The organism is Parafrigoribacterium soli, from assembly GCF_040227235.1.
In the GTDB taxonomy this organism is placed as follows: Bacteria; Actinomycetota; Actinomycetes; order Actinomycetales; family Microbacteriaceae; genus Parafrigoribacterium_A; species Parafrigoribacterium_A soli.
On the sequence record NZ_JBELNZ010000001.1, the window covers coordinates 620,572 to 674,746 of the forward strand.

A 54,175-nucleotide genomic window follows, 5' to 3' on the forward strand; every position below is an offset into this window, starting at 1 on the left:
TCGCCGCCTGCTGCTCATCGGCACCGTGGGCCTCACCGTGGCGATCATCTTCCTGGGCGTCTTCTTCGCCTCGCCGTGGTTGCAGCAGAACGCGAGCTACCTCGCCCTTGTCGCTCTGATCGTCTACATCGCCTCGTTCGCGGTGGGGCTCGGGCCGGTGTTCTGGCTGATGATCGCGGAGATCTACCCCATGGGCATCCGCAGCAAGGCGATGTCGCTCGCCACCGTGCTGAACTGGGCGGCGAACTTCCTCGTCGCCGGCACCTTCCTCACGCTGATTTCGCTGGTCACACGGCAGGGTGCGTTCTTCATCTTCGGCTTCCTCGGAATCCTCGCGATCGCGTTCTTCGCCTGGAAGGTGCCGGAGACGAGGGACAAGTCACTCGAGCAACTGCAGGACGACCTGCTCGGCGGCAAGCAGCATGACTGAGCGGCCGACGGATGCCGCGGTCGACTCCGTCGAGGCACGCGTCTACACGGTGCCCACGGATGAGCCGGAGGCCGACGGAACTGTGCAGTGGAACTCCACCACGATGGTGCTCGTGCAGGCCAGGAGCGGCAGCACGGTGGGCACCGGCTGGACCTACGGCGCAGCGGAGTGCGGTCCGGTCGTCACCTCGACGCTCGCGCCGCTCGTCGTCGGCCGCAGCGCACTGGATGTCGGTGCCCGATTCGACGAGATGGTGAAGGCCGTGCGCAACAGCGGTCGGCAGGGCGCGATCGGCTATGCGATCTCTGCCGTGGACATCGCGCTGTGGGACCTCAAGGCGCGCCTCCTCGGCCTCCCGCTGCACCGCCTGCTCGGCGCGGTGCGCGAGGCCGTTCCGATCTACGGCAGCGGCGGCTTCACCACCTACTCGAAGCAACGCCTGGCCGAGCAACTCGGCGGCTGGCGCGAGCAGGGCATCCCGAGGGTGAAGATCAAGATCGGCGAGTCCTGGGGCACCAAGCCCGACCGCGACCTCGCGCGGATGCGGCAGGCACGCTCCGTGATCGGCGACGAGGCGGAGCTGTTCGCGGACGCGAACGGCGGCTATAGCCGGGGCCAGGCCATCCGCATCGCGCACGCCGCGGAAGACGTGGCACTGCACTGGTTCGAGGAACCGGTCTCGTCCGACGATCTCGACGGGTTGCGCGAGGTGCGCAACGCCGTCGCTGCCGACGTGGCGGCGGGCGAGTACGGCTTCGACCTCACCTACTTTCGCCGCATGTGCCAGGCGCAGTCCGTGGACTGCCTGCAGGTGGACGCGAGCCGCTGCGGCGGCATCACCGAGTGGCTGCGCGCCGCGGCCGTCGCCGCAAGCTTCGGCCTCGAGGTCTCCGGGCACTGCGGCCCGCACCTGCACGCCCACGTTGCTGCGGCGACTCCCAACCTGCGGCACCTCGAGTGGTTTCACGACCACGTGCGCATCGAGACGATGTTCTTCGACGGCACCCTCGACCCGAGCGGAGGCACGATCACCCCGCGAGACGAGCCAGGCAACGGCCTGACCCTGCGGGAGAGCGACGCGGAGAAGTACCGCATCCGGTAGCCCGCTCTGTCTGTAACTACGGGGGAGCTGGGCTCGTCGCCTCAGCGAGAAGTGCCCGGACGTCGAACTCCAGCGGGTGGAGTGACTCCGCTTCCGCCGCGCGGAGGATTGGAGGGACGAATGCCGGTGCTGCGAGGTTGTCCCGCTTTGCCGCTTTCCTGCACGCGCGAAGACGAACCAGGCCGGGCCCCAAGCTCACTCGCACCCTTATTGCTGAAGTTCACTGACATTTTCATCCTCTTCGTCCAGTAACCATTCGACCACGTAGTCATCCCTGATTGCTACCCAAAGTCCCTGCGTTCCCGACACGACTGACACGAACCTGCCCCCCTTATCGATGTTCCACTGCTCGGCAATGAACAGATCGCGCGATTCCGGATAGGTCGCAAAGCGGCTTCGCTCGTCAAACACGCCACCAACCCAGACGCCTTCCGCGATTCGAACACGCACCCACCCCTCCCGCACGGTCTTACTACCGAAGTCCCAGGCCGTGGGCGTGTCACTGGCTTCTTGCGACCCGGTGAGGTGCGGTCGGATCCGCTCGGCCCAAAGACGCGTCGGTCTCTCGAGAAAGGGGACTTGCCCGTATATTATCCACGCCGCGGTGTACGGCACGAGAACACCGCCTACGAGGAAGACGAAAGCGACGGGCACCACGTTCCGCGCTGGATAGGTGTGAAGGTCAAGCAGCGCGATCGACACTTCACCGGAGAAAACAACCGCGTAAACAGAATCGAAGATCGCGCTCGCGACGATCGCCTCGAGTACCCGTGCGCCGACTGACCGATCCGCCGCGCGCACTCCCCTTAGCTGGACTCGAACGGCGGCGAAAACCACTCCAGGCACTAGTAGGGCGAGATAGAAGAGCAATTGGAATGAGCTCGCAGGAATAGCCAAGACAGGTCCTCGTCAGGAGAAAGCGATGCGCTCGGGGTGAGCGACTTCCGCGCGCAAATCTAGCGGCACTTCGACGCACGGGGCGAGAGGTCGATCACGTTGTGGATAACCGAAGCGCCGTGCGTCTGCTGTGCTGAACGCCGCTTGCCCTTGTTAACGAGGGGTTCGCACAACTAGACTCGCCGCGGCACGTGATCGCTGCCAGTACACAGACTGTTCACTAATCCTTGACAGCGACCGCGGCTCGAATCGATAATGCAAAGAGCCACCCAGCGGACCTCCCGACTGCGCGTCCCTCCTCCGTGTGCTGACAGCCGATCAACAATGGAGTCGATTATGTCCAACGAAACTGCCTCACCATCCGACCTTCAGGTGCCGGTTCTGATTGCGGGAGGCAGCCTCGTGGGGCTGACGACCTCACTGCTTCTCTCCTCGTACGGGATCGAGAACCTCGTGGTCGAACGGCACTCCGGCACCGCGATCCACCCGCGCGCAGCGTCGTTCCATCAGCGCACCATGGAGATCTTCCGGCACGCCGGCATTCAGGATGAGGTCGAGAAGACGGCGGCACTCGACTTCGAACAGAACGGCGCGATCGTCGCGGTCGAGAGCCTGTGTGGCAAGGAGCTGCAGTACTTCTACAAGTCCTGGAACGAGGGCGTCGAAGACCTCAGCGCCACCCCGCGCCTGTTCATCACCCAGGTGAGCCTCGAGCCCGTGCTGCGCAAGGCCGCGGCCGAGCGGGGAGCCGAGCACCGCTTCGGCACCGAACTCACCCACTTCACCCAGGACGACAACGGCGTGACCGCAACGATCACCTCCCGCGAGACGGGCGAGGCGAAGACGGTGCGCTCGCAGTACCTCGTGGCCGCAGACGGCGCGCACAGCAGCATCCGCGACCAGCTCGGGATCGCCATGCAGGGCCACGGCAGTTCGGAGTGCATCACGATCTACTTCCGCGCGGACATGAAGGACATGATCGGTGATCGCAACCTCAGCGTGATCTACGTGCTCAATCCGAACCTGCTCGGCTTCTTCCGCTTCTCCCTCGATGGCCAGGCCGGCTTCCTCTCGATCTTCTCGGTGAACGACCCGGAGACGGGCGAGAAGCGCGACCTCATCGCGGACCTCAGCGACGAACGCTGCAGCGAGTACGTGCGCATTGCACTCGGATGCGCGAACGACGAGCCGGTCGAGATCACGAGCGTGCAGCGCTGGGAGGCCTCCGCGAGTTCCGCCGAGCGCTACAGTTCCGGCCGCGTCTTCCTCGCCGGCGACGCGGCGCACACCATGCCCCCCACCGGCGGCTGGGGCGGCAACACGGGCGTGGCGGATGCGCACAACCTCTCGTGGAAGCTCGCCATGGTACTGAAGGGGGAGGCGGCACCTGCCCTCCTCGACAGCTACGACGCCGAGCGCAGGCCGGCCAGTCTCATGACGATGGAGCAGGCCTATTCGATCTACGCCGGGCGCTATGCCGAGCGCGCCACCCTCGACGCCAAGCCGCTCGCCGAGCCTCGACCGGCAGAGTCCATCGAGCTCGGCACGGTCTACCGCTCCGCAGCGCTGATCGATCCGAAGCAGCAGTCCGTGCCGGCCAGCGGCGAGTGTGACGTCGTCGATCCGCGCGCACCCCTGACGGATGTCGGCTCTCGCGCGCCACACCTCGACGTCGTGGTCGACGGCTCCTCCCGTTCCGTGCACGACCTGTTCCAGGACTCCTACGTGTTGCTCGCCGGCGCTCAGGGCGAGGCATGGCGGGACGCCGCGAAGGCGGTCGCGAGCCGCAACGCGGTTCCGCTGCGCCCATACACCGTTGGCCCGAACGCGGATGCCGTCGACGCCTCGAACGCCTTCGCCCGCGCCTACGGCATCGAGCCCGAGGGCGCGGTGATCGTGCGTCCGGATGGCGTGGTCGCCTGGCGCTCCGCCACCTCAGCGGGCGACCCGGAGGAGACCGTCGCCGGTGCGATGACGGCGCTGCTGCAGCGCGGCTGACGCCCTGCAGCTGCGCTATCCGGCGAACGCCCCGTTCATCACGGCGAGAGACTCGTCGATGATCTCGCTGAACGGGCGAGTGTTGTCTGCCCGGATCCACTCAGCGAAGGAGACGTGGAAGACGCCCATTCCGGCCTGCGCGAGGAGGCTCGCGGTCGGTTCGGCGACGCCGCGGTCGCGCAGCGCCGCAGCGATCGCAGTCGCGACGCCGGAGAGCTTGATGAGCTCGCGCTCCTGCAGGCTCGGGTTCGCGCCGACGACCCGCTGCCGTTGCAGGCTCCACGGGCGGCGGGGCTCGAACTGGGCGGCAGCGCCGTGGAGCGCTGCGGTGACCGCCTGAAGCGGCGTCGCGTCATCCGGAGCCTCGGCGATCGCCGAGACGAACATCGCGCGAAACTCGTCCTGACCGTCGAAGATCACCTCGCGCTTGTCGGAGAAGTGGCGGAAGAAGGTGCGCTCGGTGAGACCTGCGCGCTCGGCGATCTCGGCGACGGTGGTCTGCTCGTAGCCGTGCTCCAGATAGAGCTCGAGCGCCGCGAGCTGCAGGCGGCCGCGCGCATCCGGTTCCCATCGACCCATGCTTCGATGGTACCGGATGACAGCGACTGACATCAGGTGTATCGTTGATGTCAGTAACTGACATCGTACCTTCGCGCATCCGGCGTGGAGCAGCCCGGCGTCATCAGGAGGTTCTTCTCATGCGTGTTTTCGTCACAGGTGCTTCGGGCTGGATCGGCTCGGCCGTCACCGCAGAACTCATCGCCGCCGGCCACGAGGTCGTCGGCCTCGCCAGGTCGGATGCCTCTGCCGCGGCCATCAAGGCGGCCGGCGCCGAGGTGCGCCTCGGTTCCATCACCGACCACGACAGCCTGCGCGCGGGTGCCGAGGGCGTGGACGGCGTCATCCACACCGCGTTCATCCACGACTTCAACTCCCACGAGGATGCGGCGGCCGTCGATCTCGCGGCCGTGCAGCTGTTCGGAGATCTGCTCGAGGGAACCGGGCGTCCGCTCGTGATCGCCTCCGGCATCCTGGGTGCGGTCTCCACCGAGACGGACCGGCCGGATCCCGCGACGGCCTGGTCGCCGCGCATCCTCACCGAGCACACCCTGCTCGGGTTCGCGGAGCGCGGTGTGCGCTCAGCATCCGTTCGGCTCTCGCCGAGCGTTCACGGCGAGGGCGACCACGGCTTCATGGCCACCCTCGTCGGGATCGACCGCGCGAAGGGCAGCTCCGGCTACGTCGGTGACGGCATGAACCGCTGGCCCGCGGTGCACCGCCTGGACGCGGCGCACCTGTTCCGCATCGCGCTCGAGGATGCTCCGGCGGGCTCCGTGTTGCACGCCGTGGGCGACGAGGGAGTGAGACTGCGCGACATCGCCGAGATCATCGGCCGGCACCTCGACCTGCCCCTCGTCAGCATCGATCCCGAGGATGCCGTGGACCACTTCGACTGGCTCGGTCGCTTCCTCGGTCTCGACAGTCCGGCGTCGAGCACGATCACGCAGGAGCAGTTCGGCTGGAAGCCCACCCATCCGACGCTTCTCGAGGACTTCGAGGCGGGGTACTACTTCCGCGGCTGACACCCGCGGTTTCACGCGGATGCACACTGTGAGCCGAACAGATGAAGCGATCGTGCGTGATGCCTCGCACCACCTCGGCGCGCTCAACCGCTACCTGGCACTCCGGAGCGCGAATGACTGGTTGACGACGGACGTCACAACTGTCCTCACTTTGCGTGCACGGCGGCACGCAGTCGGATCGACGAGTGCAGGAAGAGCGCCGCGACGATCAGGTTCAGAATCGCAACGAGGAACTCACTCGGTCGCGCGGTAAACATCGCGAGCGAGAGACCCTGCACCAAGAACAACAGGGCAAAGACAAAGCCGGATGCAGGGCGAGCGGTCATCCGCCACCAGGCTCTCGGAGGATCTTTCGACTCGTTCTCCCCACGAAAGCTGCGCACCGCGAGTCCGACGCAGACAAGGAGAAGGATGGCCCACGACGCGGCCAGCGTAGCGGGACCCGCGGTGAAAGTCACCGCGAGCGCCACAAGCAGAGCAACAAGGTAGGAGGCCACGACGTAGCCCACTTTGGTCGCATTGTTCGTTATCCGAAATCGCACGCCGACCCCAATCGCTGGTTCCTCAAAGGATAGCTCGACTACGTTCGGATCGTGCGCCCGGGCGGCTAGTCTCCCGACCGCACCGCGAAGGCGAGGCGGAAGAGCGCGCGGGCGCGAGTGGCGACGGGCTCGCGCTCCGCCGCATCCGTCTTGGAGAGCAGAAAGGCGAGCATCGACACCGCGAGCATGATGTCATCGGTGGCGATGTGCGTGCCGACGATTCCTTCCTCCTGGTCCCGCACGAGCATCCGATCGATCACCGCGGCCACCCGGATGCCGAGCGCAGCCGTGCGTTCATCGTCTGGCGCGGAGACGATCACATCGATGAGCGCGGTCGAGGCGATCGCCTGCTCGGCCACGAGGTCGAAGAGCTCGCGCAGGGTGGAATCGGGCTCGTCCGCAAGCCTCTCGAACGCCCCGACGTTCTCATCGAAGACCGCCGTGGCGAGCGCGATGCGGTCGGGAAAATGCCGGTAGAGACTCCCCTGCCCCACGCCCGCGCGCTTGGCGACGGCGCTCAGCGGAGCATTCAGCCCGAGCTCGGCGAACACCTCGCGAGCGGCAACGATGAGGGCGTGCCTATTCGCGGGCCCGGCGGCTGGACCACGATTCGTTTTTGCTGTGGTCGGCATCGCTGAATCTTACTACCGGACAGTGTTGTCCGGTATGCTGAAGCCAGCACCGTGAGTGCCGGCGCATGCACGGCTCACCGAAGGAGACACGCGATTATGGCCAAGAACACAGACCGCCTCAGCGGAGATTCATCCATCTCCACCTGGCTCGAACACCCGGTGGGCGGCCCCATCATCCGCGAGCTCCTCGCGCAGGCCGGTCAGAATGCCGACGTGCTCCGCCCCGTGAGCCGTCTCGCCCTCAAGCGACTCGTCGCGCTCAGCAAGGGCCAGTTCAGCACCGAGATGATCGACGAGCTGGTTCGCCGCGTCGAGGCGGGCGATGTTCCCGCGCCGTCGACGGATGCCGCTGCAGCAGCCCCCGAGACCCAGCAGGCAGCAGCAGCGCCGTCCGCGCCAGAGCCCGAGCCCTGGGTGGAGAAGGTCACCGATGGACGCTTCTCCGGCAAGACGGTGATCGTCACCGGCGCGGGTTCCGGCATTGGTCGCGCCACGGCCTCCCGCATTGCCCGCGAGGGCGGCCGCGTGATCGCGGTCGACATCTCCCGCGAGCGCCTAGACGAGTTCGTGGCCGAACTTCCGCAGCACGACATCGTGCCGGTCGCGGGTGACATCACCGACGACGCCGCCGTTGCTTCGATCGTGGCCGCCGCGGGCGAACGCATCGATGGCCTCGCCAACATCGCCGGGATCATGGACGACATGACTCCGGTGCACGAGGTGGCCGACGCGGTATGGAACCGCGTCTTCGCCATCAACGTGGCCGGAACCATGAGTCTCATGCGGGCGGTCGTGCCCGCGATGCTGGCCCAGGCATCCGGTTCGATCGTGAACACCGCATCGGAGGCCGCGCTGCGCGGTTCGGCCGCCGGCGCCGCCTACACCGCCTCGAAGCACGCGGTGGTGGGACTCACGAAGTCGAGCGCGTTCATGTACGGGCCGAGCGGCATCCGGGTGAACGCCGTGGCGCCCGGCGCGACCATCACGAACATCGAGGCGACCTTCGCCTCCGAACTCGGCGCGGAGCGGGTGCGTCTCGCGATGAGCCTGCTGCCGGATGCCGCCGAGGCGGATGCGCTCGCCGCCTCGATCACCTTCCTGCTGAGCGACGACGGCGTAAACCTCAACGGCGTCATCCTGCCGTCGGATGGCGGCTGGTCGGCCGCCTGACAGACGCCTCGTGGGCGAGCAGCAGGTATGCGCTGGCGGTCCAGGTATACGCGCGATCGCGGAGTCCCTCTCCGGTCACGGCGTCGAAGTTTTCGGCGAAGCCCGACCTCTCGCACAGCGAGCGGAATCCCTCGCTGACGCGGTCGGCGAGCTCGACGTGGCCGGCGCGACGAAGCCCGTCTTCGATGATGACGGTCGACGGCGCCCAGATGGGGCCTCGCCAGTAGCCGTCGGATTCGTACTCCGGCGAGTCGAGGCGCTGCGTGGCCGGGCCCCACGGGGTCACGTGCTCCGCGATGTCCGCGGCGAGCTTGGTCGTGATCTCGGTCGGGAGGTACTTCGCGGCGAGGATCGGCAGCAGGGTGAGCAGGCTCGTGGTCTTGCTCCTGCGGCCATCCTCGACTGAGCGCGCGAAGAAGTGCTCGCCGTCCCACAGCTCGAGCAGGGCGCTCAGCACCGTGTCGCGTTCGTCGGCCCACTCCTCTGCGCCCTCGACGCCGAGTTCCGTCGCCAGTTCGGCCAGCACATCCAGCTGGATGACGAGAAAGGCCGCGAGGTCCGGCGACTCGATCACGCGGTCATTGTCGAATGCGGTGGAGTTGTCCCATCCGCTGTCGTTGCCGTGCTGGTAATGCGCGAGCGCGTGGCCGGGAGCGCGGCGGAAGTCCAGCCAGAAGCGGGTCCAGCGAGCGAGCTTCAGGTAGACCTCCTCCACGACGCTCCGGTCGATCTCGCTGTTCGCGCGCTCGCGAATCCGGGTGAAGGCCCAGCCGTGAATCGGGGGCTTCACGAAGTTGTACAGCACCTCGGAGTGCGTGATGGAGTCTGGCAGCGCACCGGAGGCATCCTGCAGGTCGAAGGGGGCGAGAAACTGGTCCATCGCGGCGTCGAGATCCGCCGGCGCGAAGGCAAAGGCGTTGAAGCAGTGATCCCAACTCCACAGCTTGTCCATCCAGTGCTTGGACATCAGCACGGACTCGCGCCGCAGAAATCCCCTGGGCGCGACCGTGGCCGACCACAGCACGTAGGCCGCGCGTTCCGCCGCATCCGGAGCATCGCCGCGCCAGCTGCTGTGAAGTTCGGCGTAGTCGTCGAAGGCCGCGGCTGACCGAGCGACGAGCGCCTCGAAGTTGTTGGAGGTCGAATACGGCACGCGCGCCGACTCGAACTCCTCGACCGCAAGCTCCCAGCCGTCCGCGCCGGATGCGATGACGGCACGGGAGTGCGCGCCGAGCGCCTCCGCGCCGTCGAATCGGAGCTCGCCGCTGATGCTTGTCACCCGGTAACGGCGACCGCTCTCATAGGAGGTGAAGATCGCGGATCCGTCTCTCGGGTCGCGGAACAGGAAGGTTCCGGTGAACGGCGTGAGCTTGCCTCCCGCGTCGGCGAGGCGCAGCTGCAGTCCTTGTCCGCGGAGTCGGATCGTATCGAGCGACTCGAAGACCGCCTCGATGCGCCCCCCCTCCTCGTCCCGCCAGGCGAGGGTCGCCGGGGTGGCGGAGTTCTCGGTGCTCACCCGCGCTCCGTCCCGCTCGGGAACCAGGCGCAGTATCCCGTGCATGCCCGACTGGTGGCTGACGAGGTGGATGTCGTCCTGCCGATTGTTCAGCGCGACGACGGGCGACAGGTCGAGCCACGACCCCCGCATGCTGAACGGGATCTCGGCGATGTCGAAATCGACACCGGTGCGCGGTGACATAGTGTGACCTTTCAGGTCGAGAGGGTGAGGGCTAATCCTTGACCGCGCCGGCTGTGACGCCGGCCGCGACATAACGCTGGGCGAGCACGAGCAGCACCGCGGCAGGGATCGACGCAACCACGGCGGTGGCCATGATCGCGTTCCACTCCTGGTTGTTGTTGCCGATGTAGCGATAGATCCCGAGGGTGACCGGCTGGAAGTCCCCGCCACCGTCGAGAGTGGTGGCGAAGATGAAGTCCGACCAGGCCCAGAGGAAGGCGAACAGCGACACGGTGACGATCGAGTTGCGGCTGACAGGCAGCACCACCGAAACGAAGGTGCGCCAGGTGGAAGCCCCGTCGATCGTCGCCGCCTGGATGAGCTCATCGGGAATTCCGGCCATGAACGCCGTGAAGATGAGCACGCCGAACGGGACGGCGATGGTCGAGTCGGCGAGGATGAGCCCGGGCACCGAGTTCAGCAGGCCCAGGTTGAGGTAGATGACGTAGAAGCCCATCGCCATGATGATCGCCGGAATCATCTGCGCGATCAGCAGCACAAAGCTGAGGCCGCCTCCCCCTCGAGGTCGCAGCTTGGCCAGCGAGTACGCGGCCGGCGCCGCGAGCACGAGGGTCAGGATGACCGTGCCCAGACTGATCACGAGGCTCGTGCCGAGAAATGGCAACTGCTCGTGCAGCACGCGCTGGTAGCCCTCGAAGGTCGGGTCGAGCGGAATCAGGTTCGGCGGACTCTTGCGCAGGTTCTGCGCCTTCGTCAGCGAGACGTTGATCATCCAGTAGACGGGGAACAGCATGATCGCGGCCAGGATGATGCCGACGGCGGTCTTCCACCAGGACCGAGCGCGCATCAGGAGGGATCCAATCGACGCTGGGTTCGCACGTACACGAGCCCGAAGACGAGGGCGACAAGAATGAGGAGGTTGCCTACCGCGGCCGCGGGGCTGAAGTCGGGCAACAGCGAGCCGAACCCGAGTCGATACGACCAGATCGCAAAGGTCGTGGAGGAATCGGACGGGCCGCCCCGCGTCATGATCCAGATGATGTCGAAGACCTTCAACGTGTAGACCAGGCCGAGCAGCACGGTGATCGCCGACACCGGTCGCAGCAGCGGAAAGGTGATGCGCCAGAACTTCTGCCAGCCGTTCGCACCGTCGATCGACGCCGCCTCGTACACCTCGCCCGGGATGCTCTGCAGGCCGCTGTAGAGGATGACGAGGTTGAACGGAATGCCGATCCAGATGTTGGCGATGAGCACGGCGACGAGCGACCAGTGTGGCGAGGTCAGCCAGTTGATGTGACCGATGCCGACCGCCTCGAGAAAGGCGTTGACGATCCCGGAATCGCTGTTGAGCATCCAGGACCAGGCGGAGCCCGAGACGAGGAGGGGAAGGAGCCACGGCACGAGGAACAGTGCGCGCAGCACGCCGCCCAGCGGGAAGTGCTTGAAGAAGAACACGGCGAGCGCGAGGCCGATGGAGAACTGGAAGAGGATCGACACCCCCACGAACAGGGCGGTGTTTGTGAGCGCGGGGCCAAAGGTGGAGCTCGCGAACACCTTGACGTAGTTCTCGAGGCCGACGAAGGGAGCAGTGCCGTCGATGAAGGAGCGCACGGTGTAGTCGCGCAGGCTCAGCTCGACGTTGCGCCCGAGCGGGTAGGCGTAGAACACCAGGAGGTAGATCACGACCGGAGCGATGAACGCCCACGCGGTCCAGCCGCCGCGGCGACGTGTTCGCCGCCGCCCTTGCGTCTGTGCGGTCATGATCTCCTCCCGGTGTTCCTGCGGCAACCGCGCTACTTGACCGCTGCCTGGGCTGCCTTCAGGGCATCCGCGGGCGTCGCACTGCCGGTGAGCGCCTTCTGCACGGCACCCCAGAGCTGCTCAGAGATCTTCGGGTACTTCGTGCCGAGGTTGTTCCCGGTGCGCGCCTGCGCCACCTGCACCGCATCGACCCAGGGCTTGAGCGAGCTGTCCGCCGCGAGCTGCGCGGCCTGAGCATCCTTGCTGGCAGCGATGTAGTTCAGCGAGTTGTCGGTGTTGACCACGTTCTTGGTGGAGGTCATGCACGCGACGATCTTGGCCGAGGCGGCGTAGCGAGACGCATCCTTCTGCACCGGAATGCTGAGGAACTCGCCTCCCGTCGGCGCGGGCGCCGGTCCACCGGATGCGGCGGGAAGCGGAACCACGAGGTCCTTCATCTTCGCCGCGTCGGCCTTCTGCCAGGTGCCGTTCTCCGCGAACGCGAAGTCGCCGGTCTGGAACTCCTGCCACGAGGTTGTCTGGGTGTTGTTGATGACCGAGTTGGGCGCATAGCCCTTGGCGACCCAGTCCTTCCACAGCGTCAGAGCCGAGACGGCCTTGTCGGAGTCGAGGTGGGTCAGGTCAGCACCCGATCCCCAGAACCAGGGAAGGAACTGGAAGCTGCCCTCCTCTGTGCCGATCGCCGAGAACGTGATGCCCTTCTTGCCCGCGGCAGTGACCTTGGCGAGAGCCGCGGTCAGGGAGTCCCAATCGGTGACGCTCGCGATGTCGACGCCCGCCGCCGCAAGCACCGTGGGGTTGTAGTACAGCGCGAGCGTGTTCGCTCCGATCGGCACACCGTAGGTCTTGCCGTCGAGCACACCCGCTCCGAGGATGTTCTTGGCGACGTCGCCGACGACAAGCTTGTTCTCGTCCGTGGTGGTCAGAAGTCCGGCATCCGCCAGCGTCGAGATCACGGGATTGTCGATGAGAAGGATGTCGGGCGAGTTCTTCTGCTGGCCGGCGAGAAGCGCCTTGTTGGTCAGGTCGCTGGTGTCGTAGCCGGTGCGCTTCACCGTCACGCCCGCGGTTGAGGCGCAGCTGGCGATGACCTTTGCCCAGGCGGAGCTGGCGTCGTACTGGGGATACGGATCCCAGAACGTGTACGACGCCTTCGCGCCCGAGCTGGCGGGAGTCGACGAGCACCCCGTGAGGGTGGCGGCTGCCATGCCGACGGCCAAGAGCACTGTGCCGACGGCCTTGAACTTTCGATTGATGTCCACAGGTAATTCCTCTCTGAACGGTACGTGGATCGGATGGTGCTGTTGTCGAACCGGTTCGATTTTTGGGTAGAAAAGAGCCCACGTCGTGACGCGGGTTATCGGGTACTACCCCGGTCCGTGATGTGCGGCTCGATGAGACGGATGTCGTGTTCCACTGCGGAACCAGACTTCCCCATCCGGCGAACCAGAGCCTGAACCGCACTGCGGCCCAGTTCATCGGGCGACGTCTCGACCGCCGTGTATGGCAGTGAGAACAACCGACCGAAGTCTTCAGAAAAGATGCCGACGACCGAGAGCTGGTCGGGAACCCGCACTCCCCTGTCGTGCAGCACGCTCGGCAGCGCGGCGATCGTCGCGTCGTTGTGCACGATCATCGCCGAGGCCTCGGGGTGCCCATCCAGGATGTCGTTGATCTGTCGATTGACGCCGGGCTGCTGAGTGACACCGTCGATCGAGAACACCCGAATGCCGTAGCGGGATGCGCGCTCGAGCGCCGCATCCCGGAATCGCCAGGCGTACGCGCCACCGCGTTCAAAGACGTGCTCTTGCGGGGTGATGAGAATGATGTCGCGATGACCGCGCTCGTGCAGGTGGTCAACGAGCATGCGGCCGGATTCCTCGAAGTCGAGGTCGAAGACGTCGATGCCGTCGGCATGGGCCGGGAGCCCCACGAGCACGCCCGGCTGGCGGGCGGCCTGCAGAACCGGAATGCGCTTGTCTCGATGTGCCACGTTGAGCAGCACGATCCCGTCGACCATGTCTGAGTTCGTGATGCGGCGAAGCGCCTGCGGCCCGTCGGTTTCGGTCACCATGAGGATGTCGTATCCGGCCTCGCGCGCGGCATCCGAGATCGGCAGAACATACTGCAGCATCGCGGGCGAGAACTCGTCTTCGAAGAAGTGCACGAACAGCCCGATGACCATCGTCTGCGACGTGGCGAGTGCGCGTGCGCCGGCGTTGGGGGTGAAGCCGAGTTCCGCGATGGCGACCTGGATGCGTTCGCGGGTCTCCGCCGAGATGGACCGCTTCCCGGTGAGGGCGTAGGACACCGTGCTGCGGGAGACTCCCGCGTGCCGGGCCACATCACCTATGGTCGCCATGACTCCCCTTCGAACCGATTCGATGCAGCATATTGCGCTAAATCAGAACGTGTCAAGGAAATTAGAGAACCGATTCGACGATGGGGCGAGGTGCTCCCTCGCTGAGGGCCCAGCGCCGCCGATCGGCGCGCCTAGGTGCGGAACGGCGCGTCGCTCGGGAAGTGCTTCCTGAGCGCCACCCCGATGCCCTCTTCGTCGTGCGAGAGCGCACGCCGCACTCCCGCCGGCACTGTGAGAGCGGAGCTCGCGTTGCCCATGAGGTAGCCCACGCCGACGCCGGCGAGCATGTCGAGATCGGCCGAGGTGTCGCCGAACGCGATCACCTGCTCTAGCCCGATGCCGAGATGCCGCGTGAGCGCCTCCAGCGCCGGCAGCTTCACCGCTCCGGACGCCACGACCTCGATCATGTTCTTCAGGTGGTGGGCGTAGGTCGACGTCCCGAGCGCGCCCAGCGCATCCGCCAGCTCGTTCAGCGGTTCTGCCTCGCCACGGAACATCACCTTGAACAGCGGTGAGCTGCCGACCACTCGCTCGACTTCGTCGACCACCGGCCAGACGGAGGTGTTGCGGGCCTCGCGCATGCCCCAGTATTCGAGCGAGTTCACGTGCCAGACGTCTCGCGTGTAGACGCCGGTGTGTACGTCGAAGGTGCTCGCGACCTCGAGCATCTTCCGCACGTCGTCGTCGAGCAGCGGCACAGCTTTCAGCTGCGTGAAGCGACCGTCGGGCTCGCGCGCCTCGACGAGTGAGCCGCCGAAGGTCGCGTACGAGGCCGGGATGCCGAGCCGCTCCTCGATCACCGCCGTCGACTGCGGGCTGCGCGCGGTGACCAGGATGAGGTGCGCGTCGTGCTCCTCGACCACGCGGTGGATCTCCGATGCCGTGAACGGCATGATCTGCTTGCGCGAATCGATGAGAGTGCCGTCGATATCGATGGCAAGCGCGCGCAGCTCGCTCACTCGGTCACCGCCGCACGCTTCGCGATTGAGCCACGAAGCGTGTGAAGTCCCTCGGCCAGGTGGGCGCGGCCGGTCGCCGCGAGTGGAGACCCCAGCAGGCGCTGCAGTTCATCGTCAAAGACGGGCGCTGCCCGGTCGAACAGCTTCTTGCCCTCGGCGGTCAACTCGACCACGGACGAACGGCGATCGGTGGGGTGCGGCGTGCGGATGCACCACCCGGACTTCTCGAGACGGTCCACGGCCTGGCTGGCTCCCCCGACGGTGATGACGACAGCCTGGGCGATGTCGAACACCCTGCACGACGGCGTGGAATCAATGATCAGCATCACGTTGAAGCTCCCGAGGCTGAGCTCGCTCTCGCGTTGCAGGCGCTCGTCGACCGCGGCCCACAGCATCGTCTCGAACCTCACCAGGTCATCGAAGACCTGTCGCAGATCGGTCATGTCCACTCCCCTCGTCAATGAAACCTAGCTTAGCCGCAATTTATATTGTCGTAATTTGCATTGCGCTAACTAGCTTAGTGCTAATGTATATCTCGCGCCTCATCCAGGCACCCCGGCAACCGCCGGTAGCGAGAGACAGGAACGACAATGACAACCCAACAGCGCGAACTCGTGCACCAGATCCTGCGCGACGCGCCCTTCGACCTCGGTGGCGAGATCTCGGTGAACCGCCCCATGCTGGAGCAGATGCTCACCGCACAGCCGCTGCCCGACGACGTGCGCGTTACCCCGGGCGAACTCGGCGGCGTGCCGGTGGTCTACATCGACATCGACGGCATCGAGCCACGCGGCACGATCTTCCACACCCACGGCGGCGCCTTCGCCCTCGGCTCGGCACGCGGCTCCGTGGGTCTCGCCTCGAGCCTGGCCCGCAAGGCAGGGATGCGCGCGATCTCGGTGGACTACCGGCTCGCCCCCGAGCATCCGTACCCGGCTGCGCTGCAGGATGTCACGGCCGCGTACCGTGCTCTGCTCGCTCAGGTCGGGGATGCGGAGAGGGTGATCGTCACGGGCGAATCGGCCGGCGGTAACCTCGCGATCGAACTACTGATCGCCGGGCGCAGCGAGAGCCTGCCGATGCCCGCGGCGGCACTGCTGTTCTCTCCCATGACCGACCTCACCGTGAGTGGCGCGAGCTTCACCAGCAAGGCGCAGCGGGATCCCAACATCAGGGCCGAGGGCATCCGCACGCGCGTTCGGGACTACCTCGACGGCACGGGCACCGAGGCAACCGACCCACTCGTCAGCCCGCTCTTCGCCGATCTCACCGGCCTGCCACCGCTCCTCATCCAGGCCGGCTCGCACGAGGTGTTCCTCGACGACGCCACCAGGCTCGCGGTGAAGGCGGCGGCGGATGACGTGGCGGTCGTGCTCGACATCACCCCCGGTGTGCCGCACGTCTTCCAGGCCTTCGCCGCCATCCTTGAGGAGGGTGACGCCGCACTCGAGAGGGCAACTCGCTTCATCGGCGACCACCTCGCGTGATCGGCGACGGTCAGAGGACGCGGCCCAGCCACATCCCGAGACCGGCGACGATGACCGCGGCCGCGATCATCCCGAACGAATTCGCCAGCGCGAGCCAGACGCGGCGCTCCTGAAGCAGGCGCAGCGTCTGGAAGCTCGTGGTGCTGAACGCGGTGAAGCCGCCGACGAGGCCGACCCCGATGAGCAGGCTCCACTGTTCCGAGAGCACATGGCCCGCGGTGAGACCGGTGGCGAGGCCGAGCACAAAGGAGCCGGACACGTTGATGATCGACATCGCCACCGGGTAATTCGGGCGAACGCGCCCGTGCACGAAGCCGTTGAGCGCGAGGCGGAGCGCGGCGCCGACGCCCCCGGCCACGGCGAGCAGACAGGTGGTCAGGATCGTCATCGGCGCAGCCCCGTGGGCCGCCGCGACGCGGCCACCACGCCGAGCCACGCCACGAGCGCGCCGGCCGCGATGGTGGCCGCGGCATAGGCGATGCCGAAGAGAACGTGCCCGTGCTCACTCACCGTGACGGTGTCGACCGCGAGCTGCGCGTAGCTCGTGAACGCGCCGAGGAACCCAACTCCGGCGAACAGTTGCACGGCACGGCGTCGCCTCGACTCCGTTCCCTCGGAGAGGAGCTTCAGCAGCACACCAAGCATGAACGGCCCGAGGATGTTGACCACGACCGTGCCCGCCGAGAGCGTCTCCCAGCTCGGGGTGATCGAGACGATGGCGTAGCGGGCGAGGGTGCCGGCCGCTCCGCCTAGGGCGGCGAGCCCCAGATGACCGGGGCGCAGCCGGATCATCACCGAGACGCCCACGACGGTGCGCGCCACCTCGGCGTCGCTGTTGACCGGCAGTTCCAGGCCTCGCCACGGCATCCTCATGCGAGGTCACCGCGCATCCGAGATCTCCCATCGACTGCTTCCAGTATCCCAGCCGGATGCCGTCGGCCCGTGCGCGCTACCCCACGTTGACGAGAAGCACGAGCACGGCGAGCAGCAGCGACACGGGCGCCATGAAATTGCGCTCTGGGCGGCTGCGCGAGATGCCGTTCATGAGCACGCCGAGCGCGAAGTAGCCGAACAACACCCAGCCGGCCACCTGCACGAACGCGGCACCGAACAGCGAGAAGATGCCTGTGCGCCCGAGGATCACGACCGCGAACACCGCATAGAGCACGATCGACACGGCGCTCCCGACGCGAAGCCGCGTGGGGAGCACCTCGTGCTGGCCTCCCCAAGCGAAGCGACCGATCGGTGCTCCGGCGATCAGAAAGCCCTGGAAGATGGCGAGCGCGGCGAGAACACAGCAGGCGACGATGGCCGCAATTTCGGTCATGCCCTCACCCTGGGGGACGGGACGCTAGCTCTCGTCGCTCGCGGACCCGTTCGGGGCGTCGCTTGCCGCGGCAGCGACATCCGACTCGGTGACCTCGCCTGAGGAATCGGCTTCGGGCGCCTTGGGCTCTGGCGCAGCAGCAGCCGCATCACCGGCCGGCGCATTGAGTCGGCCGAGCGCGACGACCGCGAGGGAGCCGGCCACGCCCGCACCGAGGGCGAAGAGAGTGCCCTTTATGCCCCAGTTCGACTTGCCGAACAGTGCATCGATCGACGCCTTGCCCGGGCCGCCCGCGAGCGAGGCCACGGCGGCGATGAGCACCGCGTTGTATTCGTAGCCGCCGTTCGAATTCCACGGACCGTTCTTCAGGTGCACCTTGCGCACGGCGGTGAGCATCGTGGCGATCAGGCCTGCGCCGGCGAGCGGCGTGGCCGCGCCGGCGAGCATGGCCGCGCCTCCCGTGGTCTCGGTGAGCGCAACGGCGAGGGCGTTGCGACGCGGCGGATGCAGATCGAGATGCTCGGCCATTTTCTCGGTTCCGGCGAGGCCCGGTCCCCCGAAGGAACCGGTGAGTTTCTGCAGGCCGTGCCCGAGAAAGACGCTGCCAACAACGACACGAAGGAGAAGTTTTCCGACATTCATGCATTCCACGTTACGCCGCCGAACTGGCGATGAGGACCGCCCCTCAGCGACCTCCCGGCGTCGTGACTCGCCGCGGGTTTGAGAAGATCGAGGGATGTCGAGCGAACGCCTCATGCGCATCCAGAGTCCCGAGTTCCAGGCCATGGCGGCGCGGGTGCTCGAGGTCACGGCGCTCACCTCGCGCCTCAACGCGCTGCCGTTCGAGGATGAGCGGGGCAGGGCGGGCCTGCTGGAACAGGTCCTGGGGCGGCCGCTCCCCGATCGCCTCACGGTCTATCCGCCGTTCTACACCGATCACGGCCTGAACCTCGAGCTCGGAGAGCGGGTCTTCATCAACCAGAACTGCACCTTTCTGGACTACGCGGGCATCCGCATCGGCGACCGCACCATGATCGGACCGAAGGTCACTTTCATCACGAGCGGTCACCCCGTCGACCCCGAGGAGCGCCGGCTCTACCTCACCGGAGCCCCGATCACGGTGGAGGAGAACGTGTGGATCGGCGCCAGCGCGACGATCCTGCCCGGCGCCACGATCGGCCGCGACGCCGTGATCGCCGCCGGAGCGATCGTGGCAGACGACGTGCCGGCGGCGAGCCTGGTGACGGGAGCGAAGGCGACGGTGCGTCGCAGCTGGTGACGCGCACGCCCTTGGGCAACCCGCGGTCAGACTGCGGCTTCGGGCCTGTAGTTGATGCGCGCCCAACTGGTGATCTCGGTGAGCGCGGGCATCAGTCCCCTGCCCGCTTCGGTGAGCGCGTAGGCGACCGAGACCGGCGGTCCGGCATCCACGGTGCGGGTCACGAGGCCCGCGGCGGCCAGTTCGGAGAGCCGATCAGAGAGCACCGAATCGCTGATGCCGTTCAGGGCGCGACGCACTTCGGAGAATGAGGCGCTGCCCTCCATGAGAGTTCCCAGGATGACGCCGTTCCACCGCTTGCCGAGCAGCCCGAAGGCGTGTGCGAGCGCTTTGTCGCACGTGGGGGCTTGGCGCTCACTCAGCGCAGCCTCCGCTGTCGGTTCCGATGTCACACACACAGTCTATCTGGTGCTACTGTCGTCCGTGCTACTCGTTTATTCGAAGCAACACTGGAAATGGAAGCAATGTTGACGGGTCTTGAGAACGACCATCTCCTCGCACCACAACGTCTCAGTACCGAGAGCCTCGAGACGCTCTTCACGCGCGCGGCGACGGCGAACAGCTTCGCGCCGACTCCGGTGAGCAACGAGGAGCTGCGCTCGATCTGGGAACTCGCCAAATGGCCTCCCACCTCGGCGAATTTTCAGCCGATGCGGGTTCTCTACGTGCAGTCGCCGCATGCCCGGACGGCGCTCGGCGTGCACATGAACGAGAAGAACAGGGCCAAGACCGAAGCGGCGCCCGCGGTCGCCGTGCTGGCGTTCGATCGCGCCTGGCACGAGAACATCGCCACCACGACGCCGCACCTCGCCCACCTGACGGAGTTCTTCGCGAACAACGACGACCCGCGGCTCGAAACCGCGCGCAACAACTCGTGGCTGCAGGCCGGGTACTTCATCCTCGCCATCCGCTCCCTGGGGCTCGCGGCAGGCCCCATGATCGGCTTCAACGCGAGCGCGATCGACGCGGAGTTCTTCGGCGACGGCCGCTGGGGAACGTTCCTCGTGATCAACGTCGGGCATCCGACCGAGGGCTCGTACCGCGCACGCCTGCCGCGCCTCGACCAGGAGCACACGGTGCAGTTCGCGTAGGGGTGCGTTACCTGCCGGGCTCCAGCTCAGCGGATGTCGCCCCCGGCGTAGCCCGCGAGTCGCTGTGCGAAGGCGGCAAGCTCGTCCCTCAGCGCCTCAGGTGACTCGATGGTGACCGGCCGATCGAGCGCCGCCAGGACGCTCGGAACCCAGTCGAGCCGCTCGGCCCGGAACCGCACGCGGTAAGAGTCGCCGTCGAGGCGCTCGAGGGTCGCGAGACCGGGCGGCAGCCAGCGCCGAATCCACTCCTCGCTGGCCTCAACGACAACCGACACCTCGTGTGCCCAGGGCGTCGCGGCGAGCGCATCGAGAACGTGCTCGGTGGCATCGAAGCCGGGCGGCAGGGTGAAGCGCTCCGCCAGCAGGCGCGGGTCGCTCACCCGGTCGAGCCGGAACGTGCGCACGGAATCGCTGCGCGGGTCGCGGGCGGCGACATACCAGTGGCCGGAGTGCGAGACGAGGCCGAGCGGTTCGAGAATCCGTTCGCTGCTCGCGCCGCCGCGCGAGGTGTAGGCGACGAGCACCCGCCGTTGCTCGCGGGCCGCCTCGGCGAGCGTGAGCAGGATGCTCGTCTCGGCCGAGGGCGCGGGACCAGCCGCCGTGAAGCTGGCACTCGCGGCGAGCGCGTCGAGCCTCCGCGACAGCGGGCGGGGCAGCACGCGGCGGATCTTGGCGAGAGCCGAGTCGGATGCCGCGGCCGGCTTCTCGGGCACCTCACCCTGGTTCGCGAGCAGGCCCAGCACGACGGCCAGCGCTTCGTCGTCTGTGAGCATGAGGGGCGGCATCCGCTGACCTGCGGCCAGTCGATACCCGCCGTAGCGGCCGCGAATCGACTCGACCGGAATGTCGAGGTCGCGCAGGTGCTCGACGTAGCGCCGCACGGTGCGCTCGTCGACCTCGAGCGCGGCGGCGAGCTCACGCAGCGTGCGCGTGCCGCCGGACTGCAGCAGGTCGAGCAGCGCGATCACTCGCGATGTTGGTCTCATGCCGGCGCTCGATTACGTGAATAGTGGGCGGATGCTGTCCACTATAGATTCTAAGGTTCAGCTATGAAATTCACTTCGATCCGCATCATCACGGATGACCCCCAGCGCCTTGTCGACTTCTACGAACGCCTCACAGGGGTGCAGGCCGCCTGGTCGAACGACGTGTTCGCCGAGGTGACCCTGCCGTCGTTCACCCTCGCCATCGCGGGCACCGCGACGGTCGGCCTGTTCGGTCCGGGCACCGCGCACGCGACCGACAACCACTCCGCCATCATCGAGTTCCTGGTGGATGACGTGGACGCCGAGTACGACAGGCTCAGCCCCTGGGTCACCGATTTCGTGGGCGTGCCCGCGACCATGCCGTGGGGAAACCGCTCGCTCCTCCTCCGCGACCCCGACGGCAACCTCGTAAACCTCTTCACCCCGGTGACCGAGCAGGCGATCGCGAAGTTCCTCGGGTAGCGCGAGCCATCACGCGGATGCCGTGGCCGAGTTCCGCACGGCAAGCCGCGCGAAGGCGTCCCTCAGCTCTGGCGGCTCGATCACCTCGATCTCGGCATCGAAGCGGTTGAGCGCTGCTGCCAGGGAGATCCACGACCACGAGCCGACTTCGAGGCTGCACAGGTCTGGACCAAGGTCTTCGACAATGCCGTCGCCCGCGAACGGGAGCACGTCCCGTGCTGCGCGGTGCAGGAGCACCTTGCCCATGCAGGGCCATCGGTTGGAATCGACGGAGCCTGTGAACTGCGCGGAGACGAACCCCGCGACGTCGCCGCCGGGGATCTCGCGCGGGGCGAAACGAAGCCTGGTCGGGGTGCGCGGTGTGATCCTGTCGGCGCGAAAGATGCGCCAGTCGTCGCGCTCGAGATCCCACGCCACGAGATACCACCGGCCGTGCGAGGTGACGAGGTGGTGCGGCTCGACCCTCCGCGGGGCGCGGGCTTCGGCATCGGGCGCCGACTCACCGCTCGGGTAGTCGAAGCGCAGCACCTCGTGCGCGCGCACCGCAGTCGACAGCGCGACCAGCACATCCGGTGACACCGCATCGGCAGAACCATCCGTCGGTAAGGCGGTGAATTCAAGCGCGCTCAAGCGGTGACGCAGCCGCGAGGGCATCACCTGCCGCACTGTGGTGAGGGCGCGCAGGGCGGCTTCTTCGATTCCGACGCCGGTGACGGTTGCGGCCTGCAGGGCAACGGCGAGCGCCACGACCTGGTCATCGTCGAACAGAAGGGGCGGGAGCTCGGCGCCTGCGTCGAGGCGATAGCCGCCATCCGGCCCCATGGTGGCCTGGATGCTGTAGCCCATCTCGCGCAGGCGATCGACGTCGCGGCGCACCGTGCGATGGCTGACATCGAGCCGCGCGGCGAGCGTTGCGCCCGGCCAGTCTCGCCGGGTCTGCAGCAGCGACAGCATGCTCAGCAGCCGCGAAGTGCTCGATGTCGTCATGCCTCGAGGGTACCGGGGGTCTAGGACAGAATCTGACCTATACGACTCCTACCGTGAATGGTGTCCGGGACGACCCGGACAACATTCGCATGAGGAGCAGACATGAGCATCAAGACCACCACCCACCTCAACTTCCGCGGCGACGCCCGCGCTGCGCTGGAGTTCTACCAGTCCGTCTTCGGCGGACAGACGGTCATCAACACCTACGGCGATTTCGGCATGCCAGCGGATGCGCCGGGCGCCGACGAGGTCGTGTTCGGCCAGGTCGCCACCCCCGACGGCTTCCGCGTGGTGGCGTATGACATCCCCGGCGAGTCGGGCAGATCGTCGCAGAGCGCCGGTTCGACGCGTCGCGAGAACGGCGTCACGATAACCGACCAGCCGTTCTTCGTCGCCGTCGACGGCGACACCTTCGACGAGGTGCAGGGCTACTGGGAGAAACTCACCGCGGGCGCGACGATCGTCGAGCCGCTCGCCGCATCGGCGTGGAGCGCGGGATTCGGCATGGTCACCGATCGGTTCGGTGTGACCTGGGTGCTCAGCGTGGTCGCGCCTGCGGCGGAGTAACCGCCGGCTGCGGCGTGGACGGCACCAGCTCCGCGCCGCAGGCCGTTGGCGCTAGCGGCCCTGTCGCTTCTTGAACGGCTTGGGCTGCCCCTTTACCGCCGGGGCACGTCCCTTGCCCTTTGACGCTTTCGCTTTGCCGCCCGCTGGAACGGCGGTCTTCTTCGCCGGAACGGGCGCCGCGGCAATCTCTTCCCGCGCCGTGGCAAGAAGCAGGGCTCCGGCCTTGGTCAGCTGGGTCGTCGCGGAGCCACGGACAAAGAGCGGAGATCCCACCTGGCTTTCCAGCTTCGAGATCGACGAGTACAGCGACGCAAGAGGGATGCCGAGCGCGTCTGCTGCCCGCGGAAAATGCAACTCCTCGGCCACGGCGATGAACCGAACAAGCAGGGTGATGTTCACGGGAGCAATCTCACCACACCATCACAGAGCACCGAGACGGGCCGTCACAACTCGTCGTCAGCGAGCTCGTTCGCGCGGCTCACCGGCACACCCAGGGTCAGAAGGCTGGTGACGCTGGCGGCACGAGCATCGAGGTTCCCGCCAGCGCGATCGACGTCGGCGATCGTGAAGACCGCCGCGTAGGCAATCTGGCTGAGAATGAGCGCGGGGAGATGGTGCCCGAACACTCCCCCACCCTGGCCGCGACGCACGAGGTCGGCGAGGATGCGGTCGACCGAGCCCAGCAGCGCGTGGATCTCGTCGCCCTGTTCGCCGCGGCGCAGCGCGAGCAGCACCCGGTACCGGTGCGCGAGTGGCCACAGGCGTGCGACGAAGAGCGCCCAAACCTCATCGGCCGGCAGGCCGCCCGAGTCGACCTCCGCGAGAACATCCGTGATCTCTTCGACCGCGCGCTCGGCGAGGGTGTGAATCAGGTCGCTCCGCGTCGGGAAATACCCGTACACCGTGCGGCGCACGACCCCCGCGGCGGTTGCGATGTCACCCATGCCCGCATCGGGGTTCCGGCCCAGCACGTCTCGAGCGACGTCGAGAATGCGGTTCCGTGTCTCATCCATGGCGCGCGCCCGGGCGGAATCTGGCTTCATGTCTCAATGATTGCACACGCCTGTGCAACGGAGTACTGTGGCACGCGTGCATGCACACCAGTGTGCAACGAAAAGCGTTGCACCAGCATCACACAGAGGAGCACACGATCATGACACCATCGACACAGATTCGGCCGTTCGTCGCGGCGGTTTCTGATGCGGACATCCAGGATCTGAAGGACCGCCTCGCACGCACCCGGTGGCCCGACCCGCAGACCGTCGGCGACTGGTCGCAGGGCGTGCGCCTGGAGAACGCGAAGACGCTCGTCGAGCACTGGCGCGATGACTACGACTGGCGGCGGTTCGAGTTGAAACTGAACAGCTACCCGCAGTACCTGACCGAGATCGACGGCCTCGACATCCACTTCATTCACGTGAAGTCCCCCAACCCGGATGCGATGCCGCTGATTCTGACGCACGGCTGGCCGAGTTCGATCATCGACTTCCTGAAGCTCATCGGGCCGCTCACCGATCCCGTCGCGCACGGCGGGAAGATCGAGGACTCCTTCGACGTGGTCATCCCCTCGCTGCCCGGGTTCGGATTCTCCGGCAAGCCAACACGCACGGGATGGAACGTCGACCGCATCGCCGCGGCCTGGGTGGAGCTGATGCGCCGCCTCGGCTACACCAGGTGGGCCGCGCAGGGAGGCGACTGGGGCTCGGTCGTGACGACCACGCTGGGGGCGATGCGTCCGGAGGGGCTGATCGGCATCCACCTGAACACGCCCTACGCGTTCCCCGCGGTCATCCTGGAGACGTTATCGCCAGAGGAGCAGCACGCCGTCGACACGCTCGCGCTGTATGGCGGCCCTCTCGGCGGATCGAATCACCTGCAGGGCACCAAGCCTCAGACGCCGGGCTTCGCCCTCGCGGACTCGCCCGCGGGACAGGCAGCGTGGATCTACGAGAAGTTCCAGTCGAAGACCGACAACCAGGGGCTGGCCGAGGATGCGATCGCTCTCGACGACATCCTCGACACGATCTCGCTGTACTGGTTCACCAACACGGCCGCATCCTCCGCCCGCATTTACTGGGAGAACCGCGCCGCCACGATGGCCGGCCCGAAGCTGATGCTGCCGGTGGCGGTGACCGTGTTCCCGCGCGACATCCCCCTGCTCCCCCGCACCTGGATCGAAGACACCTACTCCGACCTCATCCACTACGGCGAGGCGAGCAAGGGCGGCCACTTCGCCGCCCTCGAGCAGCCCGAGGTGCTGGCGGATGAGATTCGAGCGGGGCTGCACGGCCTGCGCTCGTGAGGTTGACCTGCCCGAACGTAGTCTTCGCCGAGGTGGCGCTGCCCTCGGTAACCTTCGCGATCGCGGGCACCGCCACGGTCGGTCTGTTCGGGCCGGGCGCCGCGACAGTTCGAAGGTCCGTCCGCTAGCGCGTCACGCGCTTCACGATAATAGGCACCGCGTGTCTCACGAACCAGTCAGGTCCGAGCTGTTTGAGCATCTCCGCGACTTCGATTTCGCCGAGGGCACCGACGTACCAAGACCACGCGTCGTCGTGCAGCCGCACGCCGGCTCGCGTTTTTAAGGACGGATCGCGCGCCTCGGCTTCCGCCTGCACCTCAAGACACTTTGCCGCCACCGCGTAACCTGCGGCACGCGATGAAAGCGCCTGGATGCCGGCAAAGTCGAGTCGTGCCGCCACGTCGTCCGCCAACCCAATGTGCACCCCCGCCTTCAACGCTATCGAGGGGAGGGCGCGGATGCTGACTCCAGTACGGGGTGGCCACGGCCTCAGCCGCTTCTACGAACGCCTCACAGGGGTGCAGGCCGCCTGGTCGAACGACGTGTTCGCCGAGGTGACCCTGCCGTCGTTCACCCTCGCCATCGCGGGCACCGCCACGGTCGGCCTGTTCGGTCCGGGCGCCGCGCACACCGCCGACAACCACTCCGCCATCATCGAGCTTCTGGTGGATGACGTGGACGCCGAGTACGAAAGGCTCAGCCCCTGGGTCGCGGACTTCGTCAACTCCCCCACCACCATGTCGTGGGGAAACCGCTCGCTGCTCCTCCGCGACCCCGACGGCAACCTGATCAACCTCTTCACCCCGGTGACGGAGCAGGCGATCGCGAAGTTCCTCGGATAGACCGATGCGCAGAGCGGACGCGTGCCGCGAGTCTCGAGATGTTAGATAAGGAAGGCCACCAACCCGTCGCGCAATTGCCCCCTCGGTCGGTTTGATGTCCGCGGTGGCCATTAGCGTGGCTCTATGTCTGACGTCACTGCCACAAACCGCGTGTCACCTTGGCCCCGGGTTGCCTCATTTTTCCTTTCGCCCGGTGCCGTGCTTACCGGCATTTGGGTCACGATCATCATCACGGCTTCCCAGCAATGGGCCCAAGCGTTGTTCTGGGCTGTGATTGCGCTCACTGCAACCCTCACATTCATTGCGCTTGCAGGAGCGAAGCCCCTCCGACCCGTAGGCGAACGAAGCCATCTCCTTCACAGGCTGTCGTGGCTAGGACGCTATGGCACGGCCGCTGCCGTGCTGTGTGCCTCAACGTTTTTCGGTGCGCTAGCTGGCTCCACTGCGGACCAGCCAGATGTTCAGTCGCTCGTGACCACGGCCAGTGGTGTCGTCGGGTTCGTAGCGGCCTGGGCAGCCCGAATCGGCGCCACAGTGTTTTTTGGTTGGCTAGTAGTTGACGTTATTCGGATGGGAAAGTCACGACGCAAGAAAGGGCTGAGGCGAGCGATCCGGCGTGCCGCAGGACGAAGAATCGCCCAACTATCCAAGAATGGTGTCGTGACAGGTTGGCTGCTCGCCCTTACGTCACCTGCGATGGTCGCTGTGTCTCTTGGTGCCGTGACGATCTACCTGATCATGTCTCTGCAGGATGTAGCACGGTGACGGAGCAGGCGATAGCGAAGTTCCCGCGATGGAGCGGCCCAGGCCGAGGAACACTGCTCCGCGTGCGGTTCACGGCTCGGGCGACGAACGCTCAGGGACGCAGTTGCTCCCGTTTCCATACGAGCCACTCGCGGGCGACTTGCGCCTCAAGATCCACATTGAAGCGCTGGGCGACCAAGAGCACCTGCGCCAGAACGTCGGACAACTCCGCGCGGAAGTCTTGTTCCAGTTGCGATTCACTTCGACCCTTGTCACGGGCTTGCCCGGACCTCGCGAGATAGGCCTGCGTCAGTTCACCGACCTCCTCACCGAGCTTGAGCTTGAGCTGAGCATGAGCATGAGCATGAGCATGAGCATGAGCATGAACCAGTCATCGCTTCGAGTGATGCCGTGCCGCTCGGCATAAAGCAACGAAACCGCTTCAACGTCGTTCTGTAGCGCAGCGATATCCATGCCTCACATCCTCACATCGACCCCCGACTCGATCACTTCACCACAACTGTGATTCGTTGGCGTGGCGAGCCCTCGAGATAGAGCCATCTGCTCTGTCCTCGGCCACCTCTACTCTGGGCGTATGGAGCACGAAAGAGACATTCACGGAATCGTGGAGTTCCTCGCGCGATGGGCACGGGGCTATGACAACAAGTTGAAGTGGAACGAACAGGGGAAGTTCAGAGCCGATCTCAACAATTTCAATCGATGGCGGGACGCGCCTCCGGGCCGTCTCAATTTGTTCTGCAGAGAAGCGGGTATGAGCGAGACCGACTCGAGCATGCTGGCGAGCTGGCTGAAGGAGTCAAAGGCGGGCAAGCGTTTGCGTCCCCGGAGCTATCGCACCCACAAGTTTCAAATCCGGTCGGCATAGAACGTGCGATTCCTTCGGCGTATGGCGCTTCCGGCAGCGTGGATCGCGTTCGTTGTACAGCGATGGCTCCTTTGGCGGATTCGGCGTGCTGTGCGAGGGATCGATGGGTTCGATGTGATCGCCAACTTGGCGCTTTCGGTCGCGCCTCTCACATCTGAACCGGGCGACGGTTCGGACGGAACTCGGCTGCTCAGTCTCCCGGAACTTACCGCTCTGCTGTTCGCCGAAAATGGCTGCGGGGGCGAAGGCCGACGCGCGGACGGCGGCGTGCTCGAGCGCGTTGATTTGCTGGTCACTCGGCTACTCCACGTCAGCAGCTTTCGAGAGAATGCGCGTCTGGTGGGTACGAAGTCGAGCTATGGTGTCGCACGCTCGGTGGTCCCAAGACTGACAGCGGCGGCAGAGACGCGAGAACTGTACCTAAGGCTCCCAAGGTTTCATCAAAAGGAACGTGAATTGCTAGGCCAGCTCTTCACCCCTGAGATTCAGTCCACCCTGACCGAACGACTCGGGTTCGGTCCATCCTCAATATTCATGCTCTTTGATACGTACAACTCGCGCCTTCCCCAGCTCCTAGCCGATCTCATGCGGGAGGCCGAAGAGGAGTTGCGGAAGCAGACCGAGAGCTCAGCTGAACTACGCGCCCAACTTGACTCTCGCCCTGAGGATCCGGACGAACTCCGCCAGAGGATCGTGGGCAATCTAGCTTTCGACCGGCTGAGAAGCGCCGCTGGACTGACCCTTGACGACGTCGTAAATGATACGGGACTGAATGCGTCAGAGGTGCATTTGCTCTTAGCACGAATGAGCATAGAACTCGACGGGCCCAACCAAGGAGTCGTCAGCGCGTTCCTCAGAGGGGACAACGTGATGCGGACGCGACCCTTCGTCTCGAGAACTCGGGCGACCGGCGAACGAGAGTGGCTCCTCGTCCAACCCACTTCGCTGATCTTCGGTATGAGAGAATTGCTCGAAGAAGCACTCATGGTCCCGATGGACCAGGCGTATATCAAGCATCGTGGCGCCCTGCTCGAGAGCCGGGGCATGAAGGCGCTTGTCGCGGCGCTCCATCCAGATGTCGCGTTGGGAAGTGTTGAGTACACGGTGCCGGGTCTTGGACGGTTCGAAACGGACGGGCTCCTCGTTCTCGGGCACGTAGCCATCGTGCTGGAGGCAAAGAGCAACCGGCTAACCCAGGTTGCGCGGACGGGTGCAGCGCAACGACTTTGGCTTGAACTTGGCCCGATTATCACCAAGGCCGCGGATCAGGCAGAGCGCCTACGAGGCGTCCTGCAGTCAAGCGACACCCTCCGTATCCGATCAGCGAACGACCTCCTTCACGCCGGAGCGGTGGAGAGGAACTCCGACCTAAACATCAAGGAAGTGACTGAGATATTCACCATCGCGCTTTCGCTCGAAGACCTAAACTACGTCGCGACGGTCACCGCTGACTTGGTAGAGAGCGGTCTCATTGATGAAGGCGTGCCCTCACCGTGGGTCGTGAACCTTCATGACCTGGAGGTGGCCGCGAGCTTGTTCGCTCATCCGGCGATCTTTATACAGTTCTTGGGGTTGCGCCGCGACGTAGCGGCGGATGGCCGAGTTGTCGCGGTCGATGAACTCGACTACGTGATGCTGTACCTTTCAGGCCGACTCACGGAGATCGTTGCGAGCGGCGCACCCACGATGGTGACGAGCCTCACCGATGAGCTTGACGCGTGGATCTTCTATGAGGCCGGCCTTCGAGAGACTCCAGCCTCGAAGCCGGCGCTTCCTATAGACAGGGACACGAGTGAGATGCTTCAAGCTCTCGAGACGCATCGCCCTGTGGGCTGGTTGGGAGCATCGATCGCCTTGCTCAGCGCACAGCCAGACAGGCGCGCTGACATTGCGCGCGAACCAATGAGATTGCGAGATCTGTCCGCTAGGGACCGGAAACCTCATTCGATGTATCTGGAAACACCTGAGCTTGCAACTCGATCCACCATCTTCGTCATTTTGAGCTTCCCGCTAGGGACACGCAAGGCCGAGATCGAACGGCAGCTGATTGGTTACGGGAAGCTGCGAGCTTATGCTTCGATGGCGGATTGTGCCTACTGCTTCGCTGCGTGGGTCGGGAGTCGAGAGCGCTTTGACGCGTTCTTGGCCCTCGAAGAGACCTGGGCGAGGAATGACGATCTGGAAACCAGAATCTCCGATTCCGGCATTGCCGACGGCCTCAAAGGTCCACGGCCAGATTCTCGAGCGGATGGAGGCTAGGACGGACGTCGGCGACCATGCCGAACACTGTTGCCGGCAAAGCAGCGCACCCGGCTCCGCAGGTCCAGGCGTGCACTAGGCGATTCAGCTTAGGCGCCGACCCAGGAATGGTTGGCAGCCTTCTCCTGTGTCATTGAGCGCCTCTCGTCAAGGAACGGCGGACTGCTATCCAGTCGGCGTTCCCGTCTACGAAAGGATGCTGCTTCCCGTTGGACATCTCCCGGAGCTTGTCCCGCGACAGCGAAGAAGGAACCGGAATGGTCATCGAGCTCTTCGAGCCTCGACTGGTCAAGCAGCGCCGCGAGCTCGTCCTTATTTATCACGATCGTCGGTGATCCCCGTCCTGTGTTCAGTCATACACCGCCACCGTCCTTTGGAGAGTTCGTCGGGCTCGTTGAGGGGCACCCCGCCGCGATCGTCGGTCACGAACGACGCGAGTCCGCAGTCGTCACGATGCGGGCGCACACCCAAGCAGGCGCGCCAGCCGTTGCCGCTTCGCGGATGAAGTGGTCGTCCGTGCGACATGCCGTGCAGATGCGGGTATCGCGGAGCGCACCCCGCTCACCCGAGCTCAGTGACATATCTCGCGACTCATCTGAGACACATGTCCCGACTTATCACAAAAGTGCCCCTGGAGGGACTCGAACCCCCAACCGTTTCCTTAGGACGGAACTGCTCTTCCATTGAGCTACAGAGGCTGGCTTTGAAAGTCTAGCGGGAGGGGGTGAGAGAGGTTGGGCGTTGGTGAGGTCTCGACAAGCTCGACCTGCGGGAGGGAGGTCTCGACAAACTCGACCTGCGGAAGCTTGACCGGCGGGAGGGACTACGCGGCGGGGGCCAGGTACTCTTCCCAGCCGGGGACGTCGCGCTCTATGCCGCGCACCATCCACGAGGTGCCGTGCGGGGCGCGGGGGCGGATGCGCAGGGTCCAGCCCATCTCGGCCAACGTGCGGTCGCCCTTCTTGTTGTTGCAGCGCAGGCAGCAGGCCACCAGGTTCTCCCAGCTGTCCGCACCCCCACGCGAACGCGGCTGCACGTGGTCGATCGTGTTCGCCGCACCGCCACAGTAGGCGCAGTGCTGGTTGTCCCGACGCAGCACACCGCGGCGCGAGACCGGGATCAGCCGCGACATCGGAATGCGCACGTAGCGCGTGAGCACAATCACCGAGGGGCGCGCCCAGGAACCGGACGATCCGCACACCGGATGCTCGGCATCCGCAGCGACGACCGTCGCCTTCTCGTTCATCACGAGCACCAGTGCCCGCTTGAACGACACCACGGCGAGGGGCTCAAAGCCCGCGTTGAGGACCAGTGTGCGCATTCTCATCCAATCGACAATCCCCTGGACGGCTTCCAGGCGGTTCGATGCACCTCACGCTCCTGAGAGCCGAGAGATCCGCTGCCACAACAAAAAAGCACTGTCAGACAACGACAGTGCTCGATTCGCGCGCGACAGGGCCGCACGGCTGGCAACAGTGCCGTATGTCAAAAAGGCCGCAGTCATCCAAGGCGTGGATGCTGCGGCGGTTCGACATCGGCTCTCCCGAAAACGGCTCTCAGAATTGCGAGGGTTCTAGATTAACGCAAGATCGGGGGTGCGGATGACCGGGGCGCGCCGCCCGTTACCGTTCGTTAACCGTGCGCGTGGGGGTCTCGACAGGCTCGACCAGCGCGACGGGTGGGGGTCTCGACAAGCTCGACCAGCGGGACGGGTGGGGGTCTCGACAAGCTCGACCAGCGGGAGAAGCCGTGCGGTCGGGAGGTCTCGACAGGCTCGACCTGCGGAAGCTGCTCGACCAGCGGGGAGCTAGATGCCTACGTAGACGTGGATGGCCACCTCGTTGGGCAGCTCGAGACCCTCATCCGAACCCTCTACCTGCACGAGCACGTACGAACCGGATGCGGTGAAGCTCGCCGCCGCCCCCGGAACCACTCCCGCGGCACGCAGCTGCTCGAGCAGTTCCGACTCGTACTGCACCGGCTCACCCAGGCGACGGATGGTGCCCTTGATCGGGCCGACCGCGCCCAAGACATAGTTGACGATGTTGACCACGCCATCCGCGAACTTGCCGGTCGAGACGGCGCCGAGCTCATCGAGCCCCGGAATCGGGTTGCCGTAGGGCGAGTGCGTGGGGTGCTCGAGCATCTCGAGGATGCGGCGCTCCACCTGCTCGCTCATCACGTGCTCCCAGCGGCATGCCTCCTCGTGCACGAGCGCCCAGTCGAGGCCGATCACATCCGCGAGCAGTCGTTCGGCGAGGCGGTGCTTGCGCATCACGTGCACGGCCTTGCTGCGACCCTCATCGGTGAGCACCAGGTGGCGGTCGCCCTCGACCACGACGAGACCGTCACGTTCCATGCGGCCGACGGTCTGCGAAACGGTGGGGCCGGAGTGACCGAGGCGCTCAGAAATGCGAGCCCGAAGGGGAATGATGTTCTCTTCTTCGAGCTCGTAGATGGTGCGCAGATACATCTCAGTGGTGTCAATGAGATCCGCCATTGATGCCTCCTAGATGTCGCACGAAAGCGCTCACGCCGTAAGAGGCAAGCCTAACCTGTGCCAGCATCCGGCGCTCTGAGGCGCACCCCGCACAGCCCCATAAACCGCGCCCCTAGAATTGCTGCATGCCCGAGCTGACAATTCCCACTGATCTCCTGCCCGCCGACGGACGCTTCGGCGCAGGTCCATCGAAGGTGCGCCCCGAACAGCTGGCCTACCTCGCCGGCGCAGGCGCCAAGATCATGGGCACCTCCCACCGCCAGGCACCGGTCAAGAATCTCGTCGCGAGCGTGCAGTCGGGGCTCGCCGAACTGTTCCGCCTGCCCGACGGCTACGAGGTCGTCATGGGCAACGGCGGCTCCACCGCCTTCTGGGACGCCGCAGCCTTCGGCCTCATCGAGCGCCGCAGCCAGAACCTCGTCTTCGGCGAGTTCAGCAGCAAGTTCGCTGCGGCGGCAGGCGCACCGTGGCTCAAGGTTCCGAGCGTGATCAAGGCGGATGCCGGCTCACGCAGCGAACCGCAGCCGCTGGCCGGAGTCGACGTGTACGCCTGGCCACACAACGAGACCTCCACCGGCGTCATGGCTCCCGTCACCCGGGTGCACGGCGACGAGGGTGCGCTCACCGTCATCGACGCGACGAGCGCCGCCGGCGGTGTCGACTTCGACGCGTCGCAGGCCGACGTCTACTACTTCGCACCGCAGAAGAACTTCGCATCCGATGGCGGACTCTGGTTCGCGCTCTTCTCCCCCGCCGCGCTCGAGCGGGTCGAACGCATCGCTGGCACCGACCGCTACATCCCCGAGTTCCTCTCGCTCACCAATGCGATCAGCAACTCGCGCCTCAACCAGACCCTCAACACTCCGGCCCTGTCGACCCTGCTTCTGCTCGAGAACCAGGTGCAGTGGATCAATGGCAACGGCGGCCTGGCGTGGGCCGACGCGCGCACCAAGGAATCGTCATCCGCACTGTATGAATGGGCGGATGCGGTGGACTACGCGACGCCATTCGTCTCGAACCCCGACCACCGCTCGCAGGTGGTCGTGACCATCGACTTCGATGACGCCGTGGACGCCGCCGCGATCGCGAAGACGCTGCGCGCCAACGGCATCGTCGACACCGAGCCCTACCGCAAGCTCGGCCGCAACCAGCTGCGGGTCGCCACCTTCACCGCGGTCGACCCCGCGGACGTGCGGCAGCTGATCGCGTCGATCGAGTACGTCGTAGGCAAGCTGTAGTCGCGTTCCGGTCTCGACAGGCTCGACCAACGGGATGACCGCGGATTGAGCTTGTCGAAATCTCAGCTGCGAACTACAGAGTGGGGTTTCCATACGCCCGTGCCTCGCTACTCAACCCGCCTATCGGGCGGGTTGAGTAGGCCGCCCGCGGCCGTATCGAAACCTAGGACACACCAGGGTTTCGATACGCTCGTGCCTCGCTACTCAACCCGCGTATCAGGGATCGAAACCCCGCTCCCTTCGACAAGCTCAGGGAACGAAAGCCGGGTAGCGTTAGGGGATGCGCCTGTGGCTGAAGGACTCCGAGCGACGGCCTGACCCCGCGCCGGTGGAGACGGATGACCGCAAGGCCATGCTCGTCGGCACCGCGCTGTGGCTGCTCGCCCTTGTCGCGCTCCTGGCCTTCACGGGGCGCGCGGGAGTGCTGTTGTGGACGTGCGCCGTCGGCCTCGCGCTAGGACTCGTCGGAATCCTCTACACGAGCCTCAGGCGCCGCTAGCCTCGTCGTCGTCGTCCTCGTCGGAATCGTCGTCGTCATCCGAGTCGTCGTCGTCGTCCGAGTCGTCGTCGTCATCCGACTCATCCGACTCGAGCGCGTCGTCGATGTCTACGCCGTCGAGGTCGCCGCCGTGCAGCAGACAGTTGTCGAGCTCGTCGTCGTCATCTTCATCGTCGTCTTCGACATCCGGCTCGTCTTCGGCCTCTCCGCCGTCGACTCCAGCGGCATCCTGCGCGGCGCGGTAGTCGGCGAGCCGATCGACCCACGGCACCCAGTCGGGAGCCAGCAGTGCGCCGTCGCCGGGCAGCAGCTCGGTCTCGAGCACCGACGGCTCCTCGCCGTCGACGCGCGCGATGCTCACCGTCCAGTGCCAGCCGGGGTAGCCATCCAGAGTCGTCTCGAAGTGCACCGAGATCACGCCCTCGCCCTCGTCGACCGATCCGGCGTTCTCGCCGATCGTCTCGGCGCTCGTGATCTCGAGCAGCGCGGCGCGACCGAGGTCGAAGTCGGCTGCGGTTGCTTCAGAACCGGCCGCCTCAGAACCGCTCGCCTCAGGCATCCAGTTCGTCCGCGACCTTGCGCAGCATGGCCGCGATCGTCCTGCTGTGGCTGCCCTCGGGGTAGCGACCGCGCTTGAGGTTCGAGCCGACACCATCGAGCAGCTTCACGAGGTCTTCGATGATGATCGCCATGTCATCCGCGGGCTTGCGGCTCATCTTCACCAGGCTCGGCGGCGCATCCAGCACGCGCACCGACAGCGCCTGGGCGCCACGCTTGCCGTCGGCGATGCCGAACTCGAGCTTGGTTCCGGCCTTCACCGAAGTGACCCCGGATGGCAACGCCGAGGCGTGCAGGAAGACCTCCTGGCCATCATCAGAACTGATGAAGCCGAAGCCCTTCTCGTCGTCGTAAAATTTGACCTTGCCGGTGGGCATGGCACGTTCCTCTCGGTGGCTTGAACAGCACGCGGGCCTAAACAATAAGGATACGGCCATCGCCTGCCCGTATCCTTGAGACTGTGGCACAAGAGACCCCAGCAACCATCCATCGTAACGAACGCGTCATCGCTTACATGATCGTTGCGATCGTCGGGCTGTCGATCGTGGCGTTCTTCGCCGTGATCGTCGGCACTTTCAACGGAATGACAGGCCCCGATTTCGCTCAGGGCATCTGGCCGGCCGTCGCCTACGCGCCGCTCATCGGGCTTCCGATCGGCTTTCTGCTCATCGTCGCCCTGCTCGTGCTCGGAGCCCGACGCCGCGGTCGTGAGGCCGCGAATGCGAACGCCAAGAGGTAGCACGCCCCACGGCGGCAGACCGCTGGCGGGGCGCAGCCCAGCAGCGGCGGGAAGACACAGATGAGCAGCGTGCTCGCACTGGCGAGCCGTCTGCGAGGCATGAGCAACACCGAGCTCGTCGAGGCCGTGCGCCGGCGTGGCTTCAGCACCACAGGCATCAAAGACTTCTTCGACCTCGCCGAGGCGTTCCTCGCCGAGGCCTCCGTGCAGCAGACGCTCTCCCGCCTCGAACGCCCCACCCTCGCCGTGCTCGCCGCGGCCGGCTCCCTCGCCGTCGAGGGCACCGCGCCCAGCACCGCGGATGTTGCGAGCCAGCTGCGTTCGCTCGGTGCACGTACCGCGAGCCCCGAGTCCGTCGCCGCCCGGGCCGCCGAGTGCGCCGAGCTGCTGCTCGCCGCCGTCGAGGGCGACGTCATCACCGTGTACGACAGCGTGCGGGAGAAGCTCGCGGCCTGGCCGAGCCTCGGACTGCCCGGGGAAGCGGAGCTGGCATCCGCCCCACAGCCCGCGAGTCTCGGCTCGGTGCCCGACACCGATCGGCGCTTCGTCGACCGGCTCGCCGCCGATCGTGCCTTCGCGACGACCACCGCGATCACCGAGTTGCTCACCGGGCTCGAGCACGAACCGGCGCGTGAACTCTCCCGCGGCGGCATCGCACTGCCCGACAGCAAGCGGCTCGCGAGCGCGATGTCCGTGGACCTCGACGCCGTGCCCGTGCACCTCGCCGTCGCCGACCGGGCGGCGCTCGTTGCTCGCGAGGGCAACACCTGGATGGTGACCGAGGCCGGCGCATCCTGGCTGCTGCAGCCGTCGAGCACGCGCTGGGTGCTGCTGAGCGCGGCCTGGCTCGACGCGCTCCCCGGCGACATCCGCCACCTGCTGAGCGAACGCACCCGATCGCTGTGGGGCTCCGGGCTGCGCGGATACATCGACTGGCTGTACCCGGCCGGCGGCGACTGGATGGACGAGCGGGTCAGCGCGGGAACCGTGCACGCCGAGCTGCTCGGCATCACCGCGAACAACGCGCCCAGCAGCCCCGGCTCGCTGCTGCTGGCGGGCAAGACGGATGCGGCAGCGAGCAGCATGGCCGCCCTCCTGCCGCCCGAGGTCGAGCAGGTCTACCTGCAGCACGACCTCTCCGTCGTGGCTCCCGGGCCGCTGACGCCCGAGGTGGATGCGCGCCTGCGCTCGCTCGCCGACGTGGAGAACCGGTCGCTGGCATCCACCTATCGCATCTCGGCGTCGAGCCTCAACCGGGCGATGGCGGCGGGCGAGAGCGCCGAGTCGCTGCTCGAGTTTCTCGGCGGAATCTCGCTCACCGGCATCCCGCAGCCGCTAGACTACCTCATCGCCGAGACCGCGCAGCGCTATGGGCTGGTGCGCGCCGGCGAGCTGCACGACACGGTGATCGCGCACCCCGCCGCGCGAAGCTACCTGCGATCGGATGACGCCGACCTCCTCTCCGCGATCGCGGTCGACCAGTCGCTGTCGGCGCTCGGCCTCATTCGCGTCTCGAGCTCGCGCATCCTCGCCCGCTGCGACCGCGACGTGCTGTTCTGGGCGGTGAGCGAGGCGCGCTACCCGGTGGCCGCCGAGGATGCCGACGGCTCGATCGTCTCGCTGCGCCGGCATCATTCGACCCGGGTTGCGGTCGCTTCCGCGCCGGACCCGGTCGACGCGCTCATCGAGCGACTGCGCCTCGGCGAATCCGACGGCGACGACGAGAACGACCAGGCCTGGCTGGTGCGCCAACTCGAGGTGGCCATCCGCTCGAAGGCCGCACTCACCGTGACGATCACGATGCCGAACGGCACGGATGTGGACTACCAGCTCGAGCCGACGAGCCTCGGCGGCGGGAGGCTGCGGGCGCGCGACCGCAAGTCGGCCATCGAACGCACGCTGCCGCTGTCGAGCATCTCGGGCATCGCCCCGGCCCTCTAGGGTTCGCGCGGGTCGAGTGGTCGCGCAGCGACCGCACAAGCCTCACCTTTGTGCGCGCGTCCCGTTTTCATAACTCAGGCAGAATCGCCTGCGGCGCGTGCACGACGCCGCAATCGTGCGGCTACTGGTCTCTTCCGCGCCGAATTGCCTGAGTTATGCAAAGGGAGGCGGACGCTTCGAGGCGCAGACGACCCCCGCGAGCCGCACGCGCTAAGCCTTCGGCAGGCTTAGCGACCGCGCGTTCGCTGAGCCTGTCGTAGCGAAATCAGACGAACTCGATGCCTATTCCGTCGGGAGCGCCGCTGAGCATCGCCTGGCCGTGCTCGATGCGAAGCCCGCTCGGCCGCGCGAGCACGCCCAACTGCTCGAACCGCGCATCCTCGACGTCTTCGACCCAGGTCGTCTCCGGCAGGGCCAGAGCCACCGAAGCCGACAGCTCCGGCAGCAGGTGCGGCGCAAGCGTCGCTCCCCTGTCGCGCGCCAGTTCCACGATCTCGAGGAACGGCGTGATTCCCCCCACGCGCACGATGTTCGGCTGCACCACGTCGCACGCACCGGCATCGATGAGGTCGCGAAACCGGTAGACGGTGTGGGCGTTCTCGCCGAGCGCGATCGGAATGCTCGTGCGGCCCCGCAGCTCGACGTAGCCCGCGGTGTCGTCGGCCCGCAGCGGTTCCTCGAGCCAGTCAATGTCGAAGGGCGCGAGCGCCTCGGCCGCCACGGATGCCCGCTCGAGGTCCCAGCGCTGGTTCGCGTCGACCATGAGCGCGCGCTCGCTGCCCAGCAACTCACGCACCATCGACACGCGCCTAAGGTCGTCGGCGAGGTCCGGTCGGCCGATCTTGATCTTCACGGCATCGAAGCCGGATGCGATCCAGCGACGCACCTGCTCGGCGAGCTCGTCATCCGAGTAGTGCAGATTCACGCCGCTGCCGTACGCCGGCTGTGACTCGTGCCGGCGACCGAGCAGGTCGACGAGCGGCTTCTGCTCGGTGCGACCACGCAGGTCCCACAGCGCCAGGTCGAGCCCGGCGAGCGCGATCGTCGTGACGCCGCCACCGCCCGCCTCGTGCAGGTGCTCCCAGACCCCCTGCCAGCTGCCGGGCTCGGCGGGTAGGCCGACGACAAACGAGCGGATGTCGTGGTCGAGCATTGCCTGCACGGCCCGGGCACCGATCGACGGCGTCCAGGAGAACCCGATGCCGCGAGCGCCGTCATCCGTCGTGACGGCGACCTCGATCGTGGAGATCTGGCGGACATCCGCCCCCCACGGCCTCGACAGGGGGATGGTGATGAGCCGGGTCTCGAACCCGGCGATCGTGCGCTCTGTCATCCCGCGAGCTCGTGGCCGCGCGCGAGGATCGCCGCGAGACGCTCCTCCTGTGCGGCGTCGGGATCGGTCAGCGGAGCCCGCACCGAGCCGACCGGCAGCCCGCCGAGGCGAAGCCCGGCCTTGATGAGCGCGACCGCGAATCCCGGCACCTCGTCGCGCAGGTGCACGAGCGGCGCATAGAACTCGTCGAGGAAGACCCGCTGCAGCGCCTCATCGTGGTCGGCGTAGGCGCGATAGAAGGCGTTTGCGATCTCGGGCGCCATCGCGAAGGTCGCGGAGGAATAGAGCGGAACGCCGACGGCGCGATACGCGGCCTGGCTGAGTTCCGCGGTGAGCAGGCCGTTGAAGAACAGGATGTCGCTGCGCCCCGCCTTCTGCGCCAGCAGCACGAACTCCTGCGCCAGGGCGACGTCGCCCACGCCATCCTTGATGCCGATGACCCGGGGGTTCTCGAGCAGTCGCGTGATCGAGTCTGCGGTGAAGGATGCCGCCCCGCGGTGGTAGACCACGAGCGGCAGCGAGGTGGATGCCGCGATCGCGTCGACGTAGGCGGTCAGCCCGGACTGCGGTCCGTTAACGAGGTAGGGCGGCATGACGAGCAGCGCGTCGACGCCGCTCTCCTCGGCCGCGCGGGCGATCTCACGGGCGTGCCCGAGCGGCCCGCCGGTGCCGCCGAAGACGGGAACCCGGCCCAGCGTGACGGCAACCGCACGCTCGACGACGACGCGATACTCCGAAACCGAGAGAGCGTGGTACTCACCCGTGCCGCACGCCGCGAACACCGCGGCGGGCCCGTGCTCGAGCCGCCCGCCGATGTGCTCGTCGAGCACGTCGACCGCCACCCGATCGCGGTCGTCGAAGGGGGTGACGGGAAAGAACATCACGCCGTCATAGGGTCCGGTCACATCAGCCACGAGCTATCTCCATGCCTTCCACATCAATCAGTTCCGTTCTCCAGCTGCGCTTCGCCGTCCAACCGAGCAGTCGCGCGGCGCGAGCCGAGCTGAACACCGGGCTCGATGCCGACAGCCCGGCGGCGGCCCGTTCCGTGCCGGGCACGTGGATCGCGAGCAGCTCGTCGACCGGGCCGGTGGCGAGCGAGTCCGCGGCACTCACGAAGAAGCAGGTGCCGTTCGGCACGCGATCGGCGCCCTCGAGCCAGGCCGCAACGAAGTCGCCTGCGTCCCTGGCATCTAGATAATTGAACAGCGCGACGGCAGACAGCGCGGGGTCGTCGAGGCGCTCGCGCACGGAGTGCCCCTGCTGCGTCGGCGCGCCGGCCCACTCCTCGGGCGCGATCACGTAGCACGGGCGGAAGATTCCAAACCGGATGCCGTCGCCGTGCGCTCGCACATTCATCGCCACGGCCTCTTCCACCACCTGCTTTGACAGCGAATACGAGTGCCACGGCGCCAGCGGATGCTCCTCATCGATCGGCAGGTACTGCGGCTCCCAGCCCTGCGGAGCTCCATACCCGATCACGGTCGGGCTGCTCGCGACGAGCACCTTGTGCACGCCGCTGGCGACGGAGGCGTCGAGCACGTTGAGCGCGAGGGTCGTGTTGGTGTGGAAGATCTCCCGTTCGGGCGCGCTGAACGGCACCGAGATTGCGGCCAGGTGCACCACGGCATCCGGCTTCACCCGCTCGAACAGGCGAGTGGTCGCCTCCGCGTCGAGCAGGTCGTGCTCCACCTGTTCGGCCAGCACGCCGTCGACCGCGGTGCGATCGACCGAGACGACGTGATGGCCGGCGGCAACGAGCGAGGCAACGACGTTCGCACCGAGCCGGCCGGAGCCGCCCGTGACGAGAATTCGGCTCATCAGTTGCCCGTCACGGAGAAGCCGAGCTCCTCGACGCGCACGGCCTGGCCGGTCTCGAGCGAGCGGTTGCCCGCGAGCCCGACCGAGACCGCTTTGACGCCGTCGCGCCAGGTCGCGGTGTGGCCCAGCGGGTCGTCACCCGCGCCGCGGAAGAGGTCGTGGAGCAGGCGAGCGTCGCCGCCCCCGTGGCCGCCCTCGGCATCCGGAATCTCGACCTCGCGAGCACTCGAGAAGTGCTTCTGCACGACGAGGCGGTCGCCCACAGGGCGGTAGTCCTCGGCGGCGACCTCATTGGGCCGCGCGCTCGGATCGACGAGTACGCGGCCCTCGGCATCCAGCAGCACGGCGCCCCGCTCGACCACGGAGAGTTCCGCCCGGCCGGCCGTGCCGTTCACGGCCACGGTGTAGCCCTCCCACGGCGAGTGCGCGTTGAGCGAGTACGACATGCTCGCGCCCGAGAGGTAGTCGACGACGAGCGAGAGGTTGTCTTCGATCGTGATGCCGGCGTCGAATACGTCCTGGTCGCGTCGGTAGCCGTCGAAGCGCTCCTGCTCGAAGTAGAGACCCCTCTGCACCGGATCGAGGCGCAGATCGAGACTGAACGCGTCCTTCAGCGGGGAGTCGATCGAGCCGCGCTCGGGGCGTTCGCCGAGGCCGCGACGGGCCGCGTTCTCGGCGCCGTAGAACCTCAGGCCACCGCTCGCGAAGACGCGCGCAGGCGCATCCGAAAGCCACCAGTTGACCAGGTCGAAGTGGTGCGACGACTTGTGGATGAGCAGGCCGCCCGAGTTCTTCTTGTTGCGGTGCCAGCGGCGGAAGTAGTCCGCGCCGTGCGCCGTGTCGAGCACCCACTCGAAGTGCACCGAGGTGACCTCGCCGATCTCGCCACTCGCGATGAGCTGCTTGAGCGCGGTGTTGCGCGGCGAGTAGCGGTAGTTGAAGGTCGTGATGACCGAGCGTCCGGTGCGTGCGACCGCCTCGCTGATGGCGCGCACGCCCTCCACGCTCGTCGTGAGCGGCTTCTCGACGATCGCATCCGCTCCGCCGTCGAGCGCCGCGACGACCATGGTCGCGTGAGTGAAGTCCGGCGAGGTGACGATCACGCGGTCGATGCCGAGCTCCTTCACCGAGCGCTCGAGGTCCTCCGGCGCGAATCTCGCCGGCGCCGCGGCACCCGCGAGGTGGCCCTCGTAGTAGTCGAGGCGACCCTGGTTGGTGTCGGCCCAGGCCACCAGCTGCGCGACATCCGAGTGTGGTCCCGTGATGGCGTCGATGTACATCTGCGCGCGTGAGCCGGTGCCCACGATCGCGTAGCGGAGTGGTGCGGTCACTACTTGATCCCTGTTGTTGCGAAACCCTTGATGAGGTATTTCTGGCCGATGAGGAAGGCGATGAACAGCGGGATGAGCGACACCACAGACATCGCGAACATCGAGCCGAAGTCTGAGCTGGATTGCGAATCCAGGAATCCCTTCAAGGCCACGGAGGCCGGGAATAACTCCGGTGTTCGCAAATAGATCAGTGGCCCGAAGAAGTCGCTCCAGGTCCAGATGAAGGTGAAGATCGCCGTGGTCGCGAGGGCCGGCACCATGAGCGGCAAGGTCACCTGCGCGTAGGTGCGGAACTGGCCTGCGCCATCGATGCGGGCGGCCTCGAAGATCTCATTCGGCAGAGCACGGATGAACTGCACCATAAGGAACACGAAGAACGCGTCGGTGGCGAGGAACTTTGGCACGATGAGCGGCAGGAAGGTGTTGAGCCAGCCGAGTTCCTTGAAGATCGTGAACTGCGGAACGAGCACGACCTGGAACGGCAGCATGATCGTGGCGAGCATGATGGCGAACAGGATGTTGCGACCGCGGAACTTGAGCCTGCCGAAGGCGTAGGCCGCGAGCGAGCAGGAGAGCAGGTTTCCGATGATCGATCCGACCGCGATCACCGTCGAATTGAGCAGGAACACCCCGAACGGGAACTGCAGGTCGTTCCATCCGTTGATGTAGTTCTCGACCGTCAGGTGAGTGGTGAAGATGCTCAGGTCACGAAAGATGTCGTCGTTCGGCTTGAAGCTCGAGACCACGAGCCAGATCAGCGGATAGATCATCACGATCGAGCCCGCGATGAGCGCGAGGTGCTTGAGCACCGACTTCGCGGAGACCGGATGACGCCTGCCGCGGCTGCGCGAGACAGGCTTCGGCTCGGGCGCGACTACGGCGGGTGGCAGCGGCACTTGTACGTCGTCAATCGTCATAGAACACCCAGAATTTCGATAGCCAGAAGTTGAAGGCGGTGAATGCCGCGATCACGATGAGCAGGAACCAGGCCATCGCCGAGGCGTAACCCATGTTGTATTGCAGGAACCCGGTTCGATAGAGGAACAGCGTGTAGAACATCGTCGAGTCCGCCGGGCCGCCCGTTCCCCCGGAAACGACATAGGCCTGGGTGAACGTCTGGAACGCGAAGATGATCTGCAGCACGAGGTTGAAGAAGATGATGGGCGTCAGCAGCGGCAGCGTCACCGAGAAGAACCGCCGGCTTCGCCCCGCACCGTCGACGGATGCCGCCTCGTAGTACATCTCCGGGATCTGCCTGAGGCCCGCGAGGAAGATGATGAGCGGTGATCCGAAGGTCCAGATGTGCAGGATCATGATCGTGCCGAGCGCGTAGTCCGGATGCCCGATCCATCCGGGCGCGTCGTGAACGCCCATGAGCGCGAGGAAGCCGTTGAAGATGCCGTCTTTGCCGAAGACCTGGCGCCACAGGATGGCCACCGCCACGGAGCCGCCGAGGAGGCTCGGCAGGTAGAAGACCGAGCGATAGAAGCCGAGGCCGCGCATGCCGCGATCGAGCACGAGCGCGAGCGCCAGGGCGAGGGCGAGTTGCAGCGGAACCGACACGATCACGTACAGCACCGTGACCCTGAAGGAGTTCCAGAAGGCCGAGTCGCCGAACATCTCGGTGTAGTTGTCAAAGCCAACGAAGGGGGGCGGATTGGTCAGCGGCGACTTCAGGAGGTTGTAGTCGGTGAGCGACAGATACAGGGATGCGAGAATCGGCCCAATCGAGAACACGACGAGCCCGATGAGCCAGGGCAACAGGAACATGAACGCCGCGCGGTTGTCGGGCATTCGTTGCTTGACACGCTGGCCGTTTGCGCTGCGGCGGGCATTCACCGCGAGCGAGCGCAATTCACCGAGACCGCTCACGGTGCACCTCCTCGTAGACTGTTGACCGCCGATTCGGGTGCGCCGAGAAAGCGGTTTCACGTTGTGATGTTCGATTATGGCGGCGGGGATGGAAATCGTCAAACCGCCAGCAGCGCGCCGCTTCGACCCGGGCGCTATCGTGTGAGATTGTCACGTCATGGGAGGACGCAAGTGAAACGGAGTTCAGGCGCGGCAACGATCGCCGAGGTGGCGACGCGGGCCGGAGTCTCGCCCGCGACCGTCTCGCGCGTGATGAACGACCGGTTCTTCGGCGAAGACAGCGTGGCCCAACGCGTCCGCGCTGTCGCGGCCGAGCTCTCGTATTCGCCGAGCCATCTCGCTCGCAGCCTCGCGCTCGGGCAGACCAGCGCGATCGCCTTCGTCGTGCCCGACCTCGCGAACCCGGCGTTCCAGGCGATGCTCTCGAGCCTCAGCAAGGCCGCGGCGAAGGACGGCTACCGCGTGCTCGTCGCCGACTCGGCCGAATCGCCAAGTGACGAACCGCCGCTGGTGAGCGAGATTCGCCGCCGCTGCGACGCGGTCGTGCTCTGCGCGCCCCGCATGTCCGACGAGCAACTCGTCTCCCTCGCCGGTTCCCTGCGCCCGCTCGTGCTGATCAACCGGGAGAGTCCCGAGGTGGATGCGCCGTCGCTGTCGATCGACTATCGCGCGGGCATCCAGGACCTGGCGCAGCACCTGTGGGATCTCGGCCACCGCCACCTCGTCTTCGTCGAGGGGCCGGCCGGCAGCGTGTCGAACCACCACAGGCTCGCGGGGCTCGAAGAGTTCGAACGACGGATGCCCGACGTGCGCATCGACCGGATGCCCGGTGGAGCAACGAGCGACGACGGCCTCGCTGCCGCCGCTCGCGTGCGGGACTCTGGCGCGACCGCCGCCCTCGCCTTCAACGACCTGGTCGCGATCGGACTGCTCTACGGCCTCATGGAGTTCGGCGTTCGCGTGCCAGAAGACATGTCGGTGACCGGCTTCGACGACATCCCCTTCGCCCGGTACAGCTCACCCACGCTCACGACGCTCTCGGTGCAGCACACCGAACTCGGCGAGCAGGCCTGGCAGCGCATGCGCTCCCTGCTCGCGGACGAAACACCCAGCATGAACGTGACCTTTCGGCCGCGCCTCGAAGTTCGACGCTCCACCGGCAGCCCCCGAAACTGAGGTTTGTTGTTCTCGTTGACAAATCCGACACCGGCTGCTAATTTTCCGTGAAAGCGGTTTCTCACAGGCGCGTCATTCCTGCGGGAGATCGTTGGTCGAGGCACACGGCCCTGGACCGAACTCACCACGTTGGTGCTCAGCCACCACCCGATGAAAAGAGGCGCAATGACGCGTATGAAACGTTCCACGGCGGTGAAGGCGGCACTCGCTATTGCCGTCGTCGCCACGGTCGCACTGAGCGGCTGCTCAGGCCCGAAGGAGAAGTCGAGCGGCGGCTTCGACAAGAACAAGAAGATCACGCTCGAGATGTCGTGGTGGGGTGACGACGCCCGCGCGGCACTGTTCGCGCAGGTGATCGACAAGTTCGAGGCGAAGTACCCGAACATCACGGTCAAGCAGACCCCGGTCGGCAGCCCCGATGACCTCTTCAACCGCCTCGCGACCGACTTCGGTGGCGGCGGAACGACGGCGCCCGATGTGTTCGCACTCGGTGGCGCGAAGCCGCAGGAGTACGGCTCCGCCGGCGCCCTGCTCGACCTCGCCTCGGTGAAGAAGCTCGTCAACGCGTCGAAGTATCCCGACTTCTCGACCGTCAGCGCCAAAGTCGACGGCAAGCTCTACGGCCTGCCGACCGGTGGCAACGCGACCGCGGCGTTCGTCAACACCGACCTGTTCGAGAAGGCCGGCGTGCCGGTTCCCGACTCGAGCTGGAGCTGGGATGACATGATCAAGGCCGCCAACACGATCGGTTCAGCCGGACTCAAGACGAGCACCGGAGCGCCGGTATACGGCGTCGACCTGCGCGTGCAGGACATCGTGGGCACTTACGCGGCTCAGGTGACCAAAACCGGCATCTACGACTTCCACGGCAAGCTCGCGGTGAAGCCGAACGACATCGCCGGTCTCTATAAGAAGGAACTGAAGCTCAAGGATGGCGGCGGTTTGCCTGACCCAACCGTGGTCACCGCCGGCTGGAACCTTCCGCCGGACCAGCAGCCGTACACGCTCGGCCAGGCAGCGATCACCTTCGGGTACAGCAACCTGATCGGCACGTACCAGAAGGGTGGCACGACCATCATCCTGCCGCCGCCGACGGACACCAAGAAGAACGGCGTTGCCCTGCTGCCCTCGGCCTTCTGGTCGATCAATGCGGCAACGAAGTACCCCGAGGCATCCGCAATGCTCATGAACTGGTTCCTCAACGAGCCGTCCGCGCTCAAGCTCATCAAGGACACCCGTGGCGTGCCGTTCAACCCGGACATGGCTGCGGTCGTGACCCCGCTGCTCCAGGGTCCGAACCAGGATGCCGCGAAGTACGTGAAGTCCGTGCTCGACTCCGGCGAGGTCGCCCCGCCGCAGCCAAATGGTGGCGCGAACATGAACAAGTACACGCAGGACGAAGAGGCGGAGGTGCTGTTCGGGCGCAAGAGCCCGCAGCAGGCCGCCGAGGAGTGGGTGCAGAAGCTCGGTGCCGATCTGAAGTAAGAGGAGCACGAGAACTCGCGGGCGGTCCCCCATCGGGGCCGCCCGCGAGCGCGTTTTGCCCGATTTCACATCACCCGCGCACACGGCGCGAAAGGATAGCTTCATGACCGCGATCGACGATTCCCTCGCCAGGCTTCGCTCGGCAGACGTCCTGCAGCGCGCCGGCATCGACGCGGGCGCCGTGCACGAGGGCTTCCGCGAGTCCGGGGTGCGGTTCGCCGCCATCGGTGGAGCACTCGAGGATCGCTGGTACCAGGCCATCCGGGAACTCGCGCTCTGCATCCGCCCCATCGCGGGAAGTTCGCCCGTGCTCAACGAGGGTGGCGTCTACCGCGGCAGCTGGATCGAGAGCACGGGAACCATCAACTCGGAGCTGCTCTCCCGTTTCGTGCCACAAGTCACTCGAGCCACCCACCTGCTCTTCGCGGCGCGCCAGCGCGACGACGGCATGATCCCCTACAAGGTGACGGATGCCGGGGCCGGCTTCTCGCAGATCCAGATCGTCACCCCGCTGGCCCGCACCGTCTGGAACCACTACCTGCTCGCGGGGCGCGACGGCGACTACCTCCGCACGATGTACGACGCCATGGTGCGCTACGACGAGTGGCTCGCGACGTACCGCGACACGCGAGGCACGGGATGCGTGGAGGCCTTCTGCACCTTCGACACCGGCCATGATCTCTCGCCGCGCTTCTGGCATGTGCCCGATCGCGGTTACCGGGCAGACGCCCGGCGGTACGACCCAGACTCGCCCATCCTGCCGTTTCTGGCGCCGGACCTCACGGCGAATGTGGCCTGCCAACGCGCCTACCTCGCGCTCATCGCCGAGGAGCTCGGCGAGGATGCCGAGCCGTGGCGCGAGAAGGCGCAGGCGTCGCTCGCCGCGCTCTGGGAGCACTGCTTCGATGCCGAGGACGGCATCTTCTACGACCGGGACTCGACCGGGGCCCTCGTGCGCGTGCAGTCCGACGTGCTGCTGCGCACGCTCGCCTGCGAGGTCGGCGACGCATCCTTCTTCACCGCATCGCTCGAGCGCTACCTGCTGAACACCGGCAAGTTCTTCGCCCACTATGGATTCACCTCGCTCGCGATGGACGATCCGCGCTTCGATCACGACTTCACGCGCAACTCCTGGGGCGGACCGAGCAACTTCCTCAGCCTCATCAGGGCGCCGCACGCCTTCGAGCACCACGGTCACGTGGCCGAGCTCGCGCTCTCGGCGATGCCGGTGCTCGCGGCGATGGCCGGCCACGACCGGTTCCCGCAGTGCCTCGACCCCTGGAGCGGTGCGGCCGGGTTCACCGAGTCGTACTCGCCGTCAATTCTGTGGCTGCTCGATGCGATCGAGCGGCACTGCGGCATCCTGCCCCGGCCCGACGGTGAGCTGTGGTTCACCGGCCTCGCGCCCACCCGGCTGGACCACGACGCGGCCGTCGAAGCCATGGCCTACGCGCGCACCGTGGGCGGGGTCGGCTACGAACTGGCGGGCGACGATGAGCGCACGGTGGTCTATCGGGACGGCGTGGAGCACCTTGCGTTTCCGCGCGGCTGGCGCGTGATCACCGACACCCTCGGCACTCCGACCGCGGTCGTCGGGATGTCGCCCCGGGCGATAGCAGGCACGCTCACGATCGGCGATCGCTCGGTCTCGCTCACGATCGCAGGTAACGAGCGGGTGCAGCTGAGTGGCGCCGAGGTCATGTCGCGCACCTCCGTCGGAGTGGTGACTCCCCGCGCCTAGCTCGGCCCATCCCCGTTTCGACAAGCTCAGCGAACGCGGGCAGCTCGGCCAGGGCTGCTGTTTGTCACGAGGGCGGGTGTTTGTTCGGCAGCCCCCGCGACAAACGGCAGCCCTCGCGCCTCAGCCCCGCGCGAGGTGCGCGCGCAGCAGCTCCGACAGGCCGGCGCGCTCGGCCGCGTTTTCGAAGGCGAACGAGTTGGCGAGCTCCCGCGCTCCGGCTGGCGTCACGCCGCGGAACGCGTCGCCGAACTTCTCGGCGAGCGGCTCCGCGAGCAGGATGTGGCGCACGAGCACCGCGATGTGCGGCTGCCTGCCCCACGGCCAGGGTGCGAAGTCGGGGAACTCTCGATCGAACACGGCGTCGATCGGGTCGAGGATGTCGCGAACTCCCGCATCCGACCCGCCCCAGGAATCGATGCCGAGCCGACGCTTCGTCTCGACGAGTCCGCCGATCAGCCGAAGGTATGGGCTTTCGGGCTTCGCGTAGACGAGGCCCTGCAGGCCGATGTCTTTGTAGGTCCAGAGCGCCCAGCTCGCGCCGTGCTCCTCGTAGATCTCGAGCTGGTCGCTCAGTAACTGGTAGCGCCAGGCATCCTGCGACCTGTCTTCGGAGTAGACCGGGCCGAACTCGCCGATCCAGATCGGCGTGCCCGTGCGACGCATGAATTCGGTGCGCCGCAGGAAGCTCTGCTCGACCACAGAGCGGTCGAAGTACTCGCCGCGGGTCACGCCCGGGTACTCGGTGGCGCGCGCGATTCCGGGCAGCGCGTAGTCGTGGGCCGTGTAGACGGTGTTCGGCAGCGGCTCCGCGCGGCGGTCGAAGGCGCTGAAATCGGTGGAGTACTTATTGCCGTCGAGGAACAGCACGTGCCTCGGGTCGATCGCGCGAATGGCGGCCTCGACGCGATCGTAGAACACCGGCAGCACCTCGCCGCTCTCATCCGAGGGCTCGTTGATCGGGTTGTAGCCCGCCACCTCCGGCCGGTTCTTGTAGCGCTCGGCGAGCGCCTCCCAGAGCGCGACAACGCGATCCTGAAAGTGCGGATGCTGCCAGAACTCGGCGATGTGTGTCGGGTTGTCGCTGTGCCAGTGCTGGTTCTGCCGACCGGGCACGGCGTGCAGGTCGAGGATCGAGTAGATGCCGTGCTTTGCGAGCAGGGTGACCACGCGGTCGAGCCTGGCGAAGCCCTCCTCCTTGAACTCGAACGGGCGCGCGTCGTCTTCGAAGTGCCGGTAGTTGAACGGAATGCGCACGGAATTGATGCCGAGGGAGGCGAGGTGTGCGGCATCCGCCTCGTCGAAGAACGCGGTGTAGAAGCGCTCGAAGAAGGCGTCGTACGACTCCTGGCCCATGCGATCCAGCAGCACGCGGCGGATGTTCGCCTCGTTGCCCGGATACCCGGTGGCGAAGTTCTCCATGTTCATCCAGCCGCCGAGGCCGACGCCGACGAGACGCACCGGGCGCCCTGACTCGTCGACGAGCTTGGTGCCGTCGACCCGGATCCAGTCGAAAGTGGTCATGGGTTTCTCCTTTGCTTCTGCGAGTTCGAGGTGTCAGGGGGTGAGCGCGAGCGGTCGCGGCAGGCCGCGCACGTCAACGGTGGGCCAGTCGGGGTCGACGGTGACGAGTTCGATGCGGTCTCCGTCGACGATCACGGTGTCTTCGAGCTTGGCGCCTGCGATGGAGGGGTTCCAGGCGAAGGCGTGGCCGGCGACGACGAGGTCGCGGGATGCCGGGGTCGCCTTGGGATCGCGGCCCAGGTATCCGGTCGGCCCGCCCTGGTGGTGACGCAGCCACGTCTCGGCTCCAAAGCCGTGTCGCTCGTATGCCGCCGCGATGTCGGCGAGCACCTCGCGCAGTTCGCGGCCGGGACGGGTGGCGGCGAAGGCGTCGGCCTCGACCTCGCGGAGCGCCGCATTCGTGGGCGACTCGCCGTCGTCGAACTCGACCCAGCGGGTCAGGTTGACGACGAGACCGCGCCTGCGTGCGCCGACGACCGCCATCGCTCTGCGGCCCAGTCGCGCGCCGGTGGGCAACGGATGCTGCACTCCGGTGCGCTGCTCCCCCGCCACCAGGAGCACCACGGGTTCCGCGCCGAGAGCTACGATCGCGGCGGCGAGCTCAGCGGCGAGCTCGTGTTCCGTCTCGTCCGGGGTTGCTTCGCGCAGCACGGCGGACATCGCCCGCGTCACCTCGGCACCGAGCTCGAGGTAGCGGGCGCGTTCGACTGGCAGCAGTGATGCGCGAGCGGCCCGCAGTTCGCCGACCAGGTCGACGTCGCGCAGCACGCCCGGCTCCGCCGCGGGTAACTGTTCGTGCCACGGCACGGAGTGGAACTCGAGATCGCCGCCGAGCTCCTCATCGCGCAGGCGGTCGATCTCGTTGGCGAGCGCGGTCACGGTGACCTCACCGCCACGCCTGACGATCGCAGAGAACACCGGTGCCCCGGCATACGGAACGGCGACCCGGGGGCCGTCGAAGAACCAGGCCAGCATCTCGGGCGTCGTGAGGTGAAGTGCGGTGGCGGAGCGGTCATCCATCAACTGCTGCAGGCGGGCGAGCTTGGCGGGCCGGTCGGTGTGCGGGGATGCGGTGCTCACGGGATCGGGTCCAATGCGTCGTAGTGGCGGAAGGATTCTCGGCTGCGATAGCAAATCGTGACGACCGTGAGGATGAGCGCTGCACCGAGCAGGGGCGGCCACCATAGGGCCAGCGCGGCGGCGAGAAAACCGGCGTAGACATCGCCGAGTCGCGGACCGGCCGTGAGCACGAGGGTGAAAAGGCCCTGCAGGCGGCCGCGCATCTCATCCGGCGTGGCGGACTGCATCATCGTGGTGCGGAAGATGCCCGCGACGTTATCGGCCGCTCCGATGACCATCAGCACGACGCACAGCGAGATGAGCGCCGGCAGGTTGACGCGATCGGCGCGCACGGCGTGTGGCGCGCTGCCGAGGATGAGCACGAGAAACCCGAAGATGGCGATACCGAGCGACATCGCCACCATCGCGAGGGCGATCGCGCGCCCGTGCCTGCGCACCGTGCCGACACGGCCCGAAATGAGGCCGCTGAGGATCACGCCGACCGCGCCGGAGGCCACGAGGAACCCGACCGTCGCCGCCCCGCCACCGAGCAGCAGCGCGCCGACCGCGGGAAGCAGGGCGTAGCTGCGTCCGAAGGCCATTCCGGCGATCTGCATGGCGATCGCCGTGCGCAGGTTTCCGGCGGAGCGCAGGAAGCGCATCCCGGCGGCGAGCGAGGCGAGGCCGAATTTCGATGCGACGGCGGGCACGATCGGGGGCAGCGAGACGATGCCCCAGAATCCGATGAGAAACAGCCCGACGTCGATCGAGTAGGTCCAGGCGTAGCCGACGGATGCGATGAGCAGGCCCGCGAGAGCCGGGCCGACCGCGGCCTGCAGCCCCGCGCTGACCCCGCTGAGCGCTGCGACGGCGGGAAGCTGGTGCACCGGCACGAGGCGGGGGTGGATGGCGAACCGGGCGGCGCCGACGAGCGCGCCGACAGTCGACGAGAGCGTCGTGCAGAGGTAGTAGGGCCAGAGTTCGGTCACGTCCAGCCAGGCGAGGGTCGCGATGCCCACGGGCGCGAGAAAGGAGATGGATGAGGCGACGATGAGCACCTTGCGGCGGTCGAAGGCGTCAACGAGCGCTCCGCCGAAGATCCCCATGATGACCATGGGCACGAGCGCGAACCCGCCGACGAGCGCCACAGCGGCCGTCGAACCGCTGAGCTCATAGACCTGGATGCCGATGGCCACGGCCGTGAGCTGCGTCCCGATTCCGCCGGCGACGCCGCTGGTCCAGAACCGCATGTACGCGGGACTCTCCCTGATCGGCGACAGGTCGAGAAACCACGTGCGCGGACCGCCGGAATCAGAGGCGATATACACTCGTCGACTCCGTATCCGTCACGCTGGCTAGTGGCACCACTATAGGCGAGAAACCGCTTTCACGCGAATGATTCGCCAGCGTTCGCTCGCCCCATTCGTGCGCTCTCACCGATATCGTTAGAACGATTCAATCTGGAGGACGTTCGTGACCAACGGCAGCGCAGCATCCGAGGTGCCCATCGCGCTCGATCTTCTGACCGCAGCGACGGCCGGGGCGGTCGAGATCGTGTGGGTGGACGGCGGCTTTTCGCCGCGTCGGCTCTCGCAGGCCTCCCTCACGCAGCGCGCCGACGAGAACATCCGCCTTATCTCGGGTCTTGCCACGGGCGTGCGCTTTCGGCTGGCCACGGCGGCGACGCGCATCGATCTCGACCTGTCGATCCGCACTCGCGTGCTCGAGCAGAACCGCGAGCTTGGCGACCCGCACTCGCCGCCGAGATCCACGGCGAACTGGTCGATCGCGTCGAGAGTGACACCTTCACCAGGCGCTGGCCGGATGCCTCCGGCGAGATCCACGAGAGCGGCACGTCCCGCAGCGTGGTGCGCCTCACTCCCGGCGGCGACGGACGCACCGAGCGCCCGGTGACCCTCTGGCTGCCGCACGACTCCGAGGTGATCATCCACGGCGCGACGGCCGATGCCGTGGTGCACATCGCGCCGCCGGATTCCAGACCGCGCTGGGTGCACCATGGCAGCTCGATCAGTCACTCCCTGGAGGCGCCCGGTCCCTTCGGTCCCTGGCCGCAGCGCGTCGCGCGCGATCTCGACCTGAACTTCAGCAACCTCAGTTTCGCGGGGCAGGCCGTGCTCGACCAGGCGGTTGCGCAGACGATGGCCGCGCATCCCACCGACCTCATCACCCTCAAGCTCGGAATTAACGTCATCAACTGCGACGGCTTCAGCGTGCGCACCTTTGGGCCGGCCGTCCACGGCTTTCTCGACACGATCAGGCGCCAGCAGCCGGATACCCCGATCGTGCTCATCACGGCGGTCGCGTGTCCCATTCACGAGGACACTCCGGGCCCCACGATCGCCGGGCCGGACGGCAGGGCGATGGCGCTGCCCCGCGAGCGATACCCACGGGATGGCCGCCTCACCCTGGCGGCGACGCGCCAGCTCATCGAGGGGGCGGTTCGCGTTCGCGACGACGAGCGGCTCTTCCTGCTCGACGGCCTCTCGCTCTTCGGCCTCGCGGATGCCCACCACCTGCGCGACAACCTGCACCCGGATCTCGAGGGCAACGAGCTCATCGGCGAGCGCTTCGTGGCGATCGCCCGCGACCCGGCTTCGCCGCTCGGCCGTGCGCTCACCCTGGCTGACCGAGGAGCGGGCCCGCACGCGGGTTGAGTAGCGAGCGCCAGCGAGCGTATCGAAACCTCCTCGCCGAGCACTCCCCGGTAGACTCTCAAGGATGACCATCGCCGCCGAAACTCCGTCTCCCACGGCGACCGGCGGACCCCTCATCGTGCAGAGTGACCGCACGGTGCTGCTCGAGGTCGCACATCCGGATGCCGAGGACGCAAGGCACGATCTGGCGGTCTTCGCGGAGCTCGAGCGGGCGCCCGAGCACATCCACAGCTACCGCATCACGCGGCTCGGCCTGTGGAACGCGCGCGCCGCCGGGCACACCGCCGAGGACATGCTCGCCACGCTCGAGAAGTACTCTCGCTTCCCCATCC

The 54,175-nt window shown here is 66.6% G+C and carries 60 protein-coding genes and 1 tRNA gene (2 of these 61 running past the window's edge); 24 read left to right on the forward strand and 37 right to left on the reverse strand.

Annotated elements, in window-relative coordinates; genetic code table 11:
* Both ABUA37_RS02985 and ABUA37_RS02990 read left to right on the forward strand, forming a co-directional pair.
* Positions 1–430 carry the end of a sugar porter family MFS transporter gene (locus tag ABUA37_RS02985; protein WP_349897630.1) on the forward strand. It extends 956 nt beyond the left edge of the window, so only the last 430 of its 1,386 coding nucleotides appear in the window; its start codon lies off the left edge, out of view; it ends in the stop codon at positions 428–430.
* Positions 423–1,532, forward strand: a complete 1,110-nt coding sequence (locus ABUA37_RS02990; protein ID WP_349897631.1) for an enolase C-terminal domain-like protein — start codon at positions 423–425, stop codon at positions 1,530–1,532. Before ABUA37_RS02985 ends, ABUA37_RS02990 begins: the two co-directional genes overlap by 8 nt.
* Positions 1,533–1,739: 207 nt before the next feature.
* Here ABUA37_RS02990 and ABUA37_RS02995 read toward each other — a convergent pair whose 3' ends face one another.
* Positions 1,740–2,429 (reverse strand): DUF6338 family protein, encoded by a 690-nt coding sequence (locus ABUA37_RS02995; RefSeq protein WP_349897632.1) that lies wholly within the window; start codon positions 2,427–2,429, stop codon positions 1,740–1,742.
* 336 nt (positions 2,430–2,765) lie between these two features.
* Here ABUA37_RS02995 and ABUA37_RS03000 point away from each other — a divergent pair, with 336 nt between their 5' ends.
* Positions 2,766–4,427, forward strand: a complete 1,662-nt coding sequence (locus tag ABUA37_RS03000; protein ID WP_349897633.1) for an FAD-dependent monooxygenase — start codon at positions 2,766–2,768, stop codon at positions 4,425–4,427.
* 15 nt (positions 4,428–4,442) lie between these two features.
* On the opposite strand, the gene ABUA37_RS03005 is transcribed toward ABUA37_RS03000, so the two are convergent.
* Complete coding sequence (locus tag ABUA37_RS03005; protein WP_349897634.1) at positions 4,443–5,006, reverse strand: TetR/AcrR family transcriptional regulator; 564 nt, start codon at positions 5,004–5,006, stop codon at positions 4,443–4,445.
* Positions 5,007–5,125: 119 nt separating this feature from the next.
* Here ABUA37_RS03005 and ABUA37_RS03010 point away from each other — a divergent pair, with 119 nt between their 5' ends.
* Positions 5,126–6,010 carry an SDR family oxidoreductase gene (locus tag ABUA37_RS03010; RefSeq protein WP_349897635.1) on the forward strand — a complete coding sequence of 295 codons (885 nt, stop codon included), beginning with the start codon at positions 5,126–5,128 and terminating at the stop codon, positions 6,008–6,010.
* Between the two features lie 146 nt (positions 6,011–6,156).
* Here ABUA37_RS03010 and ABUA37_RS03015 read toward each other — a convergent pair whose 3' ends face one another.
* Entirely contained in the window at positions 6,157–6,519 is a 363-nt protein-coding gene (locus ABUA37_RS03015) for a hypothetical protein (protein WP_349897636.1), read from the reverse strand.
* Positions 6,520–6,617: 98 nt separating this feature from the next.
* Positions 6,618–7,184: a TetR/AcrR family transcriptional regulator gene (locus ABUA37_RS03020; protein ID WP_349897637.1), complete on the reverse strand. Its 567-nt coding sequence runs from the start codon at positions 7,182–7,184 to the stop codon at positions 6,618–6,620.
* 96 nt (positions 7,185–7,280) lie between these two features.
* On the opposite strand from ABUA37_RS03020, the gene ABUA37_RS03025 reads away from it, so the two are divergent.
* Positions 7,281–8,354, forward strand: coding sequence for an SDR family NAD(P)-dependent oxidoreductase (locus tag ABUA37_RS03025; protein WP_349897638.1), 1,074 nt, complete (start codon positions 7,281–7,283; stop codon positions 8,352–8,354).
* On the opposite strand, the gene ABUA37_RS03030 is transcribed toward ABUA37_RS03025, so the two are convergent.
* From ABUA37_RS03030 to ABUA37_RS03060, 7 genes are all read right to left on the reverse strand, one after another.
* The gene (locus ABUA37_RS03030) at positions 8,317–10,053 is read right to left on the reverse strand and encodes an amylo-alpha-1,6-glucosidase (protein WP_349897639.1); all 1,737 of its coding nucleotides are present in this window, start codon (positions 10,051–10,053) and stop codon (positions 8,317–8,319) included. The two genes, ABUA37_RS03025 and ABUA37_RS03030, sit on opposite strands and share 38 nt — an antisense overlap.
* A gap of 31 nt (positions 10,054–10,084) precedes the next feature.
* Complete coding sequence (locus tag ABUA37_RS03035) at positions 10,085–10,900, reverse strand: carbohydrate ABC transporter permease (RefSeq protein WP_349897640.1); 816 nt, start codon at positions 10,898–10,900, stop codon at positions 10,085–10,087.
* Complete coding sequence (locus ABUA37_RS03040; protein ID WP_349897641.1) at positions 10,900–11,814, reverse strand: carbohydrate ABC transporter permease; 915 nt, start codon at positions 11,812–11,814, stop codon at positions 10,900–10,902. The genes ABUA37_RS03035 and ABUA37_RS03040 overlap by 1 nt, the downstream gene beginning before the upstream one ends.
* A gap of 32 nt (positions 11,815–11,846) precedes the next feature.
* On the reverse strand, positions 11,847–13,076 hold the full coding sequence (locus tag ABUA37_RS03045; protein WP_349897642.1) for a sugar ABC transporter substrate-binding protein: 1,230 nt from the start codon (positions 13,074–13,076) through the stop codon (positions 11,847–11,849).
* 95 nt (positions 13,077–13,171) lie between these two features.
* Entirely contained in the window at positions 13,172–14,176 is a 1,005-nt protein-coding gene (locus tag ABUA37_RS03050; protein WP_349897643.1) for a LacI family DNA-binding transcriptional regulator, read from the reverse strand.
* Positions 14,177–14,307: 131 nt separating this feature from the next.
* Positions 14,308–15,135, reverse strand: coding sequence for an HAD hydrolase family protein (locus ABUA37_RS03055; RefSeq protein WP_349897644.1), 828 nt, complete (start codon positions 15,133–15,135; stop codon positions 14,308–14,310).
* Positions 15,132–15,578 (reverse strand): MarR family winged helix-turn-helix transcriptional regulator, encoded by a 447-nt coding sequence (locus tag ABUA37_RS03060; RefSeq protein WP_349897645.1) that lies wholly within the window; start codon positions 15,576–15,578, stop codon positions 15,132–15,134. Before ABUA37_RS03060 ends, ABUA37_RS03055 begins: the two co-directional genes overlap by 4 nt.
* 147 nt (positions 15,579–15,725) lie before the next feature.
* Here ABUA37_RS03060 and ABUA37_RS03065 point away from each other — a divergent pair, with 147 nt between their 5' ends.
* On the forward strand, positions 15,726–16,622 hold the full coding sequence (locus ABUA37_RS03065) for an alpha/beta hydrolase (protein WP_349897646.1): 897 nt from the start codon (positions 15,726–15,728) through the stop codon (positions 16,620–16,622).
* 10 nt (positions 16,623–16,632) lie between these two features.
* On the opposite strand, the gene ABUA37_RS03070 is transcribed toward ABUA37_RS03065, so the two are convergent.
* The 4 genes from ABUA37_RS03070 to ABUA37_RS03085 form a co-directional block, all read right to left on the reverse strand.
* Complete coding sequence (locus ABUA37_RS03070; protein ID WP_349897647.1) at positions 16,633–17,010, reverse strand: fluoride efflux transporter FluC; 378 nt, start codon at positions 17,008–17,010, stop codon at positions 16,633–16,635.
* Complete coding sequence (locus ABUA37_RS03075; RefSeq protein ID WP_349897648.1) at positions 17,007–17,495, reverse strand: fluoride efflux transporter FluC; 489 nt, start codon at positions 17,493–17,495, stop codon at positions 17,007–17,009. Before ABUA37_RS03075 ends, ABUA37_RS03070 begins: the two co-directional genes overlap by 4 nt.
* A gap of 76 nt (positions 17,496–17,571) precedes the next feature.
* On the reverse strand, positions 17,572–17,949 hold the full coding sequence (locus ABUA37_RS03080; RefSeq protein WP_349897649.1) for a hypothetical protein: 378 nt from the start codon (positions 17,947–17,949) through the stop codon (positions 17,572–17,574).
* A 24-nt stretch (positions 17,950–17,973) separates the two neighbouring features.
* Positions 17,974–18,591 carry a DoxX family protein gene (locus ABUA37_RS03085; RefSeq protein ID WP_349897650.1) on the reverse strand — a complete coding sequence of 206 codons (618 nt, stop codon included), beginning with the start codon at positions 18,589–18,591 and terminating at the stop codon, positions 17,974–17,976.
* Positions 18,592–18,685: 94 nt separating this feature from the next.
* Between ABUA37_RS03085 and ABUA37_RS03090 the strand changes: the two genes are divergently transcribed.
* Positions 18,686–19,228 carry a sugar O-acetyltransferase gene (locus tag ABUA37_RS03090; protein ID WP_349897651.1) on the forward strand — a complete coding sequence of 181 codons (543 nt, stop codon included), beginning with the start codon at positions 18,686–18,688 and terminating at the stop codon, positions 19,226–19,228.
* A gap of 26 nt (positions 19,229–19,254) precedes the next feature.
* Here ABUA37_RS03090 and ABUA37_RS03095 read toward each other — a convergent pair whose 3' ends face one another.
* Entirely contained in the window at positions 19,255–19,620 is a 366-nt protein-coding gene (locus ABUA37_RS03095; protein WP_349897652.1) for a winged helix-turn-helix transcriptional regulator, read from the reverse strand.
* Between the two features lie 63 nt (positions 19,621–19,683).
* Between ABUA37_RS03095 and ABUA37_RS03100 the strand changes: the two genes are divergently transcribed.
* Positions 19,684–20,319 carry a malonic semialdehyde reductase gene (locus ABUA37_RS03100; protein WP_349897653.1) on the forward strand — a complete coding sequence of 212 codons (636 nt, stop codon included), beginning with the start codon at positions 19,684–19,686 and terminating at the stop codon, positions 20,317–20,319.
* A gap of 26 nt (positions 20,320–20,345) precedes the next feature.
* Here ABUA37_RS03100 and ABUA37_RS03105 read toward each other — a convergent pair whose 3' ends face one another.
* Entirely contained in the window at positions 20,346–21,305 is a 960-nt protein-coding gene (locus ABUA37_RS03105; RefSeq protein WP_349897654.1) for a helix-turn-helix transcriptional regulator, read from the reverse strand.
* A 63-nt stretch (positions 21,306–21,368) separates the two neighbouring features.
* Between ABUA37_RS03105 and ABUA37_RS03110 the strand changes: the two genes are divergently transcribed.
* Positions 21,369–21,767 (forward strand): VOC family protein, encoded by a 399-nt coding sequence (locus ABUA37_RS03110; protein WP_349897655.1) that lies wholly within the window; start codon positions 21,369–21,371, stop codon positions 21,765–21,767.
* Positions 21,768–21,776: 9 nt separating this feature from the next.
* On the opposite strand, the gene ABUA37_RS03115 is transcribed toward ABUA37_RS03110, so the two are convergent.
* Positions 21,777–22,754, reverse strand: coding sequence for a helix-turn-helix transcriptional regulator (locus tag ABUA37_RS03115; protein WP_349897656.1), 978 nt, complete (start codon positions 22,752–22,754; stop codon positions 21,777–21,779).
* Positions 22,755–22,856: 102 nt separating this feature from the next.
* Here ABUA37_RS03115 and ABUA37_RS03120 point away from each other — a divergent pair, with 102 nt between their 5' ends.
* Positions 22,857–23,321 (forward strand): VOC family protein, encoded by a 465-nt coding sequence (locus tag ABUA37_RS03120; RefSeq protein WP_349897657.1) that lies wholly within the window; start codon positions 22,857–22,859, stop codon positions 23,319–23,321.
* A 51-nt stretch (positions 23,322–23,372) separates the two neighbouring features.
* Here ABUA37_RS03120 and ABUA37_RS03125 read toward each other — a convergent pair whose 3' ends face one another.
* Together ABUA37_RS03125 and ABUA37_RS03130 are read right to left on the reverse strand one after the other, a co-directional pair.
* On the reverse strand, positions 23,373–23,720 hold the full coding sequence (locus ABUA37_RS03125) for a LysR family transcriptional regulator (protein ID WP_349897658.1): 348 nt from the start codon (positions 23,718–23,720) through the stop codon (positions 23,373–23,375).
* A gap of 44 nt (positions 23,721–23,764) precedes the next feature.
* The gene (locus tag ABUA37_RS03130; protein ID WP_349897659.1) at positions 23,765–24,364 is read right to left on the reverse strand and encodes a TetR/AcrR family transcriptional regulator; all 600 of its coding nucleotides are present in this window, start codon (positions 24,362–24,364) and stop codon (positions 23,765–23,767) included.
* A 110-nt stretch (positions 24,365–24,474) separates the two neighbouring features.
* Between ABUA37_RS03130 and ABUA37_RS03135 the strand changes: the two genes are divergently transcribed.
* Positions 24,475–25,623, forward strand: a complete 1,149-nt coding sequence (locus tag ABUA37_RS03135; protein WP_349897660.1) for an epoxide hydrolase family protein — start codon at positions 24,475–24,477, stop codon at positions 25,621–25,623.
* Between the two features lie 124 nt (positions 25,624–25,747).
* On the opposite strand, the gene ABUA37_RS03140 is transcribed toward ABUA37_RS03135, so the two are convergent.
* The gene (locus ABUA37_RS03140; protein WP_349897661.1) at positions 25,748–26,035 is read right to left on the reverse strand and encodes a hypothetical protein; all 288 of its coding nucleotides are present in this window, start codon (positions 26,033–26,035) and stop codon (positions 25,748–25,750) included.
* 46 nt (positions 26,036–26,081) lie between these two features.
* On the opposite strand from ABUA37_RS03140, the gene ABUA37_RS03145 reads away from it, so the two are divergent.
* On the forward strand, positions 26,082–26,465 hold the full coding sequence (locus ABUA37_RS03145) for a VOC family protein (RefSeq protein WP_349897662.1): 384 nt from the start codon (positions 26,082–26,084) through the stop codon (positions 26,463–26,465).
* A gap of 123 nt (positions 26,466–26,588) precedes the next feature.
* Complete coding sequence (locus ABUA37_RS03150) at positions 26,589–27,230, forward strand: hypothetical protein (RefSeq protein WP_349897663.1); 642 nt, start codon at positions 26,589–26,591, stop codon at positions 27,228–27,230.
* 91 nt (positions 27,231–27,321) lie between these two features.
* Here ABUA37_RS03150 and ABUA37_RS03155 read toward each other — a convergent pair whose 3' ends face one another.
* Positions 27,322–27,522, reverse strand: coding sequence for a nucleoside triphosphate pyrophosphohydrolase family protein (locus ABUA37_RS03155; protein WP_349897881.1), 201 nt, complete (start codon positions 27,520–27,522; stop codon positions 27,322–27,324).
* Positions 27,519–27,683, reverse strand: a complete 165-nt coding sequence (locus ABUA37_RS03160; protein ID WP_349897664.1) for a nucleoside triphosphate pyrophosphohydrolase family protein — start codon at positions 27,681–27,683, stop codon at positions 27,519–27,521. The genes ABUA37_RS03155 and ABUA37_RS03160 overlap by 4 nt, the downstream gene beginning before the upstream one ends.
* Before the next feature lie 526 nt (positions 27,684–28,209).
* Between ABUA37_RS03160 and ABUA37_RS03165 the strand changes: the two genes are divergently transcribed.
* Entirely contained in the window at positions 28,210–30,354 is a 2,145-nt protein-coding gene (locus tag ABUA37_RS03165; RefSeq protein WP_349897665.1) for a hypothetical protein, read from the forward strand.
* Positions 30,355–30,980: 626 nt separating this feature from the next.
* Here ABUA37_RS03165 and ABUA37_RS03170 read toward each other — a convergent pair.
* The 3 genes from ABUA37_RS03170 to ABUA37_RS03180 form a co-directional block, all read right to left on the reverse strand.
* Positions 30,981–31,052 (reverse strand) — tRNA-Arg (locus ABUA37_RS03170).
* Between the two features lie 125 nt (positions 31,053–31,177).
* The gene (locus tag ABUA37_RS03175) at positions 31,178–31,675 is read right to left on the reverse strand and encodes an HNH endonuclease (RefSeq protein WP_349897666.1); all 498 of its coding nucleotides are present in this window, start codon (positions 31,673–31,675) and stop codon (positions 31,178–31,180) included.
* Positions 31,676–32,161: 486 nt separating this feature from the next.
* A complete protein-coding gene (locus ABUA37_RS03180) occupies positions 32,162–32,854 on the reverse strand; it encodes a metal-dependent transcriptional regulator (protein WP_349897667.1) in 693 nt (230 codons plus the stop codon).
* A 125-nt stretch (positions 32,855–32,979) separates the two neighbouring features.
* Here ABUA37_RS03180 and serC point away from each other — a divergent pair, with 125 nt between their 5' ends.
* Positions 32,980–34,092: a phosphoserine transaminase gene (gene serC, locus ABUA37_RS03185; RefSeq protein WP_349897668.1), complete on the forward strand. Its 1,113-nt coding sequence runs from the start codon at positions 32,980–32,982 to the stop codon at positions 34,090–34,092.
* Between the two features lie 280 nt (positions 34,093–34,372).
* Complete coding sequence (locus ABUA37_RS03190; RefSeq protein WP_349897669.1) at positions 34,373–34,591, forward strand: DUF2530 domain-containing protein; 219 nt, start codon at positions 34,373–34,375, stop codon at positions 34,589–34,591.
* Here the strand turns inward: ABUA37_RS03190 and ABUA37_RS03195 are convergent.
* Both ABUA37_RS03195 and ABUA37_RS03200 read right to left on the reverse strand, forming a co-directional pair.
* Positions 34,578–35,150 (reverse strand): DUF3027 domain-containing protein, encoded by a 573-nt coding sequence (locus ABUA37_RS03195; RefSeq protein WP_349897670.1) that lies wholly within the window; start codon positions 35,148–35,150, stop codon positions 34,578–34,580. The two genes, ABUA37_RS03190 and ABUA37_RS03195, sit on opposite strands and share 14 nt — an antisense overlap.
* Positions 35,143–35,526, reverse strand: a complete 384-nt coding sequence (locus ABUA37_RS03200) for a cold-shock protein (RefSeq protein WP_349897671.1) — start codon at positions 35,524–35,526, stop codon at positions 35,143–35,145. The genes ABUA37_RS03195 and ABUA37_RS03200 overlap by 8 nt, the downstream gene beginning before the upstream one ends.
* Positions 35,527–35,609: 83 nt before the next feature.
* Here ABUA37_RS03200 and ABUA37_RS03205 point away from each other — a divergent pair, with 83 nt between their 5' ends.
* Together ABUA37_RS03205 and ABUA37_RS03210 are read left to right on the forward strand one after the other, a co-directional pair.
* Positions 35,610–35,888: a multidrug ABC transporter ATPase gene (locus tag ABUA37_RS03205; RefSeq protein ID WP_349897672.1), complete on the forward strand. Its 279-nt coding sequence runs from the start codon at positions 35,610–35,612 to the stop codon at positions 35,886–35,888.
* A 60-nt stretch (positions 35,889–35,948) separates the two neighbouring features.
* Positions 35,949–37,829 (forward strand): helicase-associated domain-containing protein, encoded by a 1,881-nt coding sequence (locus tag ABUA37_RS03210; protein ID WP_349897673.1) that lies wholly within the window; start codon positions 35,949–35,951, stop codon positions 37,827–37,829.
* Between the two features lie 265 nt (positions 37,830–38,094).
* Here the strand turns inward: ABUA37_RS03210 and ABUA37_RS03215 are convergent, their stop codons facing one another.
* The 6 genes from ABUA37_RS03215 to ABUA37_RS03240 are packed head-to-tail and all read right to left on the reverse strand — an operon-like array spanning position 38,095 to position 44,186.
* Positions 38,095–39,162, reverse strand: a complete 1,068-nt coding sequence (locus ABUA37_RS03215) for a mandelate racemase/muconate lactonizing enzyme family protein (protein ID WP_349897674.1) — start codon at positions 39,160–39,162, stop codon at positions 38,095–38,097.
* On the reverse strand, positions 39,159–40,043 hold the full coding sequence (locus tag ABUA37_RS03220; RefSeq protein ID WP_349897882.1) for a 5-dehydro-4-deoxyglucarate dehydratase: 885 nt from the start codon (positions 40,041–40,043) through the stop codon (positions 39,159–39,161). The genes ABUA37_RS03215 and ABUA37_RS03220 overlap by 4 nt, the downstream gene beginning before the upstream one ends.
* Before the next feature lie 25 nt (positions 40,044–40,068).
* On the reverse strand, positions 40,069–40,983 hold the full coding sequence (locus ABUA37_RS03225; protein WP_349897675.1) for an NAD-dependent epimerase/dehydratase family protein: 915 nt from the start codon (positions 40,981–40,983) through the stop codon (positions 40,069–40,071).
* Positions 40,983–42,314, reverse strand: a complete 1,332-nt coding sequence (locus ABUA37_RS03230; protein ID WP_349897676.1) for a Gfo/Idh/MocA family protein — start codon at positions 42,312–42,314, stop codon at positions 40,983–40,985. The genes ABUA37_RS03225 and ABUA37_RS03230 overlap by 1 nt, the downstream gene beginning before the upstream one ends.
* Complete coding sequence (locus ABUA37_RS03235; protein ID WP_349897677.1) at positions 42,314–43,231, reverse strand: carbohydrate ABC transporter permease; 918 nt, start codon at positions 43,229–43,231, stop codon at positions 42,314–42,316. The genes ABUA37_RS03230 and ABUA37_RS03235 overlap by 1 nt, the downstream gene beginning before the upstream one ends.
* On the reverse strand, positions 43,221–44,186 hold the full coding sequence (locus ABUA37_RS03240) for a carbohydrate ABC transporter permease (protein ID WP_407075331.1): 966 nt from the start codon (positions 44,184–44,186) through the stop codon (positions 43,221–43,223). The genes ABUA37_RS03235 and ABUA37_RS03240 overlap by 11 nt, the downstream gene beginning before the upstream one ends.
* A 171-nt stretch (positions 44,187–44,357) precedes the next feature.
* On the opposite strand from ABUA37_RS03240, the gene ABUA37_RS03245 reads away from it, so the two are divergent.
* From ABUA37_RS03245 to ABUA37_RS03255, 3 genes are all read left to right on the forward strand, one after another.
* Complete coding sequence (locus ABUA37_RS03245; protein ID WP_349897678.1) at positions 44,358–45,362, forward strand: LacI family DNA-binding transcriptional regulator; 1,005 nt, start codon at positions 44,358–44,360, stop codon at positions 45,360–45,362.
* A 165-nt stretch (positions 45,363–45,527) separates the two neighbouring features.
* Entirely contained in the window at positions 45,528–46,847 is a 1,320-nt protein-coding gene (locus ABUA37_RS03250; protein ID WP_349897679.1) for an ABC transporter substrate-binding protein, read from the forward strand.
* Positions 46,848–46,950: 103 nt separating this feature from the next.
* Entirely contained in the window at positions 46,951–48,588 is a 1,638-nt protein-coding gene (locus ABUA37_RS03255) for an MGH1-like glycoside hydrolase domain-containing protein (RefSeq protein ID WP_349897680.1), read from the forward strand.
* Between the two features lie 120 nt (positions 48,589–48,708).
* Here ABUA37_RS03255 and ABUA37_RS03260 read toward each other — a convergent pair whose 3' ends face one another.
* The 3 genes from ABUA37_RS03260 to ABUA37_RS03270 are packed head-to-tail and all read right to left on the reverse strand — an operon-like array spanning position 48,709 to position 52,496.
* A complete protein-coding gene (locus ABUA37_RS03260; protein ID WP_349897681.1) occupies positions 48,709–50,109 on the reverse strand; it encodes a glycoside hydrolase family 5 protein in 1,401 nt (466 codons plus the stop codon).
* Between the two features lie 33 nt (positions 50,110–50,142).
* Complete coding sequence (locus tag ABUA37_RS03265; protein ID WP_349897682.1) at positions 50,143–51,189, reverse strand: M24 family metallopeptidase; 1,047 nt, start codon at positions 51,187–51,189, stop codon at positions 50,143–50,145.
* Positions 51,186–52,496 carry an MFS transporter gene (locus ABUA37_RS03270; RefSeq protein ID WP_349897683.1) on the reverse strand — a complete coding sequence of 437 codons (1,311 nt, stop codon included), beginning with the start codon at positions 52,494–52,496 and terminating at the stop codon, positions 51,186–51,188. The genes ABUA37_RS03265 and ABUA37_RS03270 overlap by 4 nt, the downstream gene beginning before the upstream one ends.
* 145 nt (positions 52,497–52,641) lie before the next feature.
* Here ABUA37_RS03270 and ABUA37_RS03275 point away from each other — a divergent pair, with 145 nt between their 5' ends.
* The 3 genes from ABUA37_RS03275 to ABUA37_RS03285 all read left to right on the forward strand — a co-directional run.
* Positions 52,642–53,082 (forward strand): hypothetical protein, encoded by a 441-nt coding sequence (locus ABUA37_RS03275; RefSeq protein WP_349897684.1) that lies wholly within the window; start codon positions 52,642–52,644, stop codon positions 53,080–53,082.
* Complete coding sequence (locus tag ABUA37_RS03280; protein WP_349897685.1) at positions 53,034–53,843, forward strand: GDSL-type esterase/lipase family protein; 810 nt, start codon at positions 53,034–53,036, stop codon at positions 53,841–53,843. The genes ABUA37_RS03275 and ABUA37_RS03280 overlap by 49 nt, the downstream gene beginning before the upstream one ends.
* A gap of 64 nt (positions 53,844–53,907) precedes the next feature.
* Positions 53,908–54,175 carry the 5' portion of a DNA repair helicase XPB gene (locus ABUA37_RS03285; RefSeq protein WP_349897686.1) on the forward strand. It continues 1,427 nt past the right edge of the window, so only the first 268 of its 1,695 coding nucleotides appear in the window; the start codon lies at positions 53,908–53,910; its stop codon lies beyond the right edge, outside the window.

What these genes read in the sequence shown, in the direction of transcription:
- ABUA37_RS02990 (WP_349897631.1), top strand. Translation starts at nt 423, where the DNA reads ATGACTGAGCGGCCGACGGATGCCGCGGTCGACTCCGTCGAGGCACGC.
- ABUA37_RS03000 (WP_349897633.1), top strand. Translation starts at nt 2,766, where the DNA reads ATGTCCAACGAAACTGCCTCACCATCCGACCTTCAGGTGCCGGTTCTG.
- ABUA37_RS03005 (WP_349897634.1), bottom strand. Translation starts at nt 5,006, where the DNA reads ATGGGTCGATGGGAACCGGATGCGCGCGGCCGCCTGCAGCTCGCGGCG.
- ABUA37_RS03010 (WP_349897635.1), top strand. Translation starts at nt 5,126, where the DNA reads ATGCGTGTTTTCGTCACAGGTGCTTCGGGCTGGATCGGCTCGGCCGTC.
- ABUA37_RS03020 (WP_349897637.1), bottom strand. Translation starts at nt 7,184, where the DNA reads ATGCCGACCACAGCAAAAACGAATCGTGGTCCAGCCGCCGGGCCCGCG.
- ABUA37_RS03025 (WP_349897638.1), top strand. Translation starts at nt 7,281, where the DNA reads ATGGCCAAGAACACAGACCGCCTCAGCGGAGATTCATCCATCTCCACC.
- ABUA37_RS03030 (WP_349897639.1), bottom strand. Translation starts at nt 10,053, where the DNA reads ATGTCACCGCGCACCGGTGTCGATTTCGACATCGCCGAGATCCCGTTC.
- ABUA37_RS03035 (WP_349897640.1), bottom strand. Translation starts at nt 10,900, where the DNA reads ATGCGCGCTCGGTCCTGGTGGAAGACCGCCGTCGGCATCATCCTGGCC.
- ABUA37_RS03040 (WP_349897641.1), bottom strand. Translation starts at nt 11,814, where the DNA reads ATGACCGCACAGACGCAAGGGCGGCGGCGAACACGTCGCCGCGGCGGC.
- ABUA37_RS03050 (WP_349897643.1), bottom strand. Translation starts at nt 14,176, where the DNA reads ATGGCGACCATAGGTGATGTGGCCCGGCACGCGGGAGTCTCCCGCAGC.
- ABUA37_RS03060 (WP_349897645.1), bottom strand. Translation starts at nt 15,578, where the DNA reads ATGACCGATCTGCGACAGGTCTTCGATGACCTGGTGAGGTTCGAGACG.
- ABUA37_RS03065 (WP_349897646.1), top strand. Translation starts at nt 15,726, where the DNA reads ATGACAACCCAACAGCGCGAACTCGTGCACCAGATCCTGCGCGACGCG.
- ABUA37_RS03070 (WP_349897647.1), bottom strand. Translation starts at nt 17,010, where the DNA reads ATGACGATCCTGACCACCTGTCTGCTCGCCGTGGCCGGGGGCGTCGGC.
- ABUA37_RS03075 (WP_349897648.1), bottom strand. Translation starts at nt 17,495, where the DNA reads ATGAGGATGCCGTGGCGAGGCCTGGAACTGCCGGTCAACAGCGACGCC.
- ABUA37_RS03080 (WP_349897649.1), bottom strand. Translation starts at nt 17,949, where the DNA reads ATGACCGAAATTGCGGCCATCGTCGCCTGCTGTGTTCTCGCCGCGCTC.
- ABUA37_RS03085 (WP_349897650.1), bottom strand. Translation starts at nt 18,591, where the DNA reads ATGAATGTCGGAAAACTTCTCCTTCGTGTCGTTGTTGGCAGCGTCTTT.
- ABUA37_RS03090 (WP_349897651.1), top strand. Translation starts at nt 18,686, where the DNA reads ATGTCGAGCGAACGCCTCATGCGCATCCAGAGTCCCGAGTTCCAGGCC.
- ABUA37_RS03100 (WP_349897653.1), top strand. Translation starts at nt 19,684, where the DNA reads ATGGAAGCAATGTTGACGGGTCTTGAGAACGACCATCTCCTCGCACCA.
- ABUA37_RS03105 (WP_349897654.1), bottom strand. Translation starts at nt 21,305, where the DNA reads ATGAGACCAACATCGCGAGTGATCGCGCTGCTCGACCTGCTGCAGTCC.
- ABUA37_RS03110 (WP_349897655.1), top strand. Translation starts at nt 21,369, where the DNA reads ATGAAATTCACTTCGATCCGCATCATCACGGATGACCCCCAGCGCCTT.
- ABUA37_RS03115 (WP_349897656.1), bottom strand. Translation starts at nt 22,754, where the DNA reads ATGACGACATCGAGCACTTCGCGGCTGCTGAGCATGCTGTCGCTGCTG.
- ABUA37_RS03120 (WP_349897657.1), top strand. Translation starts at nt 22,857, where the DNA reads ATGAGCATCAAGACCACCACCCACCTCAACTTCCGCGGCGACGCCCGC.
- ABUA37_RS03130 (WP_349897659.1), bottom strand. Translation starts at nt 24,364, where the DNA reads ATGAAGCCAGATTCCGCCCGGGCGCGCGCCATGGATGAGACACGGAAC.
- ABUA37_RS03135 (WP_349897660.1), top strand. Translation starts at nt 24,475, where the DNA reads ATGACACCATCGACACAGATTCGGCCGTTCGTCGCGGCGGTTTCTGAT.
- ABUA37_RS03145 (WP_349897662.1), top strand. Translation starts at nt 26,082, where the DNA reads ATGCTGACTCCAGTACGGGGTGGCCACGGCCTCAGCCGCTTCTACGAA.
- ABUA37_RS03150 (WP_349897663.1), top strand. Translation starts at nt 26,589, where the DNA reads ATGTCTGACGTCACTGCCACAAACCGCGTGTCACCTTGGCCCCGGGTT.
- ABUA37_RS03160 (WP_349897664.1), bottom strand. Translation starts at nt 27,683, where the DNA reads ATGGATATCGCTGCGCTACAGAACGACGTTGAAGCGGTTTCGTTGCTT.
- ABUA37_RS03175 (WP_349897666.1), bottom strand. Translation starts at nt 31,675, where the DNA reads ATGCGCACACTGGTCCTCAACGCGGGCTTTGAGCCCCTCGCCGTGGTG.
- ABUA37_RS03180 (WP_349897667.1), bottom strand. Translation starts at nt 32,854, where the DNA reads ATGGCGGATCTCATTGACACCACTGAGATGTATCTGCGCACCATCTAC.
- serC (WP_349897668.1), top strand. Translation starts at nt 32,980, where the DNA reads ATGCCCGAGCTGACAATTCCCACTGATCTCCTGCCCGCCGACGGACGC.
- ABUA37_RS03190 (WP_349897669.1), top strand. Translation starts at nt 34,373, where the DNA reads ATGCGCCTGTGGCTGAAGGACTCCGAGCGACGGCCTGACCCCGCGCCG.
- ABUA37_RS03195 (WP_349897670.1), bottom strand. Translation starts at nt 35,150, where the DNA reads ATGCCTGAGGCGAGCGGTTCTGAGGCGGCCGGTTCTGAAGCAACCGCA.
- ABUA37_RS03200 (WP_349897671.1), bottom strand. Translation starts at nt 35,526, where the DNA reads ATGCCCACCGGCAAGGTCAAATTTTACGACGACGAGAAGGGCTTCGGC.
- ABUA37_RS03210 (WP_349897673.1), top strand. Translation starts at nt 35,949, where the DNA reads ATGAGCAGCGTGCTCGCACTGGCGAGCCGTCTGCGAGGCATGAGCAAC.
- ABUA37_RS03215 (WP_349897674.1), bottom strand. Translation starts at nt 39,162, where the DNA reads ATGACAGAGCGCACGATCGCCGGGTTCGAGACCCGGCTCATCACCATC.
- ABUA37_RS03220 (WP_349897882.1), bottom strand. Translation starts at nt 40,043, where the DNA reads ATGTTCTTTCCCGTCACCCCCTTCGACGACCGCGATCGGGTGGCGGTC.
- ABUA37_RS03225 (WP_349897675.1), bottom strand. Translation starts at nt 40,983, where the DNA reads ATGAGCCGAATTCTCGTCACGGGCGGCTCCGGCCGGCTCGGTGCGAAC.
- ABUA37_RS03235 (WP_349897677.1), bottom strand. Translation starts at nt 43,231, where the DNA reads ATGACGATTGACGACGTACAAGTGCCGCTGCCACCCGCCGTAGTCGCG.
- ABUA37_RS03250 (WP_349897679.1), top strand. Translation starts at nt 45,528, where the DNA reads ATGACGCGTATGAAACGTTCCACGGCGGTGAAGGCGGCACTCGCTATT.
- ABUA37_RS03255 (WP_349897680.1), top strand. Translation starts at nt 46,951, where the DNA reads ATGACCGCGATCGACGATTCCCTCGCCAGGCTTCGCTCGGCAGACGTC.
- ABUA37_RS03260 (WP_349897681.1), bottom strand. Translation starts at nt 50,109, where the DNA reads ATGACCACTTTCGACTGGATCCGGGTCGACGGCACCAAGCTCGTCGAC.